The organism is Rhizobium sp. 57MFTsu3.2, from assembly GCF_012932765.1.
In the GTDB taxonomy this organism is placed as follows: Bacteria; Pseudomonadota; Alphaproteobacteria; order Rhizobiales; family Rhizobiaceae; genus Rhizobium; species Rhizobium altiplani.
Genome location: NZ_JDWI01000034.1, coordinates 1 through 56,856, shown reverse-complemented (window position 1 = coordinate 56,856; position 56,856 = coordinate 1). Strand labels below are relative to the sequence as shown.

Annotated in this window: 52 protein-coding genes and 1 tRNA gene (1 of these 53 only partly in view); 19 read left to right on the top strand and 34 right to left on the bottom strand. The window is 60.0% G+C overall.

Features of this window, described 5'->3' with window-relative positions:
* The 3 genes in view from uvrA to AF71_RS26720 are tightly spaced (at most 15 nt apart) and all read left to right on the top strand, a layout consistent with a single transcriptional unit that may run on beyond the window.
* Nucleotides 1-2,020, top strand: the 3' portion of a protein-coding gene (gene uvrA / locus AF71_RS26730; protein ID WP_169683844.1) for an excinuclease ABC subunit UvrA. The gene continues 905 nt to the left of window position 1, outside the view; the window shows 2,020 of its 2,925 coding nt (coding positions 906-2,925); the start codon falls outside the window, past its left edge; it ends in the stop codon at nt 2,018-2,020.
* A complete protein-coding gene (locus AF71_RS26725; protein WP_169683843.1) occupies nt 2,017-2,481 on the top strand; it encodes a GNAT family N-acetyltransferase in 465 nt (154 codons plus the stop codon). Before uvrA ends, AF71_RS26725 begins: the two co-directional genes overlap by 4 nt.
* A gap of 15 nt (nt 2,482-2,496) precedes the next feature.
* Nucleotides 2,497-3,303 carry a DUF72 domain-containing protein gene (locus AF71_RS26720; protein WP_169683842.1) on the top strand — a complete coding sequence of 269 codons (807 nt, stop codon included), beginning with the start codon at nt 2,497-2,499 and terminating at the stop codon, nt 3,301-3,303.
* Nucleotides 3,304-3,311: 8 nt separating this feature from the next.
* On the opposite strand, the gene AF71_RS26715 is transcribed toward AF71_RS26720, so the two are convergent.
* A complete protein-coding gene (locus AF71_RS26715; protein ID WP_169683840.1) occupies nt 3,312-4,784 on the bottom strand; it encodes an NAD(P)H-hydrate dehydratase in 1,473 nt (490 codons plus the stop codon).
* A gap of 342 nt (nt 4,785-5,126) precedes the next feature.
* Between AF71_RS26715 and AF71_RS26710 the strand changes: the two genes are divergently transcribed.
* The 3 genes from AF71_RS26710 (at nt 5,127) to hspQ (ending at nt 7,415) form a co-directional block, all read left to right on the top strand.
* Entirely contained in the window at nt 5,127-5,465 is a 339-nt protein-coding gene (locus AF71_RS26710; RefSeq protein WP_003539626.1) for a P-II family nitrogen regulator, read from the top strand.
* A 57-nt stretch (nt 5,466-5,522) separates the two neighbouring features.
* Nucleotides 5,523-6,932, top strand: coding sequence for a type I glutamate--ammonia ligase (gene glnA, locus AF71_RS26705; protein ID WP_029792651.1), 1,410 nt, complete (start codon nt 5,523-5,525; stop codon nt 6,930-6,932).
* Nucleotides 6,933-7,085: 153 nt separating this feature from the next.
* Nucleotides 7,086-7,415: a heat shock protein HspQ gene (hspQ, locus tag AF71_RS26700; protein ID WP_025660985.1), complete on the top strand. Its 330-nt coding sequence runs from the start codon at nt 7,086-7,088 to the stop codon at nt 7,413-7,415.
* Nucleotides 7,416-7,530: 115 nt separating this feature from the next.
* Here hspQ and AF71_RS26695 read toward each other — a convergent pair whose 3' ends face one another.
* Nucleotides 7,531-8,187 (bottom strand): invasion associated locus B family protein, encoded by a 657-nt coding sequence (locus AF71_RS26695; RefSeq protein WP_018855032.1) that lies wholly within the window; start codon nt 8,185-8,187, stop codon nt 7,531-7,533.
* Nucleotides 8,188-8,454: 267 nt separating this feature from the next.
* Here AF71_RS26695 and AF71_RS26690 point away from each other — a divergent pair, with 267 nt between their 5' ends.
* Both AF71_RS26690 and AF71_RS26685 read left to right on the top strand, forming a co-directional pair.
* Nucleotides 8,455-10,260 (top strand): extracellular solute-binding protein, encoded by a 1,806-nt coding sequence (locus AF71_RS26690; RefSeq protein ID WP_025660984.1) that lies wholly within the window; start codon nt 8,455-8,457, stop codon nt 10,258-10,260.
* An 88-nt stretch (nt 10,261-10,348) separates the two neighbouring features.
* Nucleotides 10,349-11,020: a DsbA family oxidoreductase gene (locus AF71_RS26685; RefSeq protein ID WP_018855030.1), complete on the top strand. Its 672-nt coding sequence runs from the start codon at nt 10,349-10,351 to the stop codon at nt 11,018-11,020.
* A 4-nt stretch (nt 11,021-11,024) separates the two neighbouring features.
* Here the strand turns inward: AF71_RS26685 and mfd are convergent, their stop codons facing one another.
* Both mfd and AF71_RS26675 read right to left on the bottom strand, forming a co-directional pair.
* Complete coding sequence (gene mfd, locus AF71_RS26680; RefSeq protein ID WP_025660982.1) at nt 11,025-14,531, bottom strand: transcription-repair coupling factor; 3,507 nt, start codon at nt 14,529-14,531, stop codon at nt 11,025-11,027.
* The gene (locus tag AF71_RS26675) at nt 14,531-14,845 is read right to left on the bottom strand and encodes a succinate dehydrogenase assembly factor 2 (protein WP_018855028.1); all 315 of its coding nucleotides are present in this window, start codon (nt 14,843-14,845) and stop codon (nt 14,531-14,533) included. The genes mfd and AF71_RS26675 overlap by 1 nt, the downstream gene beginning before the upstream one ends.
* Before the next feature lie 92 nt (nt 14,846-14,937).
* Here AF71_RS26675 and recG point away from each other — a divergent pair, with 92 nt between their 5' ends.
* Entirely contained in the window at nt 14,938-17,043 is a 2,106-nt protein-coding gene (gene recG / locus AF71_RS26670; RefSeq protein ID WP_113470411.1) for an ATP-dependent DNA helicase RecG, read from the top strand.
* A 33-nt stretch (nt 17,044-17,076) separates the two neighbouring features.
* On the opposite strand, the gene AF71_RS26665 is transcribed toward recG, so the two are convergent.
* The 15 genes from AF71_RS26665 to pcsA all read right to left on the bottom strand — a co-directional run bounded on the left by AF71_RS26665 (nt 17,077) and on the right by pcsA (nt 33,810).
* Nucleotides 17,077-17,562, bottom strand: coding sequence for a GNAT family N-acetyltransferase (locus tag AF71_RS26665; protein ID WP_169683839.1), 486 nt, complete (start codon nt 17,560-17,562; stop codon nt 17,077-17,079).
* Nucleotides 17,563-17,651: 89 nt separating this feature from the next.
* Complete coding sequence (locus tag AF71_RS26660; RefSeq protein WP_018855025.1) at nt 17,652-18,356, bottom strand: DUF502 domain-containing protein; 705 nt, start codon at nt 18,354-18,356, stop codon at nt 17,652-17,654.
* A 120-nt stretch (nt 18,357-18,476) separates the two neighbouring features.
* On the bottom strand, nt 18,477-20,303 hold the full coding sequence (gene glmS, locus AF71_RS26655; protein ID WP_169683838.1) for a glutamine--fructose-6-phosphate transaminase (isomerizing): 1,827 nt from the start codon (nt 20,301-20,303) through the stop codon (nt 18,477-18,479).
* Between the two features lie 104 nt (nt 20,304-20,407).
* Nucleotides 20,408-21,769, bottom strand: coding sequence for a bifunctional UDP-N-acetylglucosamine diphosphorylase/glucosamine-1-phosphate N-acetyltransferase GlmU (gene glmU, locus AF71_RS26650; protein ID WP_018855023.1), 1,362 nt, complete (start codon nt 21,767-21,769; stop codon nt 20,408-20,410).
* A gap of 82 nt (nt 21,770-21,851) precedes the next feature.
* A complete protein-coding gene (locus tag AF71_RS26645) occupies nt 21,852-22,604 on the bottom strand; it encodes a FadR/GntR family transcriptional regulator (protein ID WP_025660978.1) in 753 nt (250 codons plus the stop codon).
* Between the two features lie 15 nt (nt 22,605-22,619).
* A complete protein-coding gene (gene yjfF / locus AF71_RS26640; RefSeq protein WP_018855021.1) occupies nt 22,620-23,588 on the bottom strand; it encodes a galactofuranose ABC transporter, permease protein YjfF in 969 nt (322 codons plus the stop codon).
* Complete coding sequence (locus tag AF71_RS26635) at nt 23,585-24,604, bottom strand: ABC transporter permease (RefSeq protein WP_113470413.1); 1,020 nt, start codon at nt 24,602-24,604, stop codon at nt 23,585-23,587. Before AF71_RS26635 ends, yjfF begins: the two co-directional genes overlap by 4 nt.
* On the bottom strand, nt 24,601-26,124 hold the full coding sequence (gene ytfR / locus AF71_RS26630) for a galactofuranose ABC transporter, ATP-binding protein YtfR (RefSeq protein WP_169683837.1): 1,524 nt from the start codon (nt 26,122-26,124) through the stop codon (nt 24,601-24,603). Before ytfR ends, AF71_RS26635 begins: the two co-directional genes overlap by 4 nt.
* 123 nt (nt 26,125-26,247) lie before the next feature.
* Complete coding sequence (gene ytfQ, locus AF71_RS26625; protein ID WP_018855018.1) at nt 26,248-27,210, bottom strand: galactofuranose ABC transporter, galactofuranose-binding protein YtfQ; 963 nt, start codon at nt 27,208-27,210, stop codon at nt 26,248-26,250.
* A 148-nt stretch (nt 27,211-27,358) separates the two neighbouring features.
* Nucleotides 27,359-28,432 (bottom strand): BMP family ABC transporter substrate-binding protein, encoded by a 1,074-nt coding sequence (locus AF71_RS26620; protein WP_018855017.1) that lies wholly within the window; start codon nt 28,430-28,432, stop codon nt 27,359-27,361.
* A 50-nt stretch (nt 28,433-28,482) separates the two neighbouring features.
* The gene (locus AF71_RS26615; RefSeq protein WP_018855016.1) at nt 28,483-29,403 is read right to left on the bottom strand and encodes an ABC transporter permease; all 921 of its coding nucleotides are present in this window, start codon (nt 29,401-29,403) and stop codon (nt 28,483-28,485) included.
* Nucleotides 29,400-30,485 carry an ABC transporter permease gene (locus tag AF71_RS26610; protein ID WP_025660975.1) on the bottom strand — a complete coding sequence of 362 codons (1,086 nt, stop codon included), beginning with the start codon at nt 30,483-30,485 and terminating at the stop codon, nt 29,400-29,402. The genes AF71_RS26615 and AF71_RS26610 overlap by 4 nt, the downstream gene beginning before the upstream one ends.
* On the bottom strand, nt 30,475-32,049 hold the full coding sequence (locus tag AF71_RS26605) for an ABC transporter ATP-binding protein (protein WP_026371498.1): 1,575 nt from the start codon (nt 32,047-32,049) through the stop codon (nt 30,475-30,477). Before AF71_RS26605 ends, AF71_RS26610 begins: the two co-directional genes overlap by 11 nt.
* 42 nt (nt 32,050-32,091) lie before the next feature.
* Complete coding sequence (locus AF71_RS26600) at nt 32,092-33,072, bottom strand: quinone oxidoreductase (protein WP_169683836.1); 981 nt, start codon at nt 33,070-33,072, stop codon at nt 32,092-32,094.
* A 9-nt stretch (nt 33,073-33,081) separates the two neighbouring features.
* The gene (gene pcsA / locus AF71_RS26595; RefSeq protein ID WP_018855012.1) at nt 33,082-33,810 is read right to left on the bottom strand and encodes a phosphatidylcholine synthase; all 729 of its coding nucleotides are present in this window, start codon (nt 33,808-33,810) and stop codon (nt 33,082-33,084) included.
* Nucleotides 33,811-34,057: 247 nt separating this feature from the next.
* On the opposite strand from pcsA, the gene AF71_RS26590 reads away from it, so the two are divergent.
* On the top strand, nt 34,058-34,870 hold the full coding sequence (locus tag AF71_RS26590) for a ferredoxin--NADP reductase (protein WP_025660972.1): 813 nt from the start codon (nt 34,058-34,060) through the stop codon (nt 34,868-34,870).
* 45 nt (nt 34,871-34,915) lie between these two features.
* On the opposite strand, the gene AF71_RS26585 is transcribed toward AF71_RS26590, so the two are convergent.
* The 5 genes from AF71_RS26585 to AF71_RS26565 all read right to left on the bottom strand — a co-directional run bounded on the left by AF71_RS26585 (nt 34,916) and on the right by AF71_RS26565 (nt 39,547).
* Nucleotides 34,916-35,533, bottom strand: coding sequence for a GntR family transcriptional regulator (locus AF71_RS26585; protein ID WP_169683835.1), 618 nt, complete (start codon nt 35,531-35,533; stop codon nt 34,916-34,918).
* 247 nt (nt 35,534-35,780) lie between these two features.
* Nucleotides 35,781-36,989, bottom strand: a complete 1,209-nt coding sequence (locus tag AF71_RS26580) for an ABC transporter permease (RefSeq protein ID WP_018855009.1) — start codon at nt 36,987-36,989, stop codon at nt 35,781-35,783.
* Entirely contained in the window at nt 36,979-37,695 is a 717-nt protein-coding gene (locus AF71_RS26575; RefSeq protein WP_018855008.1) for an ABC transporter ATP-binding protein, read from the bottom strand. Before AF71_RS26575 ends, AF71_RS26580 begins: the two co-directional genes overlap by 11 nt.
* A gap of 12 nt (nt 37,696-37,707) precedes the next feature.
* Entirely contained in the window at nt 37,708-39,000 is a 1,293-nt protein-coding gene (locus tag AF71_RS26570; protein WP_025660969.1) for an efflux RND transporter periplasmic adaptor subunit, read from the bottom strand.
* A 355-nt stretch (nt 39,001-39,355) separates the two neighbouring features.
* Complete coding sequence (locus AF71_RS26565; protein ID WP_018855005.1) at nt 39,356-39,547, bottom strand: hypothetical protein; 192 nt, start codon at nt 39,545-39,547, stop codon at nt 39,356-39,358.
* Between the two features lie 443 nt (nt 39,548-39,990).
* Here AF71_RS26565 and AF71_RS26560 point away from each other — a divergent pair.
* Nucleotides 39,991-40,066, top strand: a tRNA-Lys gene (locus AF71_RS26560).
* A gap of 65 nt (nt 40,067-40,131) precedes the next feature.
* Here AF71_RS26560 and AF71_RS32310 read toward each other — a convergent pair.
* Both AF71_RS32310 and AF71_RS26550 read right to left on the bottom strand, forming a co-directional pair.
* The gene (locus tag AF71_RS32310; protein WP_169683850.1) at nt 40,132-40,317 is read right to left on the bottom strand and encodes a hypothetical protein; all 186 of its coding nucleotides are present in this window, start codon (nt 40,315-40,317) and stop codon (nt 40,132-40,134) included.
* 405 nt (nt 40,318-40,722) lie between these two features.
* Nucleotides 40,723-40,929, bottom strand: a complete 207-nt coding sequence (locus AF71_RS26550) for a hypothetical protein (protein WP_018855004.1) — start codon at nt 40,927-40,929, stop codon at nt 40,723-40,725.
* 780 nt (nt 40,930-41,709) lie between these two features.
* Between AF71_RS26550 and AF71_RS26545 the strand changes: the two genes are divergently transcribed.
* A complete protein-coding gene (locus AF71_RS26545) occupies nt 41,710-41,961 on the top strand; it encodes a GlsB/YeaQ/YmgE family stress response membrane protein (RefSeq protein ID WP_025660968.1) in 252 nt (83 codons plus the stop codon).
* A gap of 61 nt (nt 41,962-42,022) precedes the next feature.
* On the opposite strand, the gene AF71_RS26540 is transcribed toward AF71_RS26545, so the two are convergent.
* Complete coding sequence (locus AF71_RS26540) at nt 42,023-42,304, bottom strand: hypothetical protein (protein ID WP_007793703.1); 282 nt, start codon at nt 42,302-42,304, stop codon at nt 42,023-42,025.
* A gap of 217 nt (nt 42,305-42,521) precedes the next feature.
* Here AF71_RS26540 and AF71_RS26535 point away from each other — a divergent pair, with 217 nt between their 5' ends.
* From AF71_RS26535 to AF71_RS26510, 6 genes are read left to right on the top strand one after another with little or no spacing between them, the layout of a single operon-like run.
* Entirely contained in the window at nt 42,522-44,414 is a 1,893-nt protein-coding gene (locus AF71_RS26535) for a peptidylprolyl isomerase (protein ID WP_169683834.1), read from the top strand.
* A 16-nt stretch (nt 44,415-44,430) separates the two neighbouring features.
* Nucleotides 44,431-45,447: an anthranilate phosphoribosyltransferase gene (trpD, locus tag AF71_RS26530; RefSeq protein WP_018855001.1), complete on the top strand. Its 1,017-nt coding sequence runs from the start codon at nt 44,431-44,433 to the stop codon at nt 45,445-45,447.
* Nucleotides 45,448-45,456: 9 nt separating this feature from the next.
* Nucleotides 45,457-46,269, top strand: a complete 813-nt coding sequence (trpC, locus tag AF71_RS26525; protein WP_113470420.1) for an indole-3-glycerol phosphate synthase TrpC — start codon at nt 45,457-45,459, stop codon at nt 46,267-46,269.
* A gap of 1 nt (nt 46,270) precedes the next feature.
* Nucleotides 46,271-46,768 carry a cyclic pyranopterin monophosphate synthase MoaC gene (gene moaC, locus AF71_RS26520; protein ID WP_018854999.1) on the top strand — a complete coding sequence of 166 codons (498 nt, stop codon included), beginning with the start codon at nt 46,271-46,273 and terminating at the stop codon, nt 46,766-46,768.
* On the top strand, nt 46,765-47,988 hold the full coding sequence (glp, locus tag AF71_RS26515) for a gephyrin-like molybdotransferase Glp (RefSeq protein ID WP_169683833.1): 1,224 nt from the start codon (nt 46,765-46,767) through the stop codon (nt 47,986-47,988). The genes moaC and glp overlap by 4 nt, the downstream gene beginning before the upstream one ends.
* A 51-nt stretch (nt 47,989-48,039) precedes the next feature.
* On the top strand, nt 48,040-48,456 hold the full coding sequence (locus tag AF71_RS26510) for an ACT domain-containing protein (protein WP_112666618.1): 417 nt from the start codon (nt 48,040-48,042) through the stop codon (nt 48,454-48,456).
* Between the two features lie 13 nt (nt 48,457-48,469).
* On the opposite strand, the gene AF71_RS26505 is transcribed toward AF71_RS26510, so the two are convergent.
* The 6 genes from AF71_RS26505 to AF71_RS26480 form a co-directional block, all read right to left on the bottom strand.
* Nucleotides 48,470-49,165, bottom strand: coding sequence for a 50S ribosomal protein L11 methyltransferase (locus AF71_RS26505; protein ID WP_113470423.1), 696 nt, complete (start codon nt 49,163-49,165; stop codon nt 48,470-48,472).
* A gap of 14 nt (nt 49,166-49,179) precedes the next feature.
* Entirely contained in the window at nt 49,180-49,611 is a 432-nt protein-coding gene (locus AF71_RS26500) for a GNAT family N-acetyltransferase (RefSeq protein WP_062370917.1), read from the bottom strand.
* A gap of 54 nt (nt 49,612-49,665) precedes the next feature.
* Nucleotides 49,666-51,540 (bottom strand): DEAD/DEAH box helicase, encoded by a 1,875-nt coding sequence (locus tag AF71_RS26495; protein ID WP_113470424.1) that lies wholly within the window; start codon nt 51,538-51,540, stop codon nt 49,666-49,668.
* Between the two features lie 97 nt (nt 51,541-51,637).
* Entirely contained in the window at nt 51,638-53,497 is a 1,860-nt protein-coding gene (locus tag AF71_RS26490; protein WP_169683832.1) for an adenylate/guanylate cyclase domain-containing protein, read from the bottom strand.
* A 5-nt stretch (nt 53,498-53,502) separates the two neighbouring features.
* On the bottom strand, nt 53,503-54,024 hold the full coding sequence (locus AF71_RS26485) for a FecR family protein (RefSeq protein ID WP_246733829.1): 522 nt from the start codon (nt 54,022-54,024) through the stop codon (nt 53,503-53,505).
* A gap of 126 nt (nt 54,025-54,150) precedes the next feature.
* Nucleotides 54,151-55,296, bottom strand: coding sequence for a citrate synthase (locus AF71_RS26480; RefSeq protein WP_169683831.1), 1,146 nt, complete (start codon nt 55,294-55,296; stop codon nt 54,151-54,153).
* Nucleotides 55,297-55,383: 87 nt separating this feature from the next.
* Here AF71_RS26480 and AF71_RS26475 point away from each other — a divergent pair, with 87 nt between their 5' ends.
* On the top strand, nt 55,384-56,472 hold the full coding sequence (locus AF71_RS26475) for a citrate synthase/methylcitrate synthase (RefSeq protein ID WP_169683830.1): 1,089 nt from the start codon (nt 55,384-55,386) through the stop codon (nt 56,470-56,472).
* 137 nt (nt 56,473-56,609) lie between these two features.
* Here AF71_RS26475 and AF71_RS26470 read toward each other — a convergent pair.
* Nucleotides 56,610-56,856, bottom strand: a 247-nt coding sequence (locus AF71_RS26470) for a transposase (RefSeq protein ID WP_169683829.1), incomplete at its 5' end; no start/stop codon positions are given.

Genomic DNA, 56,856 nt, shown 5'->3' with positions numbered 1-56,856 from the left:
CGGTCTCGGAGCGCAGCAGAAGATCGACGCCAACCTGATCGTGCCGGAGCCCGAGCGCACGCTGCGCGATGGCGCCATTGCGCCGTGGGCGAAGTCGACCTCTCCCTATTACAATCAGACGCTCGAAGCTCTCGGTAAGCACTATGGCTTCAAGCTCGGCGCCCGTTGGAACGATCTTTCGGACCAGGCGAAGGATGTCATCTTGAATGGTACCGACGAAAAGATCGAGTTCCACTATGCCGATGGCGCGCGGTCCTATACCACGCACAAGAATTTCGAGGGCATCATCACCAATCTCGAGCGTCGCTGGAAGGAGACGGATTCCGCCTGGGCGCGAGAGGAAATTGAGCGCTATATGTCGGCAGCCCCCTGCCCGTCTTGTGGCGGTTTCCGCCTGAAGCCGGAGGCGCTTGCCGTCAAGATCAATACGCTGCATATCGGCCAGGTGACCGACATGTCGATCCGCGTCGCCCGAGACTGGTTCGAGGTCCTGCCGCAGTCGCTGAGCGCCAAGCAGAACGAGATTGCCGTTCGCATTCTCAAGGAGATCCGCGACCGCCTGCGCTTCCTCAATGACGTAGGCCTGGATTATCTCAGCCTGTCGCGAAACTCCGGCACCTTGTCGGGCGGCGAGAGCCAGCGCATCCGGTTGGCGTCGCAGATCGGTTCCGGCTTGACCGGCGTATTGTATGTCCTCGACGAGCCATCGATCGGTTTGCATCAGCGCGACAACGCCCGGCTGCTTGATACGCTGAAGCACCTTCGCGATATCGGCAACACCGTGATCGTGGTCGAGCATGACGAGGACGCGATCTTGACCGCCGACGATGTCGTCGACATCGGTCCCGCCGCCGGCATCCATGGTGGCCAGGTGATTGCCCATGGCACGCCACAGGAGATCATGGCGAACCCTAAGTCGCTGACCGGCAAATATCTGTCCGGTGAACTCGGCGTTCCGGTTCCCGACGAGCGCCGTAAGCCCAAGAAGGGCAAGGAAATCAAGGTCGTCGGCGCCCGCGGCAACAATCTGAAGAATGTCACCGCCTCCATCCCGCTCGGCGTCTTTACGGCGGTCACTGGCGTATCAGGGGGCGGTAAGTCCACGTTCCTGATCGAGACGCTGTATAAATCGGCTGCCCGGCGCATCATGGGCGCCCGCGAAATCCCGGCTGATCACGATCGCATCGACGGCTTCGAACACATCGACAAGGTCATCGATATCGACCAGTCGCCGATCGGCCGCACGCCGCGTTCCAACCCAGCGACCTACACGGGCGCGTTTACCCCGATCCGTGATTGGTTTGCCGGTCTGCCGGAAGCGAAGGCGCGCGGCTACCAACCGGGACGCTTCTCGTTCAACGTCAAGGGCGGACGCTGCGAAGCCTGCCAAGGCGACGGCGTCATCAAGATCGAGATGCACTTCCTGCCTGATGTGTACGTCACCTGCGACGTCTGCCATGGCAAGCGCTACAACAGGGAGACGCTCGACGTTACGTTCAAGCACAAGTCGATTGCCGACGTGCTCGACATGACCGTCGAGGAAGGCGTCGATTTCTTCGCTGCCGTCCCGGCTGTGCGCGACAAGTTGCAGGCCCTGAAGGATGTCGGCCTCGGCTACATCAAGGTCGGACAGCAGGCGAATACGCTGTCCGGTGGTGAGGCGCAGCGCGTCAAGCTGGCAAAGGAACTGTCGAAGCGATCGACGGGCCGCACCCTCTACATCCTCGACGAGCCTACGACCGGCCTGCATTTCCACGACGTCGCCAAGCTCCTGGAGATGCTGCAGGAGCTGGTCAACCAGGGGAATTCGGTCGTCGTCATCGAGCACAATCTCGAAGTCATCAAGACGGCGGACTGGATGCTCGATTTCGGTCCGGAAGGTGGCGATGGCGGTGGGGAGATCGTCGCCGTCGGCACGCCGGAAGCGATCGTCAAGGAGAAGCGGTCCTATACCGGGCAGTTCCTGAAGGAGCTGCTTGAGCGGCGTCCCACACGAAAAACTGTTGTGGCAGCCGAGTGATGCTGAGAGCGGCGTCGCTCGATGACCTGCAGGCGGTCGAGGCGCTGACCGCCGAAGCCTATGCTCCATACACGCGTCTCCTTGGCCGCCCGCCGATTCCCGTTACCGAAGACTACACACCGCGCATCGGTCGCGGTGAGGTCTGGTTGCGGGAGGTGCAAGGAGAGCTTGCCGGCCTGGCCGTCGTTGAACGGCACCCAGACCATGTGATGCTCTTCAGCATTGCTGTCTCCCCGAAATTTCAGGGCGCCCAGTACGGCCTTGCCATTCTGAGATGGGTGGAAGAGACGACGCGGGAATGGGGGCTTCCGGAAGTTCGTCTCTACACGAATGCTCGCATGGAACGGAATATTGCGCTCTACCGGGCGTTTGGCTTTCAGGAAACGGGTCGCCGCGAGAATCCGCATAGGCCAGGATGGGTGATTGTCGATATGGCAAAGCAAGTCGGCGGACTGAGATAATCAGAGGAGGAAGGAATGACGAAATCCGGCAACATTCGCGTCGGCATCGGCGGCTGGACCTTCGAGGCATGGCGGGACCACTTCTACCCCGGGGATCTGAAGCAGAAGGACGAACTGAACTATGCAAGCCGCAAGCTGAAGGTCATTGAGATCAACGGCACCTATTACAGTTCGCAGAAGCCGGAAACCTTCGCCAAATGGGCGGCGGATGTGCCTGATGGCTTCATCTTTTCGCTCAAGGCCAGCCGTTTTGTCACCAATCGTCGTGTGCTCGCGGAGGCTGGCGAGTCGATGGAGCGCTTTCTCACTCAGGGCCTGACGGAGCTCGGCCCGCACCTGGGCCCAATCCTCTGGCAGTTCGCCCCGACGAAGAAGTTCGATCCGGATGATTTCGAAGCCTTCCTCAAGCTGCTGCCGAACAAGCAGGATGGCTTGCCTCTGAAGCACGTCGTCGAGGTACGCCATGACTCGTTCAAGGTGCCGGAATTCGTGGCGTTGCTTTCGAAATACGGCGTTGCGCCTGTCTGCGCGGAACACTTCGATTACCCGATGATCGCGGATGTAACTGCCGACTTCGTCTATGCGCGCCTTCAGAAAGGTTCGGACGATATCAGGACCTGCTACTCGCCGGGCGACTTGAAAAACTGGGCTACGCGCCTCGAAACCTGGGCGGATGGCAAGGTACCCGGCGATCTGCCTCTCATCGATGGCGATCGCAAGGTTGCAACCGAACCGCGGGATGTCTTTGCCTTCATGATCCATGAAGGCAAGGTCAATGCGCCCTTTGGGGCGATGGCGCTACAGGAAGCGGTGTTGCGATAGGCTTGTCGTCAGAGCGGACGAACCTCAGTCGCCAGCTCTTCCGCGGTCAGTCCTTTGCCAGCGCGCATGCCGGCCTCTCCATGCATGTAGACGCCGGCCGCGGCCGCCTCGAACGCAGGAACGCCCTGGGCCATCAGCGCTCCAATGACGCCTGCGAGAACATCGCCGGAGCCGGCGGTTGCGAGCCAAACCGGTGCGTTGGTGTTGATGCAGGCTCTCCCGTCAGGCGAGGCGATGACGGTATCGGCGCCCTTGTAGACGATGGCGGCATTCGCCCGTGCCGCGGCAGCCTGCGCTTTTTCGACCTTTCCCATGGCTGTGTCAGCGGCGATATCGGGAAACAGCCGGCCGAACTCCCCCTCATGTGGCGTTAGCACCAGCCGCGGCTCGCCGGAGAACTGTGAAAATAGTTCATCCGGGGCATCCTTAAACGACGAAAGCCCGTCTGCGTCGAGCACGAGATGGCGGTCGGAAAGTGCGGCGACGAAGCGCCGCGCCTTGTCACCGACTCCGAAGCCTGGGCCGAGAACGAACGTCTGCAGCCGCTCGTCGTGCAGCCAGTTGCCGAGTGCGGCTTCCTCTTCGATCGGATGCAGCATGATCGCCGTAAGGTGCGCCGCATTCTCTGCGACTGCATCTCCCGGCGCGGCGATTGTCACGAGTCCTGCCCCGGCCTTCAGCCCCGCCATCGCCGACATTCGGGCGGCGCCGGTCTTGCCTGCTTCGCCAGAGAAGACGACGAGGTGACCGCGTTTGTATTTATGTGTTTCCAGTCCGCTTGAAGGCAGCACCTGGCGCCAACATTCCGGCTGGTTCTCGGCGATTTGCAGTTTTTTCTCGGCGCGAACGATACGGGCGGGTATGCCAATGTCGAAGACTTCCAGTTCGCCGCAGAGTTCGCGCCCGGGCATCAGGAGATGGCCGGGTTTCCGCGTCATGAAAGTAACGGTCCGAACGGCCGTAAAGGCCGCCCCTCGGACGGTTCCCGTACGACCGTCCACGCCCGATGGCAGGTCGACGGCAATTACAGGCACCTGCGCCTGCTTCACTCGCTCAATCACGTCAGCGACGCTCTTCGGAACATCGCGGGCAAGGCCAGCACCGAACAAGGCATCGATGATTACGTCGCCATTCCGTGGCTGATACGTCTCAAGCGGCTGTACTGCGTTCGGAAAATTGTCCCTGGCCCGGGCGGCATCGCCCTTGAGCTTCTCCGGTTCGCCCATCTGGAACACGACGACGGCAACGCCGCTATCAGCTAGCAGGCATGCGGCAACATAGCCGTCGCCGCCGTTGTTGCCCGGCCCACAAAGAACGACGGCGCGAAGAACCGCGGGAAAATCACGCAACAAACTGGCGGCGACGGCGGCACCTGCTCGTTGCATAAGGGCATAGCTATCGATGCCGGACGCGGCGGCTGCCGTATCGACTGCTGTCATTTCTTCCGGCGTGAGGAGTAGATTGGAGATTCCCGCGGTCATCGCCGCATTCAAACAGAAATCGCCTAAATAACAACCTGTCGAATGATCGGCAAAAAGATCGAAAAATGTGCAAACGCACAAAGGTTAGGCGAGTGGCGAGTTTTGTCATCGACTATTAGCGCGGGGGAATATTCCGAAAAATGAGCCGGATTTGCCGCTTGCATGTCGATTTTCGAAGAATTTCAGCCCAAAACCAGTGAGAATCTGCCCGATTATGGGTTCCTGCGCCTGATCTGCGTCAATTTCTGAAAAATCCGCTTCCCAACTGGCACGATAACTGCATCATGACGGAAAGCAGGTCTGAGCCTGCCATTAACGGGAGAAGCGGAGAGTCATTTTCTCATGAAAAAGATCGAAGCGATCATCAAGCCCTTCAAGCTCGACGAAGTGAAGGAAGCCCTTCAGGAAGTTGGCCTGCAGGGTATTACAGTTACGGAAGCGAAGGGCTTCGGTCGCCAGAAAGGCCATACGGAACTCTACCGGGGCGCGGAGTATGTCGTCGATTTCCTGCCGAAGGTGAAGGTGGAGGTTGTCCTCGCGGACGAAAACGCGGAGGCCGTCATTGACGCGATCCGCAAGGCCGCCCAGACCGGCCGCATCGGCGACGGCAAGATTTTCGTCTCCAACGTCGAAGAGGTTATCCGCATCCGTACCGGTGAAACCGGCATCGATGCCATCTAATCTTTATCGCCTTCGGGCGAACCAAAGTATCGTCATCTCAAATAAAGGAACTATTTAATGGCGACCGCAAGCGAAATTCTTAAGCAAATCAAGGAAAACGACGTCAAGTTCGTAGACCTTCGCTTCACCGACCCGAAGGGCAAGCTGCAGCACCTCACGATGGATGTGGTCTGTGTCGACGAGGACATGTTCGCTGACGGCGTCATGTTCGACGGCTCTTCGATCGTCGGTTGGAAGGCCATTAACGAATCCGACATGGTGTTGATGCCAGACCCCGAAACGGTTCACATGGACCCGTTCTTCGCGCAGTCCACCATGGTCATTCTGTGCGATATTCTCGATCCGGTCTCCGGCGAAGCCTACAATCGCGATCCGCGCGGCACCGCCAAGAAGGCTGAAGCCTACCTCAAGGCATCCGGCATCGGCGACACGGTCTTCGTTGGTCCAGAAGCTGAATTCTTCGTCTTCGACGACGTCCGCTACAAGGCAGATCCCTACAACACCGGCTTCAAGCTCGATTCCACGGAACTGCCGTCCAACGACGACACCGAATATGAAACCGGCAACCTCGGCCACCGTCCGCGTGTCAAGGGCGGCTATTTTCCGGTTCCGCCGATCGACAGCTGCCAGGACATGCGTTCGGAAATGCTGACGGTTCTGTCGGAAATGGGCGTGGTCGTCGAAAAGCACCACCACGAAGTGGCGGCTGCCCAGCACGAGCTCGGCATCAAGTTCGACACGCTCGTCCGCAACGCCGACAAGATGCAGATCTACAAGTACGTCGTGCACCAGGTCGCCAACGCTTACGGCAAGACGGCAACCTTCATGCCGAAGCCGATCTTCGGCGACAACGGCTCGGGCATGCACGTGCACCAGTCGATCTGGAAGGGCGGCAAGCCGACCTTCGCCGGCGACGAATACGCAGGCCTGTCCGAAAGCTGCCTCTACTACATCGGCGGCATCATCAAGCACGCAAAGGCGCTGAACGCCTTCACCAACCCGTCGACGAACTCCTACAAGCGTCTCGTTCCGGGCTATGAAGCTCCGGTCCTGCTCGCCTACTCGGCCCGCAACCGTTCGGCATCGTGCCGCATTCCGTTCGGCACTAACCCGAAGGCCAAGCGCGTCGAAGTCCGCTTCCCCGATCCGATGGCAAACCCATACCTCGCTTTTGCCGCCATGCTGATGGCCGGTCTCGATGGCATCAAGAACAAGATCCATCCTGGCAAGGCCATGGACAAGGACCTTTATGACCTGCCGCCGAAGGAACTGAAGAAGATCCCGACGGTCTGCGGCTCGCTGCGCGAAGCGCTGGAAAGCCTCGACAAGGACCGCAAGTTCCTAACCGCCGGCGGTGTATTCGACGACGACCAGATCGATAGCTTCATCGAGGTGAAGATGGCGGAAGTCATGCGCTTCGACATGACGCCGCATCCGGTCGAATACGACATGTACTATTCCTCCTAAGAAGAGAGAAAGCCCCGGTTCGCCGGGGCTTTCGCCTGACCGGATGTCACAGTTATTTGATAGCGGATGTGACACTCATGTGACGAGATCCCGCAAAAATCTTGATTTGAGCGGGGCCAATCACCAAATCAGGTGATGAAAGGAAGTCGTACCATGAAAGAAAGAGTAGCAAAGTTCAGTATCGGTGAAGTGGTTCGGCACAAGGTATTTCCGTTTCGCGGCGTGATCTTCGATGTCGATCCGGAATTCGCGAATACGGAAGAATGGTGGAACTCCATTCCCGCCGAAGTGCGCCCCAGCAAGGATCAACCCTTCTACCATCTGCTGGCCGAGAATGATGAAAACGAATACGTTGCCTACGTATCCGAGCAGAACCTGATCAACGATGAAAGCGGTGTACCGCTCCGTAACGAACAGGTCTATCAGATTTTCGATATGGCACCGACGGGGCAGTTCAAACCCAAGATGAACTTGGCCCACTAACGTCCGCTAATATCATTCAAAACCCCGCTCCTCCCGCGGGGTTTTTCTTTGCTTGGGTCGTGTAACAGAAAACCCGGCGCAAGGCCGGGTTCTTTGCGAATCCGATGGCTCTGAATTACTGAGCCTTGGCAGCCTTCTGGGCCTCTTCAAGCTTCTTGCGGGCTTCGTCAGCCTTCTTCTGCATGCTGTCCTGCAGGCTCTTCTGGCTCTCAGCAAGCTTGGAAGCGGAAACCGGTTCGCCATCAAAGGCGCCGGTGAAGCCTTCGAGCGAGATCTTGATCGGGTTCGGCGCGCGGCGGAAGTTGATCGAGGTGAGAACCAGATCGGTGCCCTTCTTCAGGCTGGCGACCATGGCGTCAGTCAGCGGGATCTGGGCGACACAACGGTCGGGCATGCACATCAGGTAGTCGATCTTCTGGGCCTTGCCGCCGTCGATCTGCATCGCGACACCTGGCGGGATCAGACGAGCCGGCGGAACCGAAACCTGAAGGCTCTTGTTGTTGATCTTGCCGGAAACGCTGATGAGGCCAACGCCCGTGACGAGCTGGCCGCCGCCTGCGAGAACAACGTTCTGAACGACGCAGACATCATTGTCTTCCTGCTTGCTACAGGTCTTGTACCAGCCGAGACGCGGGGCGCCGGCAGCAGTAGCCGGGTCGGCGGAGGCCGCTGCATCCTGCGCGAAGGACGATACGGGAGCTGCTGCAGCACCGAGCATCACTGCCAGAACGGACAGGGCTGCCCGCGTTTTGTTTTCAGCCTTGAACATCATAACGAATTCCGTCTCCTGAAATCCCTTAGGGACGACAACGTGCCATCCTCACCAACAGGGTTGTTCGCAATTCACCTCTTAGAACAATGAGGCAAATGCATGACCCCCCAACTTCGGGTTCCCCTGTTACATTGCGTCGGGCCAGATATCCAGTATTTCTTTGACCTTTTCGGGGTCATCCGAAAGAATTCGGCGCGGATGGTGAACTGCGGTGGCTGCATGATAGTCTTGCGCCGAATCGTGCCGTTCCCTGAAAGGACCTCAACGATGCTTCGGATCGTTCTTCCCGTCATTTTTACACTCGTTGGCAGCGCGGCTCTCGCTGAGCCGGTGCATGGCATCGCGATGCATGGCGTGCCGGCCCTGCCCGCCGATTTCAAGCACCTTCCTTACGTCAATCCCGATGTGAAAAAGGGTGGGAAGATCAGTTATGGCGTCGTCGGGACCTTCGACAGCCTCAATCCCTTTATCTTGAAAAGCATGCGCACGACGGCGCGCGGCATGTGGGATCCGGAGTACGGAAATCTCGTTTTCGAGACGCTGATGCTGCGCTCGCGCGATGAACCCTTCGCCCTCTACGGCCTGCTGGCAGAGTCCGTCGAATGGGACGAAGACCGGACGTTTATCCAGTTCAATCTCAATCCAGCCGCCAAATGGTCGGACGGGCAGCCGGTAACCCCCGATGATGTGATTTTCACTCTCAATCTGCTCAAGGAAAAGGGGCGCGTTCCCTTCAGCACGCGATTGAATGCGGTCGAGAAGATGGAGAAGGTGGGCGACCACAGCGTTCGTTTCACCTTCAACGACAAGGCTGATCGCGAATTCCCGATGATTTTGGCCGGCTCCACGCCGATCCTGCCGAAACATGCCATCGATCCAGAGACATTCGATCGTTCGACGCTCACACCTCCCGTGGGATCTGGTCCTTACAAGATCAAGTCTTTGAAGCCCGGCGAGAGCATCACCTTCGAACGCGATCCCAATTACTGGGGCAAGGACATTCCGGCCAAGGTTGGGCTCGACAACTACGATCAGATAACGGTGCAGTATTTCCTGCAGGACACCACCCTGTTCGAGTCTTTCAAGAAGGGTGACATCGATATCTATCCGGACGGAAGTCCCGGCCATTGGGCAAGTGCTTACAATTTCCCGGCAGTGACCTCAGGCAACGTCGTCAAGGATACGTTCGAACCCAAGCTGCCGAGCGGCATGTTCGGCTTCGTCTTCAACACCCGGCGGCCGGTCTTTGCCAACGCGAAGCTTCGCGAGGGGCTGTCGCTGGTCTTCGATTTCGAATGGGCGAACAAGAACCTCTTCTCGAACGCTTATATCCGCACTGCGAGTTTCTGGCAGAACTCGGATCTGTCGAGTTTCGGGGTGCCGGCGGACGAACGCGAGCTGAAGCTTCTCGGCCCGATCAAGGATCGAATCGATCCAGCGATCCTGGATGGCACCTACAAGCTCCCAGTCACCGACGGATCGGGCCGCGATCGCAATGTCCTGAAGCAGGCAGCCGCGCTCCTCAAGGAAGCAGGGTATACGATCAAGAATGGCAAGATGAGCGACACCGACGGACGTCTGCTTGCTTTCGAGATCATGACGCAGAACACCGACCAGGAGAAGCTCGCAGTCTCCTATCAGCGTTCACTGCAACTGCTCGGCATTGTCGCGACCATCCGCACGGTGGACGATTCCCAATATCAGAGCCGCACGAGCAGCTTCGACTATGACGTGATCATCAAGTCCTATACGTCGTCCCTCTCGCCGGGCATCGAACAGCTCGGACGTTGGTCTTCCGCGGCCAAGGAGCGCGAAGGCACAGACAATTTCGCCGGAGTTTCCGACCCTGACATCGATACGCTGATCCAGCACATCCTTATGGCCCGGTCGGCTGAAGACTTTACCGCGGCGGTGCGTTCTCATGATCGGATGTTGCTGTCGGGGCACTATGTCCTGCCGCTTTACCATGTTGATCAGCAGTGGGTTGCGCGCAGCAAGCGCATCGCTCATCCGGACTCCGTGCCGCTCTATGGCTACCAGTTGCCGGCATGGTGGGATCAGAGCGTCCAATAGCAGGTTCCTTTTTTCTGCCTGGTTGAAGTCGCCCGCCGCAGGGACTAGATGGCGGGAAGGTTTCGATTTGAGAAAGAAGGAAAAGCCCATGGAACGCATTACCATCGACGTTGTCTCCGACGTCGTCTGCCCGTGGTGCTATCTCGGTAAGGCCCGGCTCGAGCTTGCGATCGCTGAAGTTCAGGACGAGGTCGGCGTGGATATCAACTGGCGCCCCTACCGCCTCAACCCCGATTATCCGCCTGATGGCGTCGACCAGAAGAAGGCGCTGGAGGAGAAGCTTGGCGGTGCCGAGCGCGTTGCCCAAGGACACAAGATGCTGACTGAGCTTGGTCGTGAAGTCGGCATCAAGTTCGATTTTGACGCGATCAAGATCGGCCCGAATACGCTGGATGCGCATCGCCTGATCCATTGGGCAATGGTTGAGGACCGCGACAAGGCGGACAAGGTCGTCAACGGCCTGTTCAAGGCGAACTTCGAGGAAGGCCGCAATGTCGGCGATCATGCCGTGCTGCTCGACGTTGCCGAGAAGGCAGGCCTTGACCGCACGGTCACTGCGTCGCTGCTCGCCTCCGATGCCGATAAGGTCCTGGTGGTCGAAGAGATCGAGGCGGCGCAGAAGATGGGCGTGAACGGTGTGCCGTTCTTTATCTTCGATCAGCAATACGCCGTCAGCGGCGCTCAGACGCCGGACGTTCTGGCAGGCGCGCTTCGCGACATCGCCAAGGCGAAGGCGGAAGCGCGCGCCGGCATGAACTGAGCCCTTACCCCTTCGCCATTTCCGCAAGCTGCGTCATGATAACGGCTGCGCCCTGCAGCCGCTTTTCCGGCGTCGGCAGATCGCGTGTGAGGAAGACGCTCTGGTCCGGCCGAATCTTTGCCATGGTCCCCTGCTTGGCGATGTAGCCAACCAGGTTCGCTGGATGCGGAAACTCCTTATTGCGGAACTGGATGACCACCCCCTTGGGACCTGCATCCAGCTTCTCCACGTTGGCGACCCGGCAGAGCGATTTCACATACACGATCTTTAGAAGGTGCTGGACCTCGATCGGCATGGGGCCGAAGCGATCGATCATTTCTGCGCCGAAGGCATCGATTTCCTTCAGTTCCGTGATCTCGCCGAGGCGGCGATAGAGTGCCATGCGCAGATGCAGGTCCGGCACGTAACCGTCGGGGATCATCACCGACGTGCCCACAGAGATCTGCGGCGACCAGCCGGTATCCTGGATTTCGTCGACGCCCTTCACCTCGGCCACCGCCTCTTCCAGCATCTGCTGGTAGAGCTCGAAGCCGACCTCCTTAATGTGGCCGGACTGCTCTTCGCCGAGCAGGTTTCCTGCGCCGCGGATGTCGAGATCGTGGCTGGCCAACTGGAAGCCGGCGCCGAGCGTGTCGAGCGACTGCAGCACCTTGAGGCGCCGTTCCGCCGTCGCCGTCAGCACCTTGTTGACCGGCAGCGTGAAGAGCGCAAAGGCGCGCACCTTCGAACGTCCGACGCGACCACGCAGCTGGTAGAGCTGCGCCAGGCCGAACATGTCGGCGCGGTGCACGATCAGCGTATTGGCCGTTGGCACGTCGAGTCCCGATTCCACGATCGTCGTCGACAACAGCACGTCATAGCGGCCCTCGTAGAAGGCGTTCATGATGTCCTCAAGCTCGCCGGCGGGCATCTGGCCGTGCGCGACCGCAACCTTCAGCTCCGGTACATCCGACCGCAGGAAGGCATGCACATCCTCCAGATCGGCAAGCCGCGGGCAGACATAGAAGCTTTGGCCACCGCGATAGTGCTCGCGCATCAGCGTTTCGCGGATGACAAGCGAATCGAAGGGCGAAATGAAGGTGCGAACCGCCATGCGGTCGACCGGCGGCGTCGTGATCAGCGACAGCTCGCGCACCCCAGTCATCGCGAGCTGCAGCGTGCGCGGGATCGGTGTCGCCGAGAGCGTCAGCACATGGACATCGCTTTTCAGCTCCTTCAAGCGTTCCTTGTGCTTGACGCCGAAATGCTGCTCTTCGTCGATGATCAGCAGCCCGAGATTGGCAAACTTGATCCCGGCACCAAGAAGCGCATGGGTGCCGACGACGATATCCGTCTTGCCCTCTGCTACTTCCTTCTTCGTTAACGCCAATTCCTTCGACCCGACGAGGCGTGAGGCTTGCTGGATGCGAACCGGCAGGCCGCGGAACCGCTCGGCGAAGGTCTTGAAGTGCTGGCGCGCTAGCAGTGTGGTCGGCACGACGACGGCAACCTGTATGCCGTTCATCGCCGCAACGAAGGCAGCACGAAGCGCCACCTCAGTCTTGCCGAAACCGACGTCGCCGCAAACGAGGCGATCCATCGGCCGACCGGCTCCAAGGTCGGAGCGCACAGCCTCGATGGCATTATCCTGATCCTCCGTCTCGTCGTAAGGGAAGCGCGCGGCAAACTCGTCGTAAAGCCCTTCCGGCGTCGTTAGCACGGGCGCATGCCGCGTCAGTCGCTCAGCTGCGATACGGATCAGCGCATCCGCCATATCGAGCAGCCGCTTCTTGAGCTTGGCCTTGCGCATCTGCCATGCGCCGCCGCCGAGCTTGTCGAGTTGCGCTTCCGTCCCCTCTCCGCCATAGCGCGACAGAAGGTCGATGTTCTCGACCGGCAGGAACAGCTTCGCGTCGTCTGCGTATTGCAGTTCGAGGCAGGCATGCGGTGCGCCCGCCGCTTCGATCGTTCTCAGGCCGACAAACCGACCGATACCGTGCTGTGCGTGGACGACGACCGAACCTTCGTCGAGCCCGGCAACTTCGGAGATGAAATCGGCGGCGCGCTTGCGTCGCTTCGAACGCCGCACCATGCGGTCGCCGAGAATGTCCTGTTCGCCGATGACGACGAGATTGCCGACTTCAAATCCGGATTCGAGGCTGAGCACGCCGGCAGCCGCCTCGCCTTTGGCAAGGCCATCCATCTCCTTCAGCGCGCCGACCGGCTTCACGCGCTCGAGCCCGTGTTCGCTCAGCACCTGCAGCAGACGCTCCAGCGAACCTTCCGACCAGGCGGAAATCAGGACCTTCGCGCCAGCCGAGCGCTTGTCGGCAATATGCTTCACGACAGCGTCGAACACATTGATCCGCTCGGCATTGCCGCCACCCTCGGCATTCGAGCGTGCCCAGCGCTCGCCTTGCCGCGCGTCGAGATTGATCACACGCCGCGCCTCTCCCTCATGCTCGTTAAAGGGCGAGATTCGCATCGCGTTGAACGCGTCGAGCGTGCTGGCGAACGTCTTTCCGTCCAGGTAGAGTTGGCTGGGCGTCACGGGCTTGTAGGGTGTCCCTTGCGCCATCTGTCCCTTGCTGGGCTGCCCGGAACTGAGGCGGGCGTCATAGTAGTCGAAGACGAGCTTGGACCGTTCCTCGGCGGCCTGGCGCACAGTATGATCGGTGACCATCCGGAAGTCTTTGAGATAGTCGAATACCGTCTCCAGCTTCTCGTAGAAAAGCGGCAGCCAATGCTCCATGCCTGGGTAGCGTCGGCCCTCCGATATGGCGAGATAAAGCGCATCGTCGCGTGTCGCCGCGCCGAAGGAAGAGAGGTAATTCTTCCGGAAACGGCTGATCGTATCGGGCGTCAGTGTGACCTCGCTCATCGGGTTGAGGTCGAGGGAGCGCACCTGCCCTGTGGTGCGCTGACTTGCCGGGTCAAAGCTTCGGATGCTTTCCAGCGTGTCGCCGAAGAAATCGAGGCGAACAGGCTCCTCGGAGCCCGGCACGAAGACGTCGAGAATACCGCCGCGCACCGCATATTCGCCGACCTCGCGAACCGTTGCGACGCGGTCGAAGCCGTTGCGTTCAAGGCGCCCGGCAACATCGTCCATGCGCACCGTATTTCCGGGGCGAGCTGAGAAGGCAAGGCTTTCGATAATCTCTTGTGGGGCGACTTTCTGCAGCATTGCATTGACTGTCACCAGCACGATCGCGGCATGTGGCTTCTTGTGATGCGCGATCAGGCCGCCCAGCGCCGCGAGACGGCGTGCCGACGTATCGGCGCTCGGGGAAACGCGGTCGTAAGGAAGACAGTCCCAGGCCGGCAAGGTCAGAACCGGGATCTCCGGCACAACGAAGCCCAGCATCTGCTCAAGGTCCACCATCCGCTGGCCGTCGGAAAGCACGTAAGCGACCGGCTCTCCGGCGCGCGCCAGGTCGGCCAGCAACAAAGCTTCCATACCTGTCGGCACATTGCCGATTGTCAGCGGCTCGGCGACGGCTGACAGCTTCCTTACGTCAAAACCTGAGGTCATTAGGCATTCCTGGGCAGGGCGTCGGCTGGATATTCGAAATCGGGCTTGTAAGCGGCAAGGCGCGCAAACATCGGCGTCTGGAAACGCTCAGGCACCGGCCATGTTCCCATGATCCAGCGCACGAGATCGTTGTCCTCTTCGGCCATGATGGTTTCGAACTCGTCGAGTTCGGTCTCGGACAGGGTGGCGATCTCCTTCTCGGCGAACTGCCCGAAGACCAGATCCATTTCGCGGATGCCGCGATGCCAGCAGCGAAAGAGGATTCGGCGGCGGCGCGGATCAAGATCGGCGCTCGAGAGTGACACACCCGTCATGGCTTTACCTTCCTGTTGATGCGCCTCTATAGACCCTCGAAAGCAGCTTGTCAGCCTTGCCAAGGCCGCATTGTTCATCGCATTTTGCGGCAATGCGCCCAGCCATTCTCGATCCGCTGTTTTCGCCCGTTTCCGCCCTGCCCGGCGTCGGCCCAAAGATCGCCGAATTGCTGGTGAAGCTGCTTGGGCGCGAGACGCCCGAAGATACGCGCGTCGTCGATCTGCTGTTTCATGCGCCGCACTCGCTGATCGACCGTCGAAACCAACCGGGTATCGCCCGCGCCCCGCAAGGTGCAATCGTCACCGTCACGGCGCGGGTCGATCGTCACCAGGCGCCGCCGCGCGGCAAGAGCAACATTCCGTATCGCGTCACGCTGCACGACGAAACCGGCGAACTGACCCTTGTCTTCTTTCGCGGCCAGGCGGCTTGGCTGGAAAAGCAGCTGCCGTTGGACGAGGAGGTAACCGTCAGCGGCAAGATCGACTGGTTCAACGGTCGCGCGTCGATGGTCCATCCCGACTACATTGTGAAGGCCAGCGAAGCTGAGAACCTGCCCCTCGTCGAGCCGATCTATCCGCTCACAGCTGGTCTTTCGCCGAAGACATTGCGCAAGATCATCGAAGCGGCGCTGCCGCGCGCGCCGGAAATGCCGGAATGGATCGACTTCGCTCTTGCGCAGAAGCAGGGTCTGCCCTCGATATCAGACGCTTTCCATGGACTACACGAACCGCGCGATCCCTCGGATATCGATGCACAAGCCCCTGCCCGCCGCCGGCTTGCCTATGACGAGTTTCTCGCGGGCCAACTATCGCTGAGCCTCGTTCGCCAACGATTGCGCAAGGTTGCCGGCCAGCCCGTACACGCCACCGGTCAAGTCAGCAGGCAGATCCTGCAGGCTCTGCCGTTTTCGCCGACGAACAGCCAGAATGCGGCGGTCGCCGACATCCTGAAGGATATGGCCGGCGAGGACCGCATGCTCCGCCTTCTTCAAGGCGACGTTGGCTCCGGTAAGACCCTGGTTGCCCTCATGTCGATGGCAGCCGTGATTGAAAGTGGCGGTCAGGCCGTCCTCATGGCGCCGACGGAAATTCTAGCCCGCCAGCACCATGCGACGATCTCCAAATTTGCCGCTTCCGCAGGCCTCGGAATCGAGGTTCTTACCGGCCGCACCAAGGGCCGCGAACGTGAAGATATTCTCGAGAGGATCGCATCCGGAGAGGCGCAGATCGTCATCGGCACCCACGCCCTCTTCCAGGACAGCGTCAACTACCGCAACCTCATGTTGGCTGTCGTCGACGAGCAGCACCGCTTCGGCGTCCACCAGCGCCTGCGGCTGACTGCGAAGGGCATCACACCTCATATGCTCGTCATGACCGCGACGCCGATACCGCGCACACTGGTGTTGGCTGCCTTCGGCGACATGGACGTCTCCAAGCTGACGGAGAAGCCGGCCGGACGGAAGCCGATCCAGACGATCACAGTGCCGACCGAACGTATCGGCGAGATCGTCGGGCGCCTTAAGAGCGCCTTGGCGGAGGGCAAGAAAGCTTATTGGATATGCCCGCTTGTAGAGGAGTCCGAGGAGAGCGACCTGATGTCGGTCGAGGAGCGTCATGCAACGCTCGTTTCGTCGCTCGGCGGCGCCATCGGCCTGATCCACGGCCGCATGAGCGGCCCGGAGAAGGATGCCGTAATGATGGCGTTCAAGAACAGCGAAATCCGCCTCCTAGTCGCAACAACAGTGGTGGAAGTCGGCGTCGATGTTCCCGATGCGACGATCATGGTGATCGAGCATGCCGAGCGCTTCGGCTTGGCGCAGCTTCACCAGCTTCGCGGACGCGTAGGGCGCGGTGACGAGGCTTCGACCTGCATCCTGCTCTACAAGGGGCCACTGGGCGAAACTGGTCATGCGCGCCTGTCGATCATGCGTGAAACGGAAGACGGTTTTCGCATCGCTGAGGAAGACCTGAAACTGCGCGGCGAAGGCGAATTGCTCGGCACGCGCCAGTCGGGAACCCCAGGCTTTCGCATCGCGAGCCTCGAGGCACATGCCGACCTGCTGGAAATCGCCCGCCGCGATGCGGCCTACCTGATCGAGCGCGACCCCGATCTCACCAGCGAGCGTGGCAAGGCAGTACGCTCCCTGCTCTACCTTTTCCGCCGCGACGAGGCGATCCGCTTCCTGCATGCAGGGTGAGCCGAGCCCGGCCCACAGCGCGCCGAAGCCGTCTTACAGCGTCCGGAACATCACGAGAGCGTCAACGTAGCCTTTTGTCGGGTGCTCGAAGGCGCCGGGCAAGCGGCCGACCGTCTCAAAGCCCAATGTTTCCCAGAGACGAACGGCGCGTTCGTTGGCGCTGACGACGAAGTTGAACTGCATCGCCCGGAAACCACGCTCGCGGGCGCGGACGAGCGAGTGCTCGTGCATCTGTCGCGCCACGCCCTTGCCTGCCGCGGCAGCAGCGGTCATGTAGCCACAATTGCAGACATGTGCACCACCGCCCGCCTGGTTGGCGCGGAGGTAATAAGTACCGAGGATCTCGCCACTTTCGTCTTCGGCGACGAAGGTCTCTTTGTCCGGCCCCAGCCAGTAAGTGAGGGCATCGGTCTGGCTCATGTCGCGATCGAGCGTGTAGGTCTCCCCCGCGCGGATCGTCGGCTCGATGATGGTCCATATGGTGGAACGGTCTTCCGCGGTGGCTGGTCTGATCAGCATTGCGTATGTCATCCTTCAACCGCCATCGCATGGCAACATGGCGGAACCAACAGACGTGATCTCGCGTACGGGCCAAGCAGGAGCGGAAGTTACATTTCGATCGGCGCCGGCAGCGGCTTGCGTGTCCGCTCCTGTTTTTTCATGCGCCCGGCAAGCTCTTCGGGCGTGACGAGACCACCGGAGATCAGGAGCTTCGCCGCGTCCTCCGGTGACATGTCGAGCGGCACAATCTTTTCGCGCGGCGTGAAGATCAGAAATCCGGCCGTCGGCACCGGGGTCGGCGGCAGGAACACGCAGACCATGTCCTGACCCATCGCCTTGAACTTTGTCGCGATCTCGCCTTTGGCATCCGTCGAAATGAAAACGAGCGCCCAGAGGCCGGGGCTGGGATATTCGATGAGGCCGACCTTCTTGAAGGAGTTCGTCTTGTCCTTCAGCACCGTCTCGAAAATCTGCTTCACGCTCTGATAGATGCTCCGCACCAGCGGCACGCGGCGAACAAGCGATTCGCTGAACTGAACGATGCTCTGGCCGATGAGGTTCTTGCCGAGGAATCCGATAAGCGTGATCGCGACGAGTGCTATCAGCAGGCCGGACCCTGGCACCGCAAAGTTAAGGTAGTTATCCGGGTCATAGCGCGCCGGTAGGTAGGGTTTGACCCAGCTATCCGCCCACCGCACGACCGACCACGTCAGCCAAAGCGTAATCGCGACCGGCGCACAAATAATCAGCCCCGCCAGGAAGTCGTTCCTAAGGCGAGTGGCTATAGGCAATCGGGGCAGTTTTTCCTTCATCGCGTACTGATAACTCCGTTGAGCAGGCCGGCTATCAGAAATCAGCTCCCCCGTGCTTTCCTATCAGAAAGCTGCCAGAAACTACCAAGCCATACAAGCCTCCTGGAGGCGAACAAGCGGTCACTCCACCGTGACCGACTTCGCCAGATTGCGCGGCTGATCGACGTCCGTGCCCATGAAAACGGCCGTATGGTAGGCAAGCAGCTGGATCGGCAGGGAGAAGATCATCGGCGCGATGATCTCGTTGACATCGGGAAGCACGATCGTCGCCATAGTCGGCAACTTCGATGCCGCCGCGCCCGCCTCGTCGGTAATGAAGATGATGCGTCCGCCGCGTGCGGCAACTTCCTGCATGTTCGAGACAGTCTTGTCGAAGAAGCGGTCAAACGGCGCAATCACGATAACAGGCATGTTTTCGTCGATCAGCGCAATCGGTCCGTGCTTGAGTTCGCCTGCGGCGTAACCTTCAGCATGGATATAGGAGATTTCCTTGAGCTTAAGCGCCCCTTCCATCGCAAGCGGGAAGCTCGTGCCGCGACCGAGATAGAGGACATCCCGGCACTTCGAAAGTTCGCGCGACAGGCTCTCCATCTGCGGCTGGATGAGGTTCAGCACGCGGCTCATGATGCGCGGCATTTCGGCGAGATGGCGGACCAGCTCCCTTTCCTGCTCTGCGCCGATCGTTCCCCTCGCCTTGCCTGCGCCGAGTGCGAGCGCGGCAAGGACGGCCAACTGGCAGGTGAAGGCTTTGGTGGAGGCAACGCCGATCTCCGGGCCTGCCATGATCGGGAAGACTGCATCCGACTCACGGGCAATGGTCGATTCCTTGACGTTGACCACTGCGCCAATCTTCAGCCCGCTCTCCTTGCAGTAACGAAGCGACGCCAGCGTGTCCGCCGTCTCGCCTGACTGCGAGATGAAAAGCGCAGCCTGCGAAGGCGACAGAGGCATCTCGCGATAACGAAACTCGGAGGCGACGTCGATCTCGACGGGCAGACGGGCGTAACGCTCGAACCAGTATTTGCCTACAAGCCCCGCGAGATATGCGGTTCCGCACGCGGAGATCGCCAGGCCGGTGGTCGCCTTGAAATCGATCGCATTGATGCTGTCGCTGATCGTGTTGCTGGAAAAATCTACGTAGTGGCTGAGGGCATGCGAGATGACCTCGGGCTGCTCATAGATTTCCTTTTCCATGAAGTGGCGGTGATTGCCCTTGTCCACCACATAGGCGGTCGTCTGTGATATCTGACGGGGGCGCTTTACCTCGTTACCTGCGAAGTCGAGGATTGTCGCGCCGTTTCGCGTAAGCACGGCCCAATCGCCATCGACGAGATAGGTGATCTCGTTGGTGAAGGGGGAAAGCGCAATCGCATCCGAGCCGAGGAACATTTCGCCGGAGCCATAACCCACGGCAAGCGGCGGGCCGGACCGTGCCGCCATGAGCGTGCCCGGATCGCTTTGGAGCATGATCGCAAGAGCATATGCGCCTGTTACCCGGTTCAGCATCTTTAGCATCGCGGCGCGCGGCTCGAGGCCGTCACGGAGATACTTCGCAATAAGATGGGCGACGACTTCCGTGTCGGTCTGCGTCCCGAAGACGGCCCCTTCGGCGATCAGCTCTTCACGCAGTTCGGAGAAGTTCTCGATGATGCCGTTATGGACGACCGCGACGCCCTCGACGAAATGCGGGTGAGCGTTGGTCTCGTTGGGAATGCCATGCGTAGCCCAGCGCGTGTGCGCAATGCCGATCGTTCCCGGCAGAGGGTCACCGTCCAGGCGCTTCTCGAGATTGAAGAGTTTACCCTCGGCGCGACGACGAGCCATCTCGCCGTTATGTATCGTCGCAACGCCCGCAGAGTCATAGCCGCGGTACTCGAGCCGCTTCAGCGCATCCACGAGACGCCCCGCAACCGGGCTGCTGCCAACGATTCCAACAATACCGCACATAAACACCCCCAAAGCCTTCTGTTCAGAGGCCACTCGTAACGATTCCGTCTTTTTTCTCAATGGCCTCGGCGGTCACTTTCGGTTTCCACGCGTTACGCGGAAGCCTATGGTTTGGCCTTCTTTGCAGCCTTAATCGCGAATGCGCGTTCGCGGAGCACGGCAGCCCTGCCCGGCTTCAGCTCCTGGTGCGCCCGGCCAAGGGCCAGCGCATCGGCAGGAACATCCGCAGTGATGACACTGCCAGCGGCTATGTAGGCACCGTCGCCAATGCTGACGGGCGCCACAAGCGAGGAGTTTGATCCAATGAAGGTGTTCGCGCCGATCAGCGTCTGATGTTTGTTTACGCCATCATAGTTGCAGGTGATCGTGCCTGCACCGATATTCGCGCCAGCTCCGACCTTCGCGTCGCCGATGTAGGTCAGGTGATTGACCTTGGCGCCCTCACCGATCTTCCCATTCTTGACTTCGCAGAAGTTGCCGACCTTCGAGCCGTTGGCGAGGTCGGCGCCGGGCCGCAAGCGGGCGAAGGGACCAACGATTGCGCCGGCACTGACATGCGCGCCTTCGATATGTGAGAAGGCATGAATGATTGCGCCGCCGTCGATCGTCGCGCCGGGACCGAATACCACATTCGGCTCGATCAGCGCGTCCTGCCCGATGGTTGTATCGTAGGAAAGAAACACAGTCTCCGGCGCGATCATCGTCACGCCTGATATCATCATCTCGTCGCGTCGGCGTTCTTGCCAGAGCCGCTCAATCACGGCGAGCTCCGCGCGATTGTTGCAGCCAGTCATCTCAATTTCAGGAGCATCGACAGCCGTAACGCGGCCCCCAATGGAGTGAGCGATTTCCACCAAGTCGGTCAGATAGTATTCGCCCTTGGCATTGGCGTTGCCGATGCGAGACAGGAGCTCGAGCGCCTTACGGCCGTTGATCGCCATCAGGCCGCTGTTGCACCATTTCACGGCACGCTCGGCATCGGCGGCATCTCGTTCCTCACGGATGGCGATCAGTTCGCCGTCCTTGACGAGCAGCCGGCCGTAGCCGGTCGGCTTGTCGGTGTGGAAACCGATGACTACGACATCGCTGCCCTCGGCAAGGCCCTGACGTGCTGCCTTGAGTGGCCCTTCGGTCTGCAACGGCACATCGCCGTAGGTCACGATGATATCGTCATATCCGCGAGCAATAGCATCGTGCGCTGCCAACACCGCATGACCGGTGCCGAGCCGCTCCTTTTGCAGATAGGTCTCGATTTTGACACCTTCGACCTGGGCCGCCTTCGCCACTTCGTCGGCATCACGCCCAACGACCAGCGCGACCGATGAGATGTCGCTTTTTGCCACGGCATCCAAGACATGGGCGATCATCGGGCGGTTCGCGATTGGATGCAGCACTTTCGATTTCGACGACTTCATTCGCGTGCTGTCACCCGCAGCGAGAATGATGGCGAGGCAAGTGCGTTCCATGATGTGCTCCGAGAATCCGTTATGTGCGGCCTTTGCTGCCTCATAGCAGCAAGACAAAGGCAGGACAAAGATCAAAAATGGATCAGGCGGATTCTCTGCTCATCGCCGCATAGGCCTCGCGGACGTGATCCCGGCCGTCGACAATCACGGCCTCCATCGCTTTTCGAGCGCCATCGATGTCGCCGGCAACGATCGCCTCCACGATGCGCATATGCGTGTCCGCAATATCTGAGAAGCCGTTCTGCGAGGGGGGCGTACTGATACGAAACATCCCAACCAACGCAGCTTCGATCAAGCTCCCTAGTGTTCGCATGAACGGGTTGTGAGAGGCATCGGCTATGGCGAGGTGGAAATGCAGATCGGCCAAGGCGAGGCTTTCGCTGGTATGACCCGGGGCTGCCATCTCCGTCGCTAGCGCGCGCAGATTTTCAATATCCTCCTTGCTCGCCCGCTCCGCTACGAGACCCGCGGCAAATGGCTCGAAGGCCATCCGAATGTCGTAAAGCTGCAACAGGAATTCTTCCGTCACGCCACAGTCGAAATGCCAAGCTATGATCTCGCTGTCGAACATGTTCCAGAAGTTTTTCTTCGTCACGCGTGTTCCGACACGGGCCTTGGCGATGATCATGCCTTTTGCGGCAAGCGTCTTCATCGTTTCCCGAAGGACCGTCCGCGAGACCTTGAAGTGTTGCGCGAGTTCGGCATCGCCCGGCAGAATGCTTCCGACAGGATAGGTTCCGGCAACAATCGCCCTGCCAAGGCCATCCACGACCTGGGCGTGGCTCGTTCGCGATTTGCGCGCTGTTCTTCCGGTCTCAAGCAATCTGTTACGCAACGAATACCTCCCCGTTCAGGCATACCTCTTATTCATACTGGAAAGGAAGAGAATAACCTTCTGCATTAGAATAAATGCAAAAAGCAATAGGCCGATCAAGATCTTCGTCCACCAGCTCGACAGCGTCCCGTCGAAGGTGATGTAGGTCTGAATGAGGCCTTGTATCAGGATACCGATGAAGGTACCCGCTACGAATCCCGCCCCTCCGGTCAACAGCGTCCCCCCAATGACAACTGCTGCGATCGCATCCAGCTCAACGCCGACTGCTGCCAGAGAATAACCGGCTGACGTATAGAGCGAAAAAACGATTCCGGATAGGCCAGCAAGAAAACCGGATAATGCGTAGATCTGTATCGTGGTGCGGCCCACGGCGACGCCCATGAGTTGCGCTGTTTGCGAACCGCCGCCTAGTGCGTAGACATTGGTCCCGAAGCGGGTGCGGTGCGCCAGGAATATGCCGCCGACAAAGACCAGAAGCATGATGCCGCCGATCAGCGTCAAACGCCCCCCACCTGGCAGCTTGTAATAGAGGCTCGTCAACGTGGTGTAATAGTCGTGATTGATCGGAATGCTGTCGATCGACAGAACGAAAGCCATGCCACGCGCAAGAAACATGCCTGCGAGCGTCACGATAAAGGCCGGCATTTCCAGATAGTGAATGATAGCACCCATTACGGCGCCGAACACGGTCGTGATGATCAGGACCAATGCGAACGCGACGAGCGGATGGATGGTCGTGTTCTGGAGGACGACTGCCAGGAACACACCGGTAAACGCAATGACAGAGCCAATCGACAGGTCGATGCCGCCGGAGATAATGACAAAGGTCATGCCGACTGCTGCAATCCCGAGAAAGGCGTTGTCGGTCAAAAGATTGCCGATTACGCGGGTCGACAGAATATTGGGATACTGCAGCGTGCAGATCGCATAAGAGAGAACGAAGATCACGACCGTTGCCAGAAGCGGCAGATATTTCGAGTTCATTGAACCTGCCCTTCCGTGACGCGGCTCGATCGCCGGCTCAGGACCACGGCGGCCGATTGGACCGCAGGCGACTGAATGACGAGGATCACGATGACGATCACCGCCTTGATGATCAGGTTGAACTCAGGCGGGAAGCCCGAGAGAAGAATGCCAGTATTGACCGCCTGAATGATCATTGCACCGATCAGAGAACCCAGAATGCTGAAACGCCCTCCAAGCAACGAGTTGCCTCCGACCACGACCGCCAGGATCGCGTCGAGTTCAAGCCAGAGACCGGCATTGTTCGCATCTGCGCCCTTGATATCGGCTGCGACAATGATCCCGGCAATCGAGGCGCAAAGGCCGCTCAACATATAAACGGCCATCAGCAGCACAGGCGTGCGCACACCCGACAACGTGCTTGCACGTCGATTGATACCGGTTGCTTCAATCAGCATGCCAAGCGCTGTGCGTCTCACGAGGAGGATCACCAGGGCCCCCACGACCAGCCAGATGATAACGGGCATGGGTAGGAAAGCAAATGCGCCGCTGCCGAGTGCGATCAGCCCTTCATCGTTGAAGGTCATGATTACACCCTCGGTGACGAGCTGCGCGATCCCGCGTCCAGCGACCATCAGCACAAGCGTGGCGATGATCGGCTGGATGTTGAGCAACGCGACCAGGAATCCGTTCCATACACCGCAAAGCAGTCCGACGCCGATCGTTACCAGCAGCGTCGAAGCAAGCGAATGGCCGGACACGATGGATGATGCGGCAACCGCGCCGCAGATCGCGATCACGGCACCGACCGAGAGGTCAATCCCCTTCGTAGCGATCACGAGGGTCATGCCGATTGCCAACAAAGCGACCGGCGCGCCGCGGTTCAGTACGTCGATCAGGCTGCCGTAAAGCCGGCCATTCTGAATAACAACATTAAAAAACTGAGGGAACATAATGAAATTCAATAGGAGAATGACCGCAAGCGCGATAATTTGCGGCGCAAGCCGGGTCAACAAGGCATTGAGTGACGACTTCATGCGTCCTCCGTCTCTTTCTGGGCTGCGGCGATTGCGTCGACGATGCGCGCGGTGCTGACATTGTCACCTGTCAGCTCAGCGACATGTTCGCGGTCACGAAGCACCAAAATACGTGAGCTATAGGCGATAAGCTCTTCCAATTCCGAAGAAATCACGATCAGCGACATGCCATTCGCGCACAGTTCTTCGATCAAGCGGATGATCTCGGCATGCGCTCCGACGTCGATGCCGCGGGTCGGCTCGTCGAGAATGAGAAAGTCGGGATTGGTGGCCAACCAGCGTGCAAGGATCGCTTTCTGCTGATTGCCGCCTGACAGCAGACGGATGGGCTTTTCCCTGTCCGTCGTACGGATGTCGAGTGCGCTGATGTAGCGGTCGGCCAAGGCGTTCTGATCGGCGCGAGAAATCGGTCGGGCCCAGCCTCTACGCGCCTGCAGCGCCAACGCAATGTTCTCGCGAATGGACAGGTCGCCGATGATCCCGTCCGTCTTACGATCCTCCGGACAAAAGCCGAAGCCGTTGCGGATCGCAGCACGCGGGTTCGACAGACTAACCTGCCTACCGTCGACCTTAGCGGTTCCGCTGTCGGCATGCTCGATCCCGAACAGCAATTCGGCGGTCTCCGTGCGTCCCGACCCGAGCAAGCCGGCAACGCCCACCACCTCGCCGACACGGACCTCGAGATCGAACGGCTTCACCTTGCCGCGCTTGCCATAACCCTCGAAGCTGTATTTCACGGGACCGGCAGCAACGGAGTGCGCCCGGGCGGTGGCCTCGGCCTTTGCCAGTTCACGGCCGAGCATCATTGAAATCAGGCTCTGGCGAGACAGCTCGGATGTCTCACGGGTGCCGACGAGCTTGCCGTTTCGAAGGACCGTGATGCGGTCACTGACCTCGTAAACCTGTTCGAGAAAATGTGTAATGAAGACAATTCCAAGGCCGCGGTCTTTCAAGTCACGCATGATGCGAAAGAGCATCGCGACTTCTTGCGTGTCGAGGCTTGCGGTTGGCTCGTCGAGGATGAGAACTTTGCCGGATAAATCGACAGCCCGCGCGATCGCCACGACCTGCTGCACGGCGACCGAAAACCGATCGAGTTGCGCGGTCACATCGATGTCCATCCCATACTGATCAAGCAGCAACCGTGCCTGTCGGTTCATCGCACGCACATCGATCATGCCGAAACGCTTCGGCTGGCGGCCAAGATAGAGGTTCTCAGCGACGCTCAGATTGGAGAGGAGATTGACCTCCTGATACACAGTCCCGATGCCCAGTTTCTGAGCCGCGAGCGTATCGGACGGACTGATTTCAGCGCCGTCGAGAACGAGCCGGCCTTGGTCGCGGTGGTAGGCACCGGTGATGCATTTGATCAGCGTCGACTTTCCTGCGCCGTTTTCGCCGAGAAGCGCATGCACCTCGCCCTTACGCAGCGAGAAGTCGACCTTATCGAGCGCAATGGCACCCGGGAAGAATTTCGAAATACCGGAAGCGGCTAGAACGGTCTCAAAATCGTGAATCATGAGTGCGGCTTTTCCTGATACAGGCCTTGCGGTGCCGCGGCATTGAAGGACATGAGGTCCTGATTGGCAGGCGGCAGTTCCGCACCGGTCCATGATGGACCGGTGCGGTTCGAGCGTCAAAAATCAGTAGCCGAGGTTCTTCTTCGACTCGTAGACCTTCGTCGGGTCGTCAGCCGGCGTGTAGAGCTTGGATTCCGTCTGGATCCACTTCGCCGGAGCCTTCTTGTCCTTCAGGTATGCGTCGAGGACGTCGAATGCGGGACCAGCCATGTTCGGCGTGAGTTCCACGGTCGCATTTGCTTCGCCGGCTGCCATGGCCTTGAAGATATCTGGCACGGCGTCGATCGAGACGACCAGAATGTCCTTGCCCGGCTTCAGACCGGCTTCCTTGATCGCCTGGATGCCGCCCACGGCCATGTCGTCGTTGTGAGCGTAGAGGGCGCAGATATCCTTGCCGCCGTTTTCGGCCTTCAGGAAGCTTTCCATGACTTCCTTGCCCTTGGTGCGGGTGAAGTCACCGGTCTGGCTGCGAGCGATCTTGAAGTTTGCCTTGCCGGCGATGGCTTCTTCGAAGCCCTTCTTACGAGCGATGGCGGGGGAAGAGCCGGTCGTTCCCTGGAGTTCGACGATCTTGCAAGCCTTGTCGCCGACGGTCTTTACCAGCCAGTCGCCGGCAACCTTGCCCTCATGAACCTGATCCGAAGTGACAGCGGTCAGGTAGAGGTCTTCAGGCGCCTTGATCGTCCGGTCGAGCAGTATTACGGGGATTTCAGCTTCCTTTGCTTCCTTCAGAACAGCGTCCCAGCCGGTCTCGACGACGGGCGCCAGGAAGATAGCGTTGACGCCCTGGGCGATGAAGGAGCGGATCGCCTTGATCTGGTTTTCCTGCTTCTGCTGAGCGTCAGCAAATTTCAGGTCAACGCCACGCTTCTTGGCTTCTTCCTTCGTGACGGTGGTTTCAGCAGCGCGCCAACCCGATTCAGAACCGATCTGCGAAAAGCCGACGACCAGTTCCGCAGCCGATGCAGAACCGAACATGCAGGCAGCCAGAATCGTAGCACTCAAGAGTGCAGTCTTCAATTTCATTATATCCTCCCAAAGCCGCCTCCACGCGGCACACCGAGAAAAAATCATATAGTATTACTTTTGTAAATGCACTTTCTGGTATGCGGTGCAAATAAAAAAAGGCGCTCAAAACGAGCGCCTTTTCGCACGTGCTAATTGCCTGACGAAATCACTTCGGCAGCTTGTCGTCGACGCCTTCGACGTAGAAGTTCATGCCGAGCAGCGTGCCGTCGTCAGCCTTTTCGCCAGCCTTCAGCCACGGGGTGCCGTCCTGCTTGTTGATCGGGCCGGTGAAGGGGTGAAGCTCGCCCGACTTGATCTTGGCTTCGGTATCCTGAGCCATCTTCTTCACGTCGTCAGGCATGTTGGTGTAGTCGGCCATCTTGAGGATGCCGTCTTTCAGGCCGTCCCAGCTCTGCTCGGACTTCCAGGTGCCGTCGAGCAGCGCGTGAACGCGCTTGGAGTAGTAGTTACCCCAGGTGTCGACGATCGCCGTCAGCTGAGCCTTCGGGCCGGCTGCGATCATGTCGGAGGCTTGGCCGAACGCATGAATGCCGCGTTCCTCGGCAACCTGCATCGGAGCGGTGGTATCCGTGTGCTGCGTCAGCACGTCGACGCCCTGGTCGACCATGGCCTTTGCTGCATCGGCTTCCTTGCCCGGGTCGAACCAGGTGTTCACCCAGATGACCTTCAGCTTGAAGTCCGGATCGATGGAGCGGGCACCCTGTTCGAAGGCGTTGATGCCCATGACCACTTCCGGGATCGGGAATGAGGCGATGTAAGCAGCACCGTGGTTCTTCGACGTCTTGGCTGCGATCTGGCCGAGGATGTAGCGCCCTTCGTAGAAGCGCGAGTTATAGGTCGCGAGGTTCGGGCCGGACTTGTAGCCGGTGCCGTGTTCGAACTTCACGTTCGGGAACTTGGCGGCGACCTTCACGGTGGCATCCATGAAGCCGAAGGACGTCGTGAAGATCAGCTTGCAGCCCGAACGCGCCAGACGCTCGATCGCACGCTCGGCGTCGGGGCCTTCCGGTACGTTTTCGAGGTAGGGCGTGTCGATCTTATCGCCGAATTCCTTCTGGATCTGCTGGCGACCGAGATCGTGAGCCTGGGAATAACCACCGTCCGTGTGTGACCCAACGTAGACGAAGCAGACCTTGGTCTTGTCAGCGGCCTGCGCGGACGAACCGACGCTCAGGACCGCGGCAGCTGATGCGGCAAATGCAAATGCGAGTTTTTTCATGATAACCCCTGTTAGTTTGTAATTTCCGGAAGCGCGTCTCATTCTTCTGTTTAGCGCTCCGGCACGAACGGTTTTCCCAGCGACGCAGGCGTGTTGATCAACGTCGTACGGCGATTATGAGAAATGATGACAAGGACCACAATAGTGGCAGCATAAGGGAGCATCGACAGAAATTGGGCCGGAATTCCAACGCCAAAAGCCTGTGCATGAAGCTGCAGGATCGTGACCGCGCCGAAGAGGTAGCCACCCGCAAAAACCCGCCATGGACGCCAGGATGCGAAGACGACGAGGGCGAGTGTGATCCAGCCACGGCCGGAAGACATGTTCTCCACCCATTGCGGCGTATAAACGAGGGAAAGCTGCGCTCCGGCGAGCCCCGCGCAGGCACCACCGAACATCACGGCGAGGTAGCGCGTGCGGATGACCCTGATGCCGAGAGCGTGCGCTGAACCGTGACTGTCGCCGATCGCGCGCAGCTTCAGGCCGGTGCGGCTGCGGAACAGGAACCAGCTCACGCCGAAGAGCAAAGCCAGCGACAGGTAGAATGTCAGATCCTGCCTGAACAGGACGGATCCGATGAGCGGAATGTCGGAGAGGTAGGGAATGACGATCGGCGCGAGGCGAACGCCCGGTACGCCAACATAGCCCTCACCCAGCATTCCCGACACCCCAAGGCCGAGGATCGTCAACGCCAGGCCAGTCGCCACCTGGTTTGCGACCAGCGTGAGGGTAAGGAAACCGAACAGCAGTGAAAACAGTGCGCCGGCGACAATGCCGCCCAGCAGCCCGATATAGGGAGACCCCGAAATCTGAGCGCTGGCGAAGGCAGCGACGGCCCCCATGATCATCATGCCCTCGACGCCGAGGTTTAGAACACCGGATCGTTCGGCGACGAGTTCGCCCAAGGCTGCAATAACGAGAGGTGTGGACGCTGTGATGACGGTCAGCAGAATAGCTTCGAAGATGCTCACGCGACGCCTCCCCGGACCCGCAACCAGACGATACGGATCTTGTAGTAGATGAGCGTGTCGCAGGAGAGCACGAAGAAGAGCAGCAAGCCCTGGAAGACGCGGGTGACCTTGTCGGATACGCCGAGCGAAAGCTGCGCCGCCTCGCCGCCGAGGTAAGTCAGCGCGAGCACAAGGCCGGATGCGATGATGCCGAGTGGGTTCAGGCGTCCGAGAAACGCGACAATGATCGCCGTGAAGCCGTAGCCTGGAGAAATCGCAGGCTGCAGGTGTCCGATCGATCCCGATACTTCGGAGATGCCGGCAAGTCCTGCAAGTGCCCCCGAGAACAGAAAGCTGAACCAGATCATCTTCTTGGACGAAAAGCCGGCGAAGCGCCCTGCCCGCTCGGACTGGCCGAGCACCACGATCTCGAATCCTCTCAGCGTGTATTTCAGCATGAACCAGACGAGAAGCGCTGCAACAATCGCGAACACGAATGCCCAATGGGCGCGGCCGGACTCTTCCCAGATCGCCGGCAGTGTGGCTTCGGGTGGAAACGGCACGCTTTCGGGAAAGTTGAAGCCTTGCGGATTGCGCCAGGCGCCGCGGATCAGCCAATCCAGAAACAGCTGCGCAATATAGACAAGCATTAGGCTCGTCAGGATTTCGTTGGTATTGAAATGCGCCTTCAGCAGCGCTGGAATGGCCGCAAACAACGCACCGCCGATCGCACCCATGACAAGCATCAAGGGCAGCACGAGAGGCGAATGCCATTCTGTAAATACGATCGGCAGGATCGAGCCAGTAATCGCGCCGATCGTAAATTGACCCTCGGCGCCGATATTCCAGTTATTGGAACGATAGCAGACCGCCAACCCGACGCCGATCATGATCAGGGGCGCTGCCTTAACGGCAAGCTCATGCAGCGACCAGACTTCCAGCAAGGGTTCGAGGAAGAAGGCATCCAGCGCTTCGACGGGGTTCTTGCCCAAAATGGCGAACATGATCCCGCCGGCAATCAGCGTCAGCACCAATGCCAGTAACGGTGAGACGAAACCATAGAGCTTCGACGCTTGCGGCCGCTTCTCGAGCTCAATGCGCATTGGCCGTCTCCGACGCGGTCTTGCCTTCGTGCAGGCCGCCCATCAGAAGGCCAATCTTCTCTCGAGACAGTTCTCCCGCCGGGAAGGGTTGCGAAAGTCGCCCCTCAGAAATCACGGCAATCTCCGTTGCGACTTCAAATATTTCGTCAAGATCCTGGCTGATGACGACGACTGCCGAGCCGTTGCGCGCCAGATCGACGAGGGCCTGACGAATGCGACTCGCGGCTCCCGCGTCGACGCCCCACGTCGGCTGATTAACAACGAGAACCGCCGGTTGTCGGTCGAGTTCACGCCCAACGATGAACTTTTGCAGGTTTCCGCCAGAAAGCGATCCTGCCGCAGGGTCCTCTCCGCTCTTGCGCACGTCCATCGCGTCGGCAATCCGCTTTGTCGCGGTCTTGACGGCACCGCGACGGATCACCTTGAGAAAAGAACCACCGAGGAAGCCCCTGCGGTCGGATTGGCTTCGCGCCAGCACAAGGTTGTCGGAAAGCTTCATGGCTGAGACGGCCGCATGGCCATGGCGTTCTTCCGGCACGAACCCGGCGCCAAGCAGACGCCGTGCCGTGATACCCTGGGTGCCCACCGCCTTCTTGCGGATGGTGATCGCATCCGGCGAGCTCACGGGATACTCTCCAGAGAGCGCATCGAAAAGTTCGCCCTGGCCGTTGCCGGCGACACCCGCAATCGCCAGGATCTCGCCCGACCGAACCGTCAGGGATACGTCCTTGAGGGGCATGGCAAAGGGCGTGCGGGCGGAGACGGAAAGATTGCTGACGGAAAGCTGCACGTCGCCCTTGTTGCCACGATCGGGATGAGTGACGGTTGCGACGTCGCTGCCAACCATCATGCGGGCAAGCGAGGCAGGCGTTTCCTGGCGTGGATCACAGGCGCCGGTGACGCTTCCGTTGCGCAACACGGTCGCCCGGTCGCAGATGCGCTGAACCTCCTCGAGCCGATGACTGATGTAGAGGACCGATTTGCCCTCCGCCTTCAGCTTGAAGAGTGTTTCGAAAAGCTTGTCGGCCTCCTGCGGCGTCAGCACCGAAGTCGGCTCATCGAGGATAATGAGTTTGGGGTTTTGCAGCAGCGCACGCACGATCTCGATGCGCTGGCGTTCGCCGACGGAAAGATCGGCGACGTGGGCATGAGGGTCGAGCGGCAATCCATAGGCGCGCGAGAGCGCCCTTGCTTCTTCCGCAATCCTGCCGATCGGAATGCTGTCATCAAGGGAAAGCGCGATGTTTTCAGCAACCGTCAACGCCTCGAAGAGCGAGAAGTGTTGAAAGACCATGCCGATGCCGAGCTTGCGGGCATCACCCGGCGAACCGATCGAAACCGGCTGGCCCTCCCACAGGATATGGCCCTCGGTCGGTTCGAGTACGCCGAACAGCATCTTGACGAGCGTCGATTTGCCGGCGCCGTTTTCACCAAGGAGAGCATGGATTTCGCCGTGGGCGATATCGAGGTCGATGTGGTTGCAGGCAGCAAAGCTGCCGAAGAGTTTCGTCAGTTGCTGGACAGACAATAACGCGCCGGAACCCGGCACATCAGATAACGACACGTTCCCCTCATTTCTCTCTGCCGACCCTGCCCATTCGGGTCATTATGGGATCAGCAGCGTAGTTCCGGTAGTTCTTCTGGACTCCAGATCCATGTGAGCCCGTCCGACTTCACGCAATGGATAGGTTTGGTTGATATTGATACGCACTTTGTTGCTCAAAACAACATCAAATAACGCGTTTGCACAATTGGTTAGCTCTTCGCGTGTTGCGATGTAGGCGAAAAGCGTGGGCCGTGTTGCAAAGAGCGATCCCTTCTGCGCGAGCATGGCAAGGGTGAAGTTCTCGATCGGTCCTGAGGATTGGCCGAACGAGACGAACATGCCGAACCGTCGCAGGCAGTCGAGCGATTGCGGAAACGTGTCGCGGCCAATCGAGTCGTAGGCGATGTGGACCCCTGCCCCACCGGTGATCTCGCGCACGCGCTCTACAAAATTCTCGGTGTTATAGTTGATAACGTAGTCGTAGCCATGCTCGAGTGCCAAATGCACCTTGCTATCTGACCCCGCGGTGCCGATCACCGTTGCCCCGAGCGCCTTGGCCCATTGGCCTGCGATGAGGCCGACGCCACCGGCGGCGGCGTGAAACAGGATCGTCGTATCCGGGCCAACCTTGTATGTCCGGTTGAGCAGGTATTCCGCAGTCATTCCCTTCAACATCATCGAGGCTGCAGTTTCCAGGGGAATTCCATCCGGCACCTTGACGAGGTGCTTGGTCTCGACGTTCCGCTCGACGCTGTATGCGCCATCCGCACCGGCATAGGCGACCCGATCGCCAATTTTGAAATCCTCTACATCAGGCCCGACAGCGATGACAGTGCCAGCCGCTTCCTTGCCCGTCACGAAAGGCGTATGCGGCGCCTTGTAGAGACCTGTCCGGAAGTAGACGTCTATGAAGTTAAGGCCGATGGCTGCATGCTTGATCTGCACTTCGCCTGCGCCGGGCGGCGGCAGGTCGATATCGACATATTCAAGAACCTCGGGTCCACCGGTCCTGCTGAATGAGACCGCCTGCGTCTTTGCCATCGTCTTCTCCTAGGCTCTACGTCCAAGCGCCGGGAAGAACTGCAGCACGGCGCCGACGCAGTAGAGGTAGATACCGCTAAGGATAAAGAGGACAAGCGCCCACTGCGGGATCACGAAATGCGTCAGAAGCGCATACATTCCGAGCGCCGACCATAGGAAGAAAACACCGAGGTTGAGCGGACGCAGGCGCTGGACGCGGACAGGATGGAGAAAATTGATCGGCAGGAAGGTCAGGATGACGGAAACGATGACGACGACAAGTGCTGTGATCGCGCTGGCATCGATGACGAAAAGCGTAAAGACGATCATGTTCCAGACTACTGGGAAGCCGGAGAAGAAGTACTCGTCCGTCTTCATTCCGGTATCCGCGTAGTAGATTGCACTCGATACGACGATCATGCCTGCCGCCACGAAGGACCATGGTTCGCCGATCATGCCACTCTGGTAGAGGGCAAAGGCCGGCAATAGAACGTAGGTGACATAGTCAATGATATTGTCGAGCGTATCGCCCGACCAGTTTGGCAGCACCTCCTTGACGCTCACCTTGCGGGCAATCGGTCCGTCGATACCGTCAACTAGAAGCGCAAGGCCGAGCCACCAGAACATGTCGATGAACCGGTGCTCGGCAGCAGCGACCACGCCGAGGAACGCGAGAAAAGATCCGGATGCCGTCAGAATATGGACGGAAAATGCGCGCATCTCCGCGTAAGGTACGCGCTTGTAATTGAAAATCTTCATGTTTCCCCGAGCAGCCTATGGCGTCCGCGCATGGCAGACGCGGTTTTTGGCTTAATATGCATCCTTTGCTTCGCTTCGCCAGCGCAAAAGCGACGAAGCGACGCAAGGGGCAGGAATCCTGACGATGACACGCATATTTCGTGCAAGTCGCATGAGAAAGAATGGATTACCTTTAATCCCGACACTATTTGTAATATCTCGCTGGCATCGATAACATTGTGCGATGAATACGGGATCCGATACCGAAATGAACGCCCCTGCAAAAACCGAAGACTTCGCCTCCCCGATTCCGGCCGGAGTCTATGCCGAAACCGTGCTTAGCGTGACGCATTATACGGACCGCTTGTTCCGGTTCACGATGACGCGCCCGCAGGGTTTCCGTTTCCGGTCCGGCGAATTCGCGATGATCGGGCTGATGGTCGAAGGCAAGCCGATTTTCCGCGCCTATTCGATCGCAAGCCCCGCTTGGGCGGAGGAGCTGGAGTTTTTCTCGATCAAGGTCCCGGATGGTCCGCTGACCTCGCATCTGCAGGCGATCAAGCCAGGCGACCAGGTTCTGATGCGCAAGAAGCCGACGGGCACGCTGGTGCTTGACGCGCTGACGCCCGGCCGTCGTCTCTATATGTTTTCGACCGGCACCGGTATCGCCCCCTTCGCGAGCCTGATCCGCGATCCAGAAACCTACGAGAAGTACGAGGAAGTCATCCTCACGCACACGACCCGCGACGTAGCGGAACTGAAGTACGGCTTCGATCTCGTCGAGGAAATCAAGAACGACGAACTTCTGCAGGAGATAGTCGGCGACAAGCTGCGCCACTACGCGACGGTCACCCGCGAAGACTTCGCCTATCGCGGCCGCATCACGGATTTGATCTCGGCGGGCAAGCTTTTCACCGATCTCGGCGTTCCGCCGCTCGATCCATCAATCGATCGCGGTATGATCTGCGGGTCCTCGGCGATGCTGAAAGATACCAAGGAACTGCTGGAAAAGGCTGGCCTCAACGAGGGCGCAAACAGCAAGCCGGCGGAGTTCGTTATCGAGCGGGCATTCGTCGGCTAAATCAGCCAAGATAGAAGCGTTCACGGCCCCGAAATGGGGCCGTTTTCAATTGTGGCCACTGAGATACTCGATGAGGGCGCCCATCGTCCGGTTGGCGTCCTGGGATCTGCCCTGCTGAATGGCCCGTATGACCTCGACGTGCAGAGAGATGGATTGATCCATCCTGTCGGGACTGCTGGATGCAGACCAGAGCCGACGGGAATGGGTCTGAACCGGTCCGAGCGCCGATGTTATGAAACTGTTCGGGCAGGCTTCTTCCAGGATTTCGTCAAAGGTCTTGTCCGCGGCGAAGAATGCTGCCAAGTCGCCGGTCGTGGCGGACATTTCCATCGTCTGGGCACATTCACCCAGTTCCCTGCGCTGCTCTGATGTCGCAAAGTCGGCTGCCAGGGCGGCAGCGATCGGCTCGAGCTCGCGGCGAACCTGCATGACGTTCTCATGGTCCGTCGGCTTGATTTCGGCCACCTGCAGCCCGACACGCGGCTTCACCACGATGAGCCCTTGCCACGCCAGCTTCTGGATCGCTTCGCGCACCGGCGTGCGTCCGTGACCGGCAAGGTCGATCAGATGCTTCTCGGTAACCAAGGCGCCCGGCTGCAACGTCAGCGTCACGATCGCATGTTCCAGGGTGAGATAGGCACGGTGGCTGAGTGAGTTCTGCATCCGCGTATTCGGCTCCAGAAAGTGTATGCGTGTTGCGAAGCGACTGTAACGTTAATGATATATCAGCGTTCTTTCGAACGGCAAGCCGCGGGAGCGCCTGGATCTTCCGGCGATGCGTCTTCTCAATCACGGTGAAATGGCAAATGGCCTTGCAGCGAGTGGTGACGCAAGAGCGCTGGCCAGCGCCGAGCGCCTAACCCTATGAGGCATGCAGAGCAGCGGCCCGGCCGAAACCAGGCGCCTCCGCTCACTCGTGCCTCAACGCGTCGATCGGGTTGAGCTGCGCCGCACTGCGAGCGGGGAAGTAACCGAAGACCATCCCTATCGCGGCGGAGAACGCGAACGCCACAGCGATCATCGTGGGGCTGACCACGAACGGCACCTTCAGCACGGTCACTGCTCCATAACCAAGGCTGACCCCCAGCAAAATCCCTGCGATCCCACCAAACACGGAGAGTGCCACCGCCTCGACAAGGAACTGCAGCAGCACCTGGTTTTCCAGTGCGCCGATCGCCAGGCGTATGCCGATCTCGCGGGTGCGCTCGGTCACTGACACCAGCATGATGTTCATGATCCCGATCCCGCCGACAAGCAGGCTGATCGCGGCGACCGCTCCGAGCAAGCTGGTCAACAGTGTCGTGGTACCGGTCATTGCGTCAGCAATCTGCGTCATGTCATTGACGCTGAAGTCATCGTCACGTCCCGGTACGATCTTGCGCCGCTCCCGAAGCAGGTTTTCGGTTTCGGTCTGAACTTTCGATGTCGACACCCCGTCGCGCGCCGAGATCACGATCATCTGGACATTGGCGTTCGCTTTGCCGCCGACCCGGCGTTGATAGACCTTAACGGGCATGACGACGACATCGTCCTGATCGTTGCCCATGCCGGACTGGCCGCGCTTGGCAAGGACGCCGATGATGCTGCACGAAACCTTGCCGACGCGAATCTGCTGTCCCGTGGGATCGGCGGCGCCGAAGAGTTGCGAGCGTACCGTTTCTCCGAGGATGCAGCGCGGGCGTCCGCGTTCTTCCGCCGCGTCAAAGGTGCGGCCGATCGCCATGTCCCAGTCCTGCGCGATGAAGTAGTCGTTGTTCGTCCCCATCACGGTCGTCGAGTGGCTCTGCCCGCCGTAGATGACGGTCGCGGTCGTCTGATTGAGCGGCGCCGCGGCGCGCAGGCCATTGACCTGATCGCGAATGGCGTCGACGTCCTTGATCGTGAAGCGGCGTGCTTCCGAGCTTGGGCGACCAGGACCGAACTGACCCGGGCGCGCAAACAGCATGTTGGTGCCGAGCCGTGAAAGCTCGGCCGAAACCTGGGCGGTCGTACCGTTGCCGATCGTCACCAACGCGATGACGGCCGCCACCCCGATGACCACGCCGAGCACCGTGAGGAAGGAACGAAGCATGTTCCGGCTGATCGCACGCAGCGCAAGTTTCAGCGTCTCAAAGAACATGATCCGCCCTCCCGCGATGCTCGACCTCGGTCTCGAGCTTGCCGTCTATGAAACGCAGCAGGCGCTGAGCGTAGGCAGCAATATCGGGCTCGTGCGTGACCATGACGATCGTGATGCCCTGTTCGCGGTTCAGTCGCGTCATCAGGTCCATGATCTCGACGCTGGTCTTCGTGTCCAGATTGCCGGTTGGCTCATCCGCGAGAAGCAGCGAGGGCTCGGTCACGATCGCCCGGGCAATCGCGACACGTTGCTGCTGGCCGCCGGACAGTTCCTGCGTCTTGTGATGCTCACGCCCGGAAAGCCCCACAAGCCCGAGCGCCTCCTTGGCCTTGCGGTGGCGCTCGCTTGCATGCATGCCGCGATAGATCAGCGGCAACTCGACATTCTCCAACGCCGAGGTGCGCGGCAGCAGGTTGAACCCCTGGAATACGAAGCCGAGCATATGACGGCGCAGCAATGTCAGTTGGCTGCGGTCGAAGCCCTGTGTTGAGACGCCTTGGAAAATGTAGTCGCCGTCGGTGGGCACATCGAGACAACCAAGAATGTTCATGGCCGTCGACTTGCCCGAGCCGGAAGGTCCCATGATGGCGACGAATTCGTGTTCGCGGATCGACAGATCCACCCGGTCGAGGGCGCGGATGGCCGCCTCTCCCTGACCATAGATCTTCGAGACCTGCTTGAATTCGATAAGTGCCGGGCTCTGCATCGTGAGCCTCGCCTACTTCGCCTGCGTAGCGTCGGTAATCACCGCATCGCTTTCCTTCAGGTCACCGGAAACGATCTGAGTGAATTGCCCGTCGGAAGACCCCACCTGGATGATCACTGGTGCCGGCTTGCCTGCTTTCAGCAGCCATACGCGCCGCTTTGCTCCGGTCAGGGCTTCGCCTTGGTTGCCGCTCCGTGGCCCCATGCGCGGTGGTCGGAGCAGGCCGAAGATGCCGCGGCCGCGGGGAGACTCTGCAGCCGGGGGGGCATAGCGAAGGGCCGAATTTGGGATCATCAGGGTATTCTCGACTGCCTCAACGGTGACATCAGCCGTCGCGGTCATGCCAGGACGCAGCAACAGGTCAGCATTGTCGACCGACAGGATCGCCTTGTAGGTCACAACGTTGTTCGTGGTCTCGGATGCAAATCGAATCTGCTTGATCTCGGCCGGAAAGGTCCGGTTGGGATAGGCATCAACCGTGAACGTCGCCTTCTGGCCGACGGCAATCTGACCGACATCGGCCTCGTCGACATCGACCTGCAGTTCCATCTTCCGCAGATCGCCGGCGATGACGAACAGCACCGGCGCGGACAAGGACGCTGCGACCGTTGCGCCGGGATCGACCGAACGCGTGAGAATCACACCGTTGATCGGCGAGACGATCTTCGCCTTGGCGAGGTTGACTTCGGCCAGCCGCAGATCGGCCTCCGCAGAGAGGACGGCAGCGACGTTGATGTCCTTTGCGGCAACCGCGGAATCGAACTTGTAGCGCGCATCTTCGAGGCTCTGCTGCGTAGAAACGTTGCTCTGAACGAGGTTGCGGGCTCGCTGGAACGAGCTCTGGGCCGACTCGAGGTCGGCGGTCGCCTTCACGACATTCGCTTTGGCCGAATCGAGTTTCGCCCGCGAACTCTTGACGTCCGCCTCAAGCTTGTTCGTATCGAGAGCGGCAAGAACCTCGCCGGCCTTGACCTCGCTGTTATAGTCGACGTTCACTTCGCGAACCGTTCCCGACAGCTCGCTTGATATATCCACTTGCTCTGTCGGCTGCACGGATCCGGTTGCCGTAACCAGCACGGTCAGGTCGCCGCGTTTGATAGGTTGAGTGGCGTAGCTGTATTGGTTGCCTTCTTGCCGCGCATAGAAATAGGCCACCCCGCCGGCCGCAAGAATCAGCAGAAGCAATACCAATAGGCGACCACGCCAACGGCCCTTCGACTGTTTGCGTGAAGCCGCAAGGACGGTCGCCAGGTCGGCGCTCGCCTTGGTCGGCTTGGTTTCGTGCATAGTCTTGACGTCGTTCATTCCGGCCTCGATCAACATGCTGCCAACGCAGCCGCCAGCAAGATGATCATGTCGAAGCTGAACGGCAGATTAGCATCGGCCCGGATTGGCACGAAATGACGGTCGAATGAAATGAAATCTTGGTAATGAAAGTTCAGTTTCCGTAGGCTGAAATGGGACCGAGAGGATTCGCTTTGTATTGGCCGTCGCTCTTAAGCTGGCCTTCGACCTCTTCGATCTGCAGCCGCTGAAACTGCAGAACCGTCGTGGAGAGCTGCAGCCCCTCGCCGGACTGACCGAGTGATGGCCACACCGCAACGGCGACAAAAGCGAATCAACTCGATTTGCTGCAGTCCTTATGCGTTTGATAGAACCATCAATGAACCGGTAGACGCCGCTTGGCGGCCATGAGCAGATCGAGTTCCGTGGCCGATGGCCCGAACTTCTCATAGAGCCGCTTTGCCTCGGTTTCCTCTAGTCTATACTTCCTGGCAAACTCACCGAGGCTGTAAGGTCGCCCGCGCAACACTTTTCGGGTGGTCGTTGTGGGTGTGGTCACACTGGTCATCGCAGTCTCCTTGTCTGTACAAGAAGCTAGCTAGAGCGTCATGTGACTTTGTGAAGGTATCGACCAGCCTCGGAAAGGATTGATTCGATTAAATCTTTTTCGGTGGAACCTTCTGATCCGTCGCGCATTTATATGCTGAGATTGTGAGCCGAGCCAAGCGGACTCGGCGGCGCGAAAGTATACCCGGATTTTTCCGCTTTCTCCGGGTCGTCAACACTATATTCGAACTTTCGTCCGCCCGGTTCATGACCTCGTTTCCCCCAACTTTTACAAAGCGCCTTCGGGCGCTTTTCTTTTTGGCCGTTTCCAGGGGGCCGCCTTTTCAGGCCCAGTCGCAAGAAATGTGCCTAATGCACAGGGAACGGTGATTTTTTGGTTGACCGCAATGGGGCACCTGCATATGTTCCGCGCACTTCCAGCCGGACGCACCGCTCGGCTTCAGGGAGAGCGTAGCTCAGCCGGTAGAGCAACTGACTTTTAATCAGTAGGTCTCGGGTTCGAACCCCGACGCTCTCACCATGAAATCAAAGACTTAGTATAGTTTGGGACGGCGACTGCCTTGCGTCCTCGCACCACGTTCGTGTCTAATAGCTGCACGGGCGGCCGTTACTAGGTCTGAACCCATCTGCACAGGCTGGATTTACAGAGCGATCGCGTAGATAGGCCGATGACGACCCGATTGATGAGGTCTGATCAGGGTTTGTGGTGCAGGCTGAGGTGATTGTGGAAAGGCCGATCAGCGCCACGGCCGCCAGAAATGTGAGAAATATGTGCGTCCGCGCTCCTCCGGGAGGGCCATTGCTCACCGCCGCGCGCGCAATCTAGCGTGTCATCGCAAGCCCGGGCGAGAATTACGGCGCCCTTTGCCAGGCACAGTTCACGAATCCGCTACCGCCGGCGAGTTCCAGATCCTCTGGGGCATCGCTATGCGGCGTGAGGCACGATGAAGCGAAACTCACCTGATTTTATCCGACAGGTCGCAGATTTTCGTCCTGTAGGTAGTGGGTTGAACTCCACTCCGTGATGTCATCACTCTACTGGCGTGCTGAAACGCTATTCACTACCCCGGTGCCGCGATGCCTGGATGTGCGGAGATCTTTCCTGCGGGCAAATGCTGCTGCCTTGCCCGCAGATCCGGTGTCCTCGTCCTCGCCCCATTAGCAATGTGACGCCTATCAATGCGACGTCGCCTTCCTGCTGGCCAACAACAGAATGTAGTCATCCGCTGCATCCGCTATTGCCATCGCCACTTCCGCCGGCGCCCACCCCTTTAGTTGCGCATCGCGGATGATCTGATGGAGCGCGGGTTCAACATCGGCGCGGCAATCGAGCAGGCGTTGATCATGAGTAGTGTCATTACGAACCGATTGAAGATTAATCATAGCTAGAACCCCTCTCATGTGAGGAAGCTACCATGACATAGATTGCAGGTTGAGCAAGCAAATGCTTAAGGAAACGCGCGATTTCGTTGAGAATGAGCTTTTTCGATGACACAAGGGGGGTCGGCAAAGCGATTCACGGTATAATCAGCCATCTGAAACCATCACGGAAGTGTGATGGATTTTGCGGGCGCCATCCGACGAGAGAGCTCCGGACTCGTCTTCCGGAACAAAACTGATCGCATATTGGTATTATTCCTACGCGACTGATATACCGGAAAGTACGACGATTGGTATGCATTTCCGACGTTGTCGTCAAAACGTGATGACCCCGTGATATGGTGTTTTGTTCGCGACTTGCCAGCTGATGAATTTGTGCCTGCCTGGCGGAACCATTCAGCATCTCTCAAGGCGCACTCGACACCACGTCGAGTGTTTTGCAAAAGGACGTCCAGTGGTTGTGGCTGGGTTAAGGGGGGCCGTCGAAGATTGTTCGGAAAGTGTGTTTGAAGGGATGTGAGGTCGATCGCACGGACTTTGCCGCCGTTGTCCTCGTTTTAGGGCGAACACATTTGCGTTGCGCAACCAAACGGATCGCCTATCTTTTCTCTCGGGGGAATTGAGTCTGACTGCCGGCATTGGACATTTGCGCAGCCTTTGCGTTTGACCTGCCTTACGCTGCCAAAAGCATACCTCTTCTGCCATGCACTGCCCCGGCCGTTACAGAGGCCTCAATTTCCGCCTCGAGCGTTGACTTCGTAGTTTCTCTGGAAGGAAAATCATATGGAAGACGCAGGCGTAGGTTGGGTAGCAGCTATCATTATCGGCGGCATTGCCGGGTGGCTGGCGGAAAAGTTCATGAACAGCAACATGGGCCTGTTGATGAACATCATTCTTGGCATTGTGGGCGCGATCGTTGCGAACGCCATCCTCTCTGGGCTGGGCATCGCGCTTGCCGGCTGGCTCGGGTATTTGATTGCTGGCTTCGTCGGCGCGTGCCTGCTCATTGCCGTTGGGCGAGTCATTCGTCGCTAGTTAAAAACCAAAAGCCGGGCGCCAACACGCCCGGCCCTTGCCTGGTCAAACGCCGTTCGATCTATCGACGGCTCATCAATCCGAAAAGGTAAGCGACGCCGGCTGTCACGGCGAGCGCGAAGATAGGTTCCTCCCTTACCTTGTCGCGCAGCCGCTCCGTCATGACCGATGCCTCGTCGGCGACGGCGGTCTTGGCGCCGTGTCCAAGCGCCACAACGCTTTCGGACAGGCGTGCAAGGTCTTCGCGCAATGCGGCGACCTGTGCGGAAAGATCGTCTGCCGCGATCTCCGCCTTCACACGCGCGGTTGCGGACTGGGCGGAGGCGGTTTTCATATCGGCCATGGTCTGCTCCTCTTTTTCCGGATGCTCTTCAACGAATTAGTGCTGGGAAAGGTTCCGATGTCCGGTCTCTTTTGCGGCGCCAGGCGCTCCAGTATGACTGCACATATAGTGCAGATGTTTTCGTGCGATAACCCTTCATTTCCTGCTGGCTTTGTTCTAAGGAACGTCAAAAGCTTTGCCCGCGAACGGGCGAATATAATGCGAGGTTTGCGTTTCGATGTTCGATCTTCTGCGAAGAGCTGCTCACACCTGGGTTGCCAAGCTCCTCATGCTGCTACTTGTCGCCTCTTTTGGTATTTGGGGCGTGTCGCGCTCACTGATATCGGGCGGCACGAGCACGACGGTTGTCAGCGTCGGAGACCAGCACGTCGACGTCAACGAGTTTCGCCTGGCCTACCAGCGGCAGGTCGCAAATCTCAGCCAGCAGTTCGGCATGCGCCTGACACCCGAGCAGGCCCGGGCCTTCGGTGTGGAGCAGCAGGTTCTGGCACAGTTGGTCGCCGGCGCATCGCTCGATCAGTTGGCGGAAGACATGAACCTTGGCCTGTCGCAGGATCGGCTTGCGCAGCTGATCGGCGACGATCCAGCCTTCAAGGCGGTGAATGGCCAGTTCGACCGTACCCTCTTTACGTCGCGCCTGCGCAATGCCGGCATCCGCGAAGATGATTACATCAAGGAGCGCAGCAAGGTCGCCGTTCGGAGCCAGATCGTCGATGCAGTATCGAACGGCTTCACGGCGCCGAAAACGCTCGTCGATGCGCTCAAGCTTTACCGCCAGGAAAGTCGCGGTATCGAGTACCTGCTGCTGACCAACGCCAATATCGAGCCGATCAAGGCGCCTGCCGAGGATGTCCTCGCCAAGTGGTTCGAAGGCGCCAAGACGCGCTTCCGCGCGCCGGAATACCGCAAGATCGCGTTCCTGAAGCTGCAACCGGAAGACATCGCCGATGCCGCCTCCGTTACGGACGACCAGATCCGCGAGGATTTCGAAAAGCGAAAGGAGAGCTTCCGCACGCCAGAGGCCCGTACGATCGAGCAGTTGACCTTCCAGAACAAGGATCTTGCCAATGCCGCGCTGGCCGCGCTGAAGACCGGCACGACGTTCGATCAACTGGTGACCGATCAGGGCAAGACGGCAGCGGACGTGTTCCTGGGCGAGTTCTCCAAGGACAAGGTGCCGGATCAGGCGATCGCGGATGCGGCCTTCGCCGTCTCGAAGGATGGCGGAACGACGACCGTTGTCGATGGCACCTTCGGCCCGGTCATCGTCCGTGTCAGCAACATCAAGCCCGAGAGCGTCAAGACCCTTGACGAGGTCAAGGAAGAGATCCGCAAGCAATTGGCCGTTTCCAACGCCTCGCAGGAACTCATCAACGTTCACGATCAGATCGAGGATCTGCGCGGGTCGGGCTCGACGCTGGAACAGATTGCAGAGCAGCTCAAGCTCAAGGCGATCGTGATCGACGCCGTCGATGCGACCGGTCTCGATAGGGACGGCAACGAGGTCAAGGATATTCCGGCCAAGCAGCAGGTTCTTGGGGCTGCCTTCAAGACTGAGGCTGGGGCAGACGCTCCTTCCCTCTCGATCGGCACCGACGGCTATCTTTGGTTCGACGTCCGCGACATCACGCCGGAGCGTGATCGGCCGCTCAGCGAAGTGAAGGATAAGGCAATCGCCGACTGGACCGCCGAACAGCAGAAGCTCGAACTCGCCAAAAAAGCCGAAGAGCTGAAGCAGCAGGCGCAGAAGGGAACGTCGCTGGCCGATATCGCTGCACCGCTCGGCATTACGGTCGAAAGCAAGAGTGGTATCACCCGCGGCACCGACGACGCCGTTCTCGGCAGGGCCGGTGTCATTGCCGCGTTCTCCGGCCCGATCGACACCATTGCCAGCGCCGTTGGTGGCGACCCGACGACGCAGATTCTGCTCAAGGTCACTGAAGTCAACACGGAACCGACGGGTGACGTTCTCAACAACCAGGACCAACAGATCACGTCAACTGCAAACGCTGCCGGCGACGACATTCTTGATCAGATGGTCAACTTGCTGCAGACGCAGTACGGCGCATCGGTCAATCAACCTCTCGCCGAACAGGCGGCAGTCCGCTAAGGGGAACATTAAGCGCATGACCGATCTGAAGCCGCTTTTGGCGAAGGCTGCAAGCCGCGAGCCTCTGACACGTGAGGAGGCCCGCGAGGCCTTCGACATACTGATGTCCGGTCAGGCAACCCCTTCGCAGATCGGGGGCTTCCTGATGGCACTGCGCGTACGCGGTGAGACGGTCGACGAGATTGTCGGCGCTGTGACGACGATGCGCTCCAAGATGCTGACCGTCGATGCCCCGGCGGATGCAATCGACATCGTCGGGACCGGCGGTGACGCAAGCGGGACCTACAATATCTCGACGCTGGCTGCCCTTATCGTGGCCGGTGCGGGTGTCCCTGTTGCAAAGCATGGCAATCGGGCACTGAGCTCGAAATCGGGCGCCGCCGACAGCCTCGCTGCCCTCGGCGTCAAGCTGGATGTAACGCCCGAGGTGATCTCGCGCTGCATTCGCGAAGCTGGCGTGGGCTTCATGTTTGCCCAGCAGCATCACTCTGCGATGCGTCACGTTGGACCCACGCGTGTCGAACTTGGCACGCGCACCATCTTCAATCTGCTTGGCCCTCTCTCCAATCCGGCCGGTGTCCGCCGCCAGTTACTTGGCGTTTACGCGCCGCAGTGGGTCGTTCCGATTGCCGAGGTCATGCGCGATCTCGGCTCGGAAAGCGTGTGGGTTGTCCACGGCAACGGCCTCGACGAAATCACCACGACGGGACAGACGAGCGTCGCGGCACTCGAGGGCGGCAAGATCCGCACCTTCGAACTGTCGCCCGCGGATTTCGGCGTAGAACCTTGCCGGCTGGAAGCCATCAAGGGTGGCGACGGCGTGGTGAATGCGGCGGCGCTGCGCGACGTCCTGAGCGGCGCAAAGAACGCGTACCGCGATATCGCGCTCGCCAACGCAGCGGCCTCGCTGGTGATCTCCGGCAAGGCTGAGATGCTGAAGGATGGCATGCGGCTTGCTGCGCAATCGCTGGATAGCGGTGCGACGGCGGCAGCCCTCGATAAACTCGTCGCCGTGTCGAACGACATCGACTAGGATAGAGCCATGACCGACATCCTGAAGAAAATCGAACTATACAAGCGGGAAGAGATCGCCGCCGCAAAGACGAAAGTGTCGCTGGCCGACCTGAAGGCGATGCAGGCGGATCAATCGGCGCCGCGCGGCTTCCACCGCTCGCTCGTTGCAAAACGTGAGGCCGGCCAGTACGGCCTGATCGCCGAGATCAAGAAGGCCAGTCCTTCCAAAGGACTGATCAGACCCGACTTCGACCCGCCGTCGCTGGCCAAGGCCTATGAACTCGGAGGCGCGGCATGTCTTTCGGTGTTGACGGACACGCCAAGTTTCCAGGGCGCGCCGGAATTTCTGATGGCGGCACGTGCCGCCTGTTCGCTGCCGGCGCTGCGCAAGGACTTCATGTTCGAGACCTATCAGGTGCAAGAAGCCCGCGCCTGGGGTGCCGATTGCATTCTCCTGATCATGGCGTCGCTTTCCGATGACGATGCAAACCGTCTCGAGGACGAGGCCTTCGGCCTCGGCATGGATGTACTGGTGGAAGTTCACGATGCCGAGGAAATGGAGCGTGCGCTGAAGCTCTCCTCCCCGCTCGTTGGCATCAACAATCGCAATCTGCGGACATTCGAAGTCAGCCTCGAAGTCAGCGAAAAGCTGGCGCCGATGGTTCCAGAGGATCGCCTGTTGGTTGGCGAAAGCGGCATATTCACGAACGCGGATTGCAAGCGCCTACAGGCGGTAGGCATCAACACGTTCCTGGTTGGCGAGAGCCTGATGCGCAAAGAAGATGTTACGGCGGCGACGCGCGCGCTCCTATTCGCCGAAGCCGCTCAGGCGGCCGAGTGATATGAGCGGCCAATCCGGTCTCACGCACATTGATGCCTCCGGCGAGGCGCATATGGTCGATGTCGGCGATAAGGCCGAAACCACAAGGATCGCGACCGCCGAGGGGCACGTGCGGATGGCGACGGCAACGCTCGATCTCATTCGCGCGGGCAACGCGAAAAAGGGCGACGTGATCGGCACGGCGCGCCTTGCCGGCATCATGGCGGCCAAGCAGACGAGCAACCTCATCCCGCTCTGCCACCCCCTGATGTTGACGAAAGTCTCGGTCGACATCACGGAGGATGCCGATCTCCCTGGCTTGCGCGTCACCGCAACGGCAAAGCTGACGGGCAAGACGGGCGTCGAAATGGAAGCCCTGACAGCCGTTTCCGTCGCCTGCCTGACGATCTACGACATGGCCAAGGCCGCCGATAAGGCCATGGAAATCGGAGGCATCCGGCTACTCGAAAAATCTGGCGGCAAGTCTGGAGACTTTCGTCATCCGGAGTACGGCAAATGAGCTTGCTGCCGGTTGCTGAGGCGCAGGATCGCCTGCTGTCGCGTGCTGAGCCAATCGAGACCCTTGAAACAGTCCCCTTGCCGGAGGCCGACGGTCGTGTGCTCGCGACCGATGTTGCAGCCCGGTTGACCCAGCCGCCTTTCGACGCGTCAGCGATGGATGGGTACGCCTTGCGCGGTGACGACGCCCCTCAGCCCGGCAGTCAGTTGAAGCTCATAGGGATGTCGTCCGCCGGGCACGGGTTTGAGGGCGTTGTCGGCAAGGGCGAGACCGTCCGTATATTCACCGGCGCCCCGGTTCCGTCCGGTGCGGATAGCGTCTTGCTGCAGGAGGATGCGGAAAAAATCGAGGGTGGCATCCGCACGACCTTTGCAGTTCGTCCCGGCCAGCACGTCCGGCCTCGCGGCCAGGACTTTCTCGAAGGCGAAGCGGTGCTGAAGGCCGGCACTGTATTGGACTTCTCTCGCCTGACCGTAGCGGCCGGAATGAACCACGCGACCCTTGAGGTCCGGCGCAAGCCGGTGGTTGCGTTGCTTGCGACCGGCGACGAATTGTTGCCACCTGGAAGCTCGCCCGCTCCCGCGCAGATCATTGCGTCTAGCACCTTTGGCATCGCTGCCATGGCCCGCAAGGCGGGCGCCGAGGTTCTTGACCTCGGAATCGTCCCCGACGACAAAGCCGCGATTTCGGCGGCGGTCGAGCGCGCAAGGCGGGCCGAGGTCGATGTCATCGTGACGCTCGGCGGAGCGTCGGTGGGCGACCATGATCTGGTGCAGGCAACGCTGGTCGCATCGGGCATGAAGCTCGATTTTTGGCGGATTGCCATGCGCCCGGGCAAACCCTTGATGGTCGGCAGCCTCGGCGAAACCCATGTGATTGGCCTGCCTGGTAATCCGGTGTCGAGCCTGGTCTGCGGGATCCTGTTCCTTGAACCGTTGATCCGAAAACTGGCTTCGCTGCCACCAGTCAGACGCGAGGCGACCGTAGAGGCGGCTGCGACGCTTCGTGCCAACGACCAGCGGCAGGACTATGTCCGAGCCACGCTGTCGCGATCGTCATCTGGCGCGCTGGCGACAAGGCCGTTCACCAAGCAGGACTCGTCCATGATGAAGATCTTCGCCGAGGCCGACTGCTTGATCGTTCGTCCACCGCATGCACCGGAACTGCCCGCCGGAAGTCCCTGCCCAGTGATAATGCTGAGGCCGGACCTTCTGGACTGAGGCCGTCCAGTCTGCCCTGGTTACTTCTTGGGAATAGAAAGCAGGATTGAGATGACGAAGCAGTCTGTCAAAGACACGCAGGCAATGCTGTCAGGCATGACGCCTGCGCTGATGGCAGGTGAATTCGTATTCTGCGTGACCTCAGACGAGGATGTGGCTCGGCTTGTGGGTCCCGATGCATTGGCATGGTTTCGGGAGCAAGAAGGGATCTCCCTGATCCTCTCGAGAGGCCGAGCTGCGGAACTCGGCTTTAATTGCGATGCGCCGATGCGGCGTATCGTTCTTGAAGTCTTTTCGTCGCTGGAAGGTGTCGGCCTGACGGCCGCGGTTGCTTCTGCGTTGGCAGCCCGCTCAATCCCGTGCAACATGGTAGCGGCCTACCATCACGATCATGTCTTCGTTCCAGTCGCCATGGCGGATTTGGCGCTCGAGATCTTGCTTAAACTACAAGAAACGTCGTCGGCCTAGGCGTCGTCTTTGATCAGCCGGCGTCCGCCAGAGTGAACACGCCGCCGATCGCCCCCTGCCCGGTCGAACCGTCGCCGAAATCGGGGACAGCGTATTCAGCGACCAGCTTTAGGGCTGCGAGTGGCAGCGACTGCCTGCGTGGATCTCCGATGAGCACATCGACGCCTGCCTTGCGACTGGCCGCAAGGAACGGCAAAACCCTCCCGGCAAGCTGGGGATTGTAGAAGACGTCCCCAGCGAGGATGACATCGACATCCGGCGGTGGGCCGGCAAGCACGTCAGCGCTCGTCACTTCGATCGCGACGCCGTTCGCTGCCGCGTTGAGGCCGATCGCCGCGATAGCGTTCGTGTCGATCTCGGCTGCGATCACGAGGGATGCTCCGCATTTTCGGGCCACGATCCCGACGATGCCGGACCCTGCGCCGAGATCGAGGACGCGGCGGCCACTAACGATGTCCGGATAATTCAGAATATGCCGAGCGAGCAGCGTTCCACCAGCCCAGTTGTAGGCCCAGTACGGCGGCGCATCCACCGCGTCGCTGGTTCTGAGGCGCGACAGCCCACTGCCGGGATGAGCCGTGTAGAGAACTATCTCCTGCAGGCCGGGTGCGGGTTTCAGGTGAAGGTTTTCGACGATAAAGGCGCGGACATCCCGCGGAAAGAAAGCATCGCGATTTGGTTCAGCCTCAGGATGGCGGTGTCCGCTCATTCCGCTCGGCCGGATCAATAATTCTTCATCGCCAGATGCGGTATGCCGCCATCAGGGAATTCGTCGCCGAAGGCGGCAAATCCGAAGCGTTCGTAGAGTGCTATTTTATCGCTTTGCGCCGTCAGATAAAACCGGTTCTCACGGGCAGATCGGTGCTCGTTCATCGCATAGGTCAACATCGCGCTTGCGACACCATGTCCGCGCCATGCCTTGCCGACGGCGACGCGGCCGATCTTCACATGCTCGTTCGCATGGATGATCCTGAGCGTCCCGCAGACCTCACCGCCTGCAACCGCGACGACATGATGCGCAGTAAGATCAAGCGCATCGAATTCTTCATCGGCGGGTACATTCTGTTCGGCTACAAAGACCGCGCGCCGGAGCTTGAACGCCTCATTGCAAAGGGTACTGAAAACAGGAACCGTTAAAACGATGGTATCTGCCATTGTCCTCTCCGCGGGTTCAAGCGGCGACGCAAGGCCGCGCCGCCGGTGGGATCATTATGCCTTCTTTTTCGAGAACTTGGGCTTGGGGCCGCTGCCGCCCTTGCCCTCGAACTTCGGCTTGCCCGGCTTCTTGCCCCAAGGCTTCGAGTCGCGTCGCTCGTCGCTCCCGCCCTCGCCGCGGGCTTCCTTGCGGAAATTGCCTTTGGGGCGCTCATCCGTGAATTCACGACGCTCGCCAAAGGCCTTCTTGCCGGCATAGGGTTTTGCGGCGGTAGGTTTGCTGAAATCAGGCGTGCCGTTCAGCGGCGTCACGCGGATGCCGCGCTCCATCGTCTTGTTTGGACCGATCGACTGCAGGAAGCTGTCGGCGCTGGCCGCGGAAATCTCGACGTAGGTTTCCTCGGGCTGCATCTTGATCGCGCCGATCTCGCGCTTGGTCAGATTGCCATTCCGACAAAGCATCGGGATCAACCATCGCGGCTCTGCATTCTGCTTGCGACCGACCGAAATCGAAAACCAGACGCTCGCGCCGAAGTCGTCGCGCGGACCTTTCTGATAAGGCTCCCGTAAACCCTCGGCATGCTCGCGGCGCTTGCCGCCACGGCTGTCCTGGACCGAGACCTCGATCAGATCCTCCGGCGCGGACTGGTTCGAACGATAGAGGTTGACGAAGGCAGCAGCGAGCTTTTCGGCGCCATGCGTATCGAGAAGCCGCTTGACCAGGTCCTGGGCTTCCTCGCTCGAGGCTTCATCAAAGATGGGGTCGGCAAGCAGACGGACTTCGTCACGTGCTGTGACCTCCTCCGCTGACGGTGGACGAGCCCAGGCGGCCGAGATGCCGGCGTTGTCGAGAAGACGCTCTGCCTTGCGGCGGAGGTTCAGCGGCACGATCAGCGCGCTGACGCCCTTGCGGCCGGCGCGACCGGTGCGGCCGCTGCGATGAAGCAGGGTTTCGGGATTGGTCGGCAGGTCGGCATGAATAACAAGGTCAAGACCCGGCAGGTCGATACCGCGGGCGGCGACATCCGTTGCGATGCAGACCCGGGCGCGTCCATCCCGCATTGCCTGCAGCGCGTGGCTGCGCTCGTTCTGCGTCAGCTCGCCCGACAAGGCGACGACGTTGAAGTTGCGATTGTGAAAGCGGGCCGTCAGATGGTTCACCGCCGCGCGTGTCGAACAGAATACGATGGCGTTGGTCGCTTCGTAGTAGCGCAGGACATTGATGATCGCGTTCTCGCGGTCGCTCGGCGACACGACAAGAGCCCGGTATTCGATGTCGCCGTGCTGCTTTTCCTCGGTGGCCGTTGCGATCCGGACAGCGTTCTTCTGATAGCTCTTCGCGAGTTTCGCGATGGCTGCCGGAACCGTCGCCGAGAACATCAGCGTGCGACGGTCATCGGGGGAGGAATCCAGAATGAACTCCAGATCTTCGCGGAAGCCGAGATCGAGCATTTCATCGGCTTCATCAAGTACAACAGCCTTGAGGCCGGAAATGTCGAGCGCATTGCGCCTGATATGATCGCAGAGGCGACCGGGAGTGCCGACAACGATATGGGAGCCACGCTCCAGCGCACGGCGCTCGCTGCGGATGTCCATGCCGCCGACGCAGCTGACAATCAGCGCGCCCGTCGCTTCATAAAGCCATTCGAGTTCGCGCTTGACCTGCAGCGCGAGTTCGCGGGTCGGTGCGATCACAAGAGCCAGCGGTTCGGCTGCAGGGCCAAAGCGTTCCGCGTCCTCGAGCAGCGTCGGCGCCAGCGCGAGGCCGAAGGCTACGGTCTTGCCGGAGCCGGTCTGGGCCGAAACGAGGGCGTCCGACGCGGCGAGCGCCGGGTCGAGCATGGACTTTTGAACCGGCGTCAGCTCGGTGTAACCGCGCTTCACCAACGCCTTGGCGATCGCCGGAACGACGCCGTTAAAATCTGTCATGTTGTCTATCTTTCGGAAGTCTCACGCGCATGTTGCGCCCTGGCCGGCAATTGCCGGTGGAGAAGTTGGCCGTTCCTACTTGGTCAGGCGGCAAATGTCAAAGCGGATGTCCCTGCCATAGCCACACGTCGATGCCTTCGCTTCTGCCACGAATGCGTGCTTTTGCAGGGCCCTCGAGCCGGCCGGCGCGAAGCGGCGCGCTATCGGCGCCTGCCGCCTTCATCAGTGCGGCGCTCAACGCCAGTTCGACACCACGCTCTGCCGCGACCTCCATCAGGCGGCTGGCGACATTCACGGTGTCACCGGTTGCGGTAATCTGCTGGCGGCTGCCGGTTCCTAGGCGCGAGGCAACGACCGGACCGCAATGAGCTCCAACCTTGAAACCAGTCTTTCGGCCGCTCAGCGCGGGATGTATTGCAAGCCAGGGACGCATTCGCCCGCACAGGCGAACGGCGCACGCGGCGGCTCGCGCGGCATCGTCATCGGCCGGTTGCGGCAAGCCGAAAAGAATCATCGCTCCATCGCCCATGAAGCTGGTGACCGCGCCGCCGTGCGAGCGCGCCTCTTCGTCGACCAGTTCAAAAAAGTCGCTGAGAACTTCGCGGACATTCGTCGCGCCGATTGCTTCGCTCAAGCCGGTGAAGCCGGAGAGGTCGATGAAGACGACTGCGGCGTCTTGCCGGACCGGCTTTGCGAGAAAGTTGGGATCGCGGGCGAGCCACTCTCCCAGGCCCGGGGCCTCGATGCGCTGCAGGAGGTCGCTTTGCGCCGCAAAGTGTGCGGCCTGGCGACGATCCATCCAGATCTCGGCGGCGCCGAAAAGCAGCACGGGCGGCAGCGCCGCTGCGATTGGCAATGCCGCACTGAACCAATAGCCGTGCGCGAAGGCGACAACGTTCAGGGCGGCCCATGCAAGCGCCGCCGACGCAATGATAGCGTAGCCGATGGCGCTGCGTCGCCACGCAAGCAGGCTGATCAACAGCACCGGCAGACCCACCGCGATCAGCGAATCGAGCAGGCGCACATTGCGGTCCCTGATGATGCCGTCGCCAGCAATCAGATGCGTCGCTGCCGTCGCCATCACCTCGACGCCCGGCAATACCGGATCGAATGGGGTTGGGAAGACGTCGCCACCGCCCGTCACCGTGGAGCCGATCACGACGATCTTGTCCTCTATTGCCTTGGCGGGGAGGTTGCCGGCCAGCACATCCGCCGCGCTGAATGTCGGAATGGTGCCGCGTGGACCATAGAAGGTGATCGGCAGGCGCTGCCCGTTGTCGGTCGGCAGATGCCGATCGCCGAGCGCAAGCCCGCCAGGCGAGAATGCCGGATTGATACCCAGTGCCAGTGACGCCACCCGCAACGGAAATGAGGCATCGACTCGTGCGCCGCCACGCGAGATCAGCGGAATGAAACGCGGTGTGCCTGACTCGTCGGTGGCGACGTTGACGACGCCAATAGCAGCAACGTCGGAAAAGCGACTTAGAGGCAACAGCATCTGGCTGGCTGCCGGTATCGCTGCCAGCGGATCATTGGCGTCGTGATCGACCGCCTGTGTGTCTTTCGGGAAGACGCCTGCGGCGGCGATCACGCTGGGGCTCTGATGGAGCGCCACGGCAAGCGCCGCATCTCCCTCTTCTGGTCCGGGATCAACCAGCAAAAGATCAAGTGCGATGACCTTCGGCTTGAAGGCGCCGACGGCGGCAACCACGCGGGCAAGCGTTGCCCGATTGAGAGGATAGCCGTTGTCGACGGCAGTCTGGTCGTCAATCGCAACAATGCTGGTAACCGGCGGAGGCTCCTTTGCGCCGATCACCGTGCTTCGCACGTCAGTAAGGGAAGCTTCGAGGCGGTCGAGGAAACTCATGCTTCCCGAAAGATGCATATAGCCGAGGAGGCCGCCCCAGAGCGCGGATAGCAGCAGAGCAATCGTGACCAGGAGCCGTCTGCCCTGCATCGGCGTTATTGGCCGAGGCGGGCGAGCAGGGCCGCGCTACGGGCCGGCGGCCAGCGGCGGACGGTGAGCGGTGCGCTGCCCGGCGCGACATCAACACCCTCGCCTTCATTCAGCACGACGCGTGCTGCTGCTCCTGCCGAAGGACGGCCGACCGCTACGCGTCCGCGTACGACTAAGACAGAGGTCGTGCCGTTCTTGACATCGACAACCCAACGTGTGCCGCGGACGGCGGCAATTGCCTGTGGTGTGACGACCTCGAATCCGTCCGGGTGCCGCGCCCGGTCGACATCGACGAGCACGGCCTTGTTGCGCAACGAGACCGTGTCCGGTCGCCCGTCGTGATTGCGGTCGACGACGTTGAAGCGAGCCCCCGCCTCGGCGGTGATCGTCACGCCATCCGCGCACCGCATGATCTGTCGCGCCGTTCCCGCCACGCGCGCCATCGTGCATCCGTTCGCTTGCGCAAGTGCCGGATCTGAGCTGAATAGACAGGCAGCGCTTGCCCACGCGGCCAGCGCCAGGAGCATTCTGGAGTTCACAAGCATATTCGTCCCCTACCTGAATGCATGGCCGGACAGCCCGGGCGTGCGACGGCATCATACGCTGATAGCTGCAGCACGCATGTCAAAACGTCAACGCCTATCCGACATTGTCTATGTCTTAAGCGGTCTTTCGATTGCCGGTCCAGTATAGCGCGCCCTCGGGCGAATAAGGTGGCCGCTCTCGATCTGCTCCATGGCATGAGCGAGCCACCCGACGGTTCGCGCGAGCGCGAAAATCACGAGGGGCGCATCATCGGGAAGATCGAAGGCGGCGCTCATGGCTGTCAGCGCGAAATCGATGTTGACGCCTTCCCCGACGATCTCTTGTCCCGCGGTCGCCAGTTCGGCGTAGCTCGGCGGCAAGTCGAACTGAGCCATCAGCGCCTTTGCCCTGATGTCTCCATCCGGATACAGAGGATGGCCGAACGCCGGCAGCGGTCTTCCCTGTGTCAACGCCTGCCGTATTGCTTGACTGGCATCGAGCGCGTCGACCTCTGCGATCAACGAGGCGACGCCATGCCAGGCGCCACCGTGGAGCGGTCCGCTCAAAGTCGATAGGCCCGACAGGACCGCGGCCGATAGCGTTGCGCCTGAAGAAGCAGCCACTCGCGAGGCAAAGGTCGACGCGTTGAGCTCGTGATCGGCAAGGAGCACAAGCGCGCGCCTGATGCAATCGGCGGCTTCTGGCCTGGACCAGCTGGTGGCGAGGCGCAGATGCAATGGTGAAGCTGCCGCATCTGGAGCAAGGACACTGGCCACGATCGAAAGAATACTTTCTGCTTCGGCTTGCAGTACGATTGGCGCTCTGCCGAGAGTCGGTAAGTCGCGGGTCACGCGCTGTGCGAGCAAAACAAATGCCCGCTCTAACGACGGTGCAGTTTCAGAAGACTCGCTTGCTGCGGCTGTAATCGGTCCGGACTTCCACAGAAGTGCCGCGGTCTCCTCGAGCGTCGCATGTTCCGCCCATGTCGCCACATCACGGCCGCGATAGTAGAGTCGGCCATCCAGAATGGTGGAAATGGCAGATGGCAACACGGGATCGCCCCATTGGATGGCGTCTGCCGCAACTGTCTCGGTCTTTCGTCGGCCAGCGTGACGTGCGGCAAGCCGCATGACGTCGACCGCATTGTAAAGACTTCGCCGTGGATCGCTGGCATCTGCTTTGGCCCGGATACGGCCGCGACTCACATTGGCGTACAGCGTTTGTGGCTTGGTTCCGAGTTTCTCGAGCGCCTGCTCGGCTGTCAGCCAAAGCATTTTGTCCTCTTTACATTGATCATTTGCATCAAGATTGACGTCAATCAATCTAAGCTTGATCCTGTTGCACGTAAAGGAGAAAACACCATGAAAAACGGTTTGGAAGATGTTATCGCAGCGGAAACGCAGCTCTCCGATGTCGACGGCGAAGCGGGCCGCCTGATCATCCGTGGCGTGTCGCTCGATCATCTCGTATCGACAGCAACCTATGAAAGTGTTGCCGCGCTGTTGCTCGACGGCCTGACGGAACGGCATTTTGGTCCTGCAGAACTCGGCGATTGGTTGGGTGAAATGCGGGTGCGCATATTTGCCCATGTGGCGGCCCTCCAATCGGACCTGCTGGCCTTGCCGCCAGTGGACGCGATGCGCGCTCTCATCGCTCGCCTGCCAGATGGCGAGGACTTCGAAGCGGCGCTTCGATTGCTGGCAGCGCCCGCAGTTTTCCTGCCGGCGATACTCCGTCTGCAGGCCGGCAACGAACCCGTGGCCCCGGACGCTTCGCTACCCCAGGCAGCCGACATCCTGCGCATGCTCACAGGCAGGATGCCGAGTGCGGAGCAGAAGGCTGCTCTCGACGCCTATCTTGTGACCATTTCCGACCATGGCTTGAACGCCTCGACCTTCGCTTCGCGCGTCATCGCCTCGACGCGGGCCGGCCTCACTTCATCAGTGCTCGCGGCGATAAGTGCGCTTAAAGGACCTTTGCATGGCGGCGCGCCGGGGCCTGTGCTCGATATGTTCGATGAGATCGGAGCCAGCGAGAATGCACGCGGGTGGCTCGGTGGAGCATTGGATCGCGGCGAACGCCTGATGGGCTTCGGTCACCGCATTTACCGGGTGCGTGATCCGCGCGCCGATGCATTGAAGAAGGCGCTGCGACCGCTCGTCTTGGCTGGGCAGGTCGATCGCCAGCGCGTGGAGCTCTCGGAAGCCGTCGAACGTGCGGCGCTTGCTGTCCTGAGGGAGCGCAAGCCAGACCGGCCGCTGGACGTCAACGTCGAGTTCTACACCGCCTTATTGCTCGATGCGCTGGGCTTTCCGCGCGAATCATTCACCGGCGTATTCGCGATCGGCCGGACCGTGGGGTGGATCGCGCATGCGCGCGAGCAGGCGCTGGAAGGCAGATTGATCCGTCCTCGGTCGATCTATGTCGGGCCGGTGCCGCAGGCGGCGTGAGCATCGACAATAAGAAGAACCGGCGGTCCCAGCCGCCGGCATATCGTTTATAGTGGGTCTCGGTGCGGGGAAGCCTCTAACCGCTGAGATAGGCCGCAAATTGCTAAGTGTCTCTCGGCAATTAAAAAGCAACGGTGTTAGGCGTCAATCACCGTTGCTCGATAGTCTCTCATTTTGGCATTGAGGATTATGATCATCCTTCGCATGACCGCGACGAGAGCGACCTTTCCGGGCTTTCCTTTCGCTTTCAGTCGTTCGAAGACGGCCTTCATGGCTGGATCGAAGCGGATGGCGGGCAAGGCGGCGATGTAAAGGGCGTCGCGCACTGGTTTGCGGCCGCCGGCAATCATCCTCTTGCCACGCATCAGGCCACTGTCGCGATTG

Bases quoted from the DNA above. Each gene is read 5' to 3' on its own strand.
- AF71_RS26580 (WP_018855009.1), bottom strand. From the start codon at position 36,989: ATGTTCTTTGAGACGCTGAAACTTGCGCTGCGTGCGATCAGCCGGAAC.
- AF71_RS26545 (WP_025660968.1), top strand. From the start codon at position 41,710: ATGGAAGACGCAGGCGTAGGTTGGGTAGCAGCTATCATTATCGGCGGC.
- AF71_RS26480 (WP_169683831.1), bottom strand. From the start codon at position 55,296: ATGCTTTGGCTGACAGCCGAGCAGGCGCTCGAGAAACTCGGAACCAAG.
- AF71_RS26475 (WP_169683830.1), top strand. From the start codon at position 55,384: ATGAAAAACGGTTTGGAAGATGTTATCGCAGCGGAAACGCAGCTCTCC.
- AF71_RS26490 (WP_169683832.1), bottom strand. From the start codon at position 53,497: ATGCAGGGCAGACGGCTCCTGGTCACGATTGCTCTGCTGCTATCCGCG.
- AF71_RS26550 (WP_018855004.1), bottom strand. From the start codon at position 40,929: ATGATTAATCTTCAATCGGTTCGTAATGACACTACTCATGATCAACGC.
- AF71_RS26695 (WP_018855032.1), bottom strand. From the start codon at position 8,187: ATGATGTTCAAGGCTGAAAACAAAACGCGGGCAGCCCTGTCCGTTCTG.
- AF71_RS26690 (WP_025660984.1), top strand. From the start codon at position 8,455: ATGCTTCGGATCGTTCTTCCCGTCATTTTTACACTCGTTGGCAGCGCG.
- AF71_RS26665 (WP_169683839.1), bottom strand. From the start codon at position 17,562: ATGCTGATCAGACCAGCCACCGCGGAAGACCGTTCCACCATATGGACC.
- AF71_RS26685 (WP_018855030.1), top strand. From the start codon at position 10,349: ATGGAACGCATTACCATCGACGTTGTCTCCGACGTCGTCTGCCCGTGG.
- AF71_RS26590 (WP_025660972.1), top strand. From the start codon at position 34,058: ATGAACGCCCCTGCAAAAACCGAAGACTTCGCCTCCCCGATTCCGGCC.
- AF71_RS26675 (WP_018855028.1), bottom strand. From the start codon at position 14,845: ATGACGGGTGTGTCACTCTCGAGCGCCGATCTTGATCCGCGCCGCCGC.
- AF71_RS26495 (WP_113470424.1), bottom strand. From the start codon at position 51,540: ATGACAGATTTTAACGGCGTCGTTCCGGCGATCGCCAAGGCGTTGGTG.
- AF71_RS26540 (WP_007793703.1), bottom strand. From the start codon at position 42,304: ATGGCCGATATGAAAACCGCCTCCGCCCAGTCCGCAACCGCGCGTGTG.
- AF71_RS26710 (WP_003539626.1), top strand. From the start codon at position 5,127: ATGAAAAAGATCGAAGCGATCATCAAGCCCTTCAAGCTCGACGAAGTG.
- AF71_RS26575 (WP_018855008.1), bottom strand. From the start codon at position 37,695: ATGCAGAGCCCGGCACTTATCGAATTCAAGCAGGTCTCGAAGATCTAT.
- AF71_RS26660 (WP_018855025.1), bottom strand. From the start codon at position 18,356: ATGAAGGAAAAACTGCCCCGATTGCCTATAGCCACTCGCCTTAGGAAC.
- AF71_RS26500 (WP_062370917.1), bottom strand. From the start codon at position 49,611: ATGGCAGATACCATCGTTTTAACGGTTCCTGTTTTCAGTACCCTTTGC.
- AF71_RS26715 (WP_169683840.1), bottom strand. From the start codon at position 4,784: ATGACCGCGGGAATCTCCAATCTACTCCTCACGCCGGAAGAAATGACA.
- AF71_RS26565 (WP_018855005.1), bottom strand. From the start codon at position 39,547: ATGACCAGTGTGACCACACCCACAACGACCACCCGAAAAGTGTTGCGC.
- mfd (WP_025660982.1), bottom strand. From the start codon at position 14,531: ATGACCTCAGGTTTTGACGTAAGGAAGCTGTCAGCCGTCGCCGAGCCG.
- pcsA (WP_018855012.1), bottom strand. From the start codon at position 33,810: ATGAAGATTTTCAATTACAAGCGCGTACCTTACGCGGAGATGCGCGCA.
- yjfF (WP_018855021.1), bottom strand. From the start codon at position 23,588: ATGAACTCGAAATATCTGCCGCTTCTGGCAACGGTCGTGATCTTCGTT.
- glp (WP_169683833.1), top strand. From the start codon at position 46,765: ATGAGCTTGCTGCCGGTTGCTGAGGCGCAGGATCGCCTGCTGTCGCGT.
- AF71_RS26600 (WP_169683836.1), bottom strand. From the start codon at position 33,072: ATGGCAAAGACGCAGGCGGTCTCATTCAGCAGGACCGGTGGACCCGAG.
- moaC (WP_018854999.1), top strand. From the start codon at position 46,271: ATGAGCGGCCAATCCGGTCTCACGCACATTGATGCCTCCGGCGAGGCG.
- glmS (WP_169683838.1), bottom strand. From the start codon at position 20,303: ATGTGCGGTATTGTTGGAATCGTTGGCAGCAGCCCGGTTGCGGGGCGT.
- trpC (WP_113470420.1), top strand. From the start codon at position 45,457: ATGACCGACATCCTGAAGAAAATCGAACTATACAAGCGGGAAGAGATC.
- hspQ (WP_025660985.1), top strand. From the start codon at position 7,086: ATGAAAGAAAGAGTAGCAAAGTTCAGTATCGGTGAAGTGGTTCGGCAC.
- ytfQ (WP_018855018.1), bottom strand. From the start codon at position 27,210: ATGAAATTGAAGACTGCACTCTTGAGTGCTACGATTCTGGCTGCCTGC.
- AF71_RS26570 (WP_025660969.1), bottom strand. From the start codon at position 39,000: ATGAACGACGTCAAGACTATGCACGAAACCAAGCCGACCAAGGCGAGC.
- AF71_RS26510 (WP_112666618.1), top strand. From the start codon at position 48,040: ATGACGAAGCAGTCTGTCAAAGACACGCAGGCAATGCTGTCAGGCATG.
- AF71_RS26610 (WP_025660975.1), bottom strand. From the start codon at position 30,485: ATGCGCATTGAGCTCGAGAAGCGGCCGCAAGCGTCGAAGCTCTATGGT.
- trpD (WP_018855001.1), top strand. From the start codon at position 44,431: ATGACCGATCTGAAGCCGCTTTTGGCGAAGGCTGCAAGCCGCGAGCCT.
- recG (WP_113470411.1), top strand. From the start codon at position 14,938: ATGCGCCCAGCCATTCTCGATCCGCTGTTTTCGCCCGTTTCCGCCCTG.
- glmU (WP_018855023.1), bottom strand. From the start codon at position 21,769: ATGGAACGCACTTGCCTCGCCATCATTCTCGCTGCGGGTGACAGCACG.
- AF71_RS26535 (WP_169683834.1), top strand. From the start codon at position 42,522: ATGTTCGATCTTCTGCGAAGAGCTGCTCACACCTGGGTTGCCAAGCTC.
- AF71_RS26585 (WP_169683835.1), bottom strand. From the start codon at position 35,533: ATGCAGAACTCACTCAGCCACCGTGCCTATCTCACCCTGGAACATGCG.
- AF71_RS26620 (WP_018855017.1), bottom strand. From the start codon at position 28,432: ATGAAAAAACTCGCATTTGCATTTGCCGCATCAGCTGCCGCGGTCCTG.
- ytfR (WP_169683837.1), bottom strand. From the start codon at position 26,124: ATGATTCACGATTTTGAGACCGTTCTAGCCGCTTCCGGTATTTCGAAA.
- AF71_RS26635 (WP_113470413.1), bottom strand. From the start codon at position 24,604: ATGAAGTCGTCACTCAATGCCTTGTTGACCCGGCTTGCGCCGCAAATT.
- glnA (WP_029792651.1), top strand. From the start codon at position 5,523: ATGGCGACCGCAAGCGAAATTCTTAAGCAAATCAAGGAAAACGACGTC.
- AF71_RS26485 (WP_246733829.1), bottom strand. From the start codon at position 54,024: ATGCTCCTGGCGCTGGCCGCGTGGGCAAGCGCTGCCTGTCTATTCAGC.
- AF71_RS26505 (WP_113470423.1), bottom strand. From the start codon at position 49,165: ATGAGCGGACACCGCCATCCTGAGGCTGAACCAAATCGCGATGCTTTC.
- AF71_RS26720 (WP_169683842.1), top strand. From the start codon at position 2,497: ATGACGAAATCCGGCAACATTCGCGTCGGCATCGGCGGCTGGACCTTC.